At 35.8% G+C, this 57,671-nt stretch carries 58 protein-coding genes and 2 tRNA genes (1 of these 60 running past the window's edge); 15 read left to right on the forward strand and 45 right to left on the reverse strand.

Annotation, left to right across the window (positions count from 1 at the left end; translation table 11 throughout):
• Positions 1-172: 172 nt before the first annotated feature.
• The 12 genes from LQV47_RS19545 to LQV47_RS19600 form a co-directional block, all read right to left on the reverse strand.
• Positions 173-1,945, reverse strand: a complete 1,773-nt coding sequence (locus tag LQV47_RS19545) for an OstA-like protein (protein ID WP_230040609.1) — start codon at positions 1,943-1,945, stop codon at positions 173-175.
• Between the two features lie 3 nt (positions 1,946-1,948).
• On the reverse strand, positions 1,949-2,422 hold the full coding sequence (locus LQV47_RS19550; protein ID WP_027374694.1) for a transcriptional repressor: 474 nt from the start codon (positions 2,420-2,422) through the stop codon (positions 1,949-1,951).
• A 67-nt stretch (positions 2,423-2,489) separates the two neighbouring features.
• Complete coding sequence (locus tag LQV47_RS19555) at positions 2,490-4,484, reverse strand: KUP/HAK/KT family potassium transporter (protein ID WP_230040611.1); 1,995 nt, start codon at positions 4,482-4,484, stop codon at positions 2,490-2,492.
• A gap of 114 nt (positions 4,485-4,598) precedes the next feature.
• Entirely contained in the window at positions 4,599-5,579 is a 981-nt protein-coding gene (locus LQV47_RS19560) for a pyruvate dehydrogenase complex E1 component subunit beta (RefSeq protein ID WP_047488092.1), read from the reverse strand.
• 101 nt (positions 5,580-5,680) lie between these two features.
• A complete protein-coding gene (locus tag LQV47_RS19565; protein ID WP_230040613.1) occupies positions 5,681-6,298 on the reverse strand; it encodes a hypothetical protein in 618 nt (205 codons plus the stop codon).
• Between the two features lies 1 nt (position 6,299).
• A complete protein-coding gene (locus tag LQV47_RS19570; RefSeq protein WP_230040620.1) occupies positions 6,300-6,797 on the reverse strand; it encodes a sigma-70 family RNA polymerase sigma factor in 498 nt (165 codons plus the stop codon).
• A 101-nt stretch (positions 6,798-6,898) separates the two neighbouring features.
• Positions 6,899-7,318: a DUF2147 domain-containing protein gene (locus LQV47_RS19575; protein WP_230040622.1), complete on the reverse strand. Its 420-nt coding sequence runs from the start codon at positions 7,316-7,318 to the stop codon at positions 6,899-6,901.
• 136 nt (positions 7,319-7,454) lie between these two features.
• On the reverse strand, positions 7,455-9,398 hold the full coding sequence (locus tag LQV47_RS19580) for an LTA synthase family protein (protein WP_230040624.1): 1,944 nt from the start codon (positions 9,396-9,398) through the stop codon (positions 7,455-7,457).
• Between the two features lie 86 nt (positions 9,399-9,484).
• Positions 9,485-10,336 (reverse strand): lysylphosphatidylglycerol synthase transmembrane domain-containing protein, encoded by an 852-nt coding sequence (locus LQV47_RS19585; protein ID WP_230040626.1) that lies wholly within the window; start codon positions 10,334-10,336, stop codon positions 9,485-9,487.
• Positions 10,333-11,274 (reverse strand): glycosyltransferase family 2 protein, encoded by a 942-nt coding sequence (locus tag LQV47_RS19590; protein WP_354961293.1) that lies wholly within the window; start codon positions 11,272-11,274, stop codon positions 10,333-10,335. The genes LQV47_RS19585 and LQV47_RS19590 overlap by 4 nt, the downstream gene beginning before the upstream one ends.
• Positions 11,271-12,884 carry a glycosyltransferase family 39 protein gene (locus LQV47_RS19595; protein ID WP_230040628.1) on the reverse strand — a complete coding sequence of 538 codons (1,614 nt, stop codon included), beginning with the start codon at positions 12,882-12,884 and terminating at the stop codon, positions 11,271-11,273. Before LQV47_RS19595 ends, LQV47_RS19590 begins: the two co-directional genes overlap by 4 nt.
• A 77-nt stretch (positions 12,885-12,961) precedes the next feature.
• The gene (locus LQV47_RS19600) at positions 12,962-13,708 is read right to left on the reverse strand and encodes a hypothetical protein (protein WP_230040630.1); all 747 of its coding nucleotides are present in this window, start codon (positions 13,706-13,708) and stop codon (positions 12,962-12,964) included.
• Between the two features lie 244 nt (positions 13,709-13,952).
• Here LQV47_RS19600 and LQV47_RS19605 point away from each other — a divergent pair, with 244 nt between their 5' ends.
• From LQV47_RS19605 to LQV47_RS19625, 5 genes are read left to right on the forward strand one after another with little or no spacing between them, the layout of a single operon-like run.
• Positions 13,953-14,666 (forward strand): CDP-alcohol phosphatidyltransferase family protein, encoded by a 714-nt coding sequence (locus tag LQV47_RS19605; RefSeq protein WP_230040631.1) that lies wholly within the window; start codon positions 13,953-13,955, stop codon positions 14,664-14,666.
• A 59-nt stretch (positions 14,667-14,725) separates the two neighbouring features.
• Complete coding sequence (locus LQV47_RS19610) at positions 14,726-15,490, forward strand: 3'-5' exonuclease (protein ID WP_230040633.1); 765 nt, start codon at positions 14,726-14,728, stop codon at positions 15,488-15,490.
• Positions 15,491-15,493: 3 nt separating this feature from the next.
• Positions 15,494-15,916 (forward strand): DUF2007 domain-containing protein, encoded by a 423-nt coding sequence (locus LQV47_RS19615; protein WP_230040635.1) that lies wholly within the window; start codon positions 15,494-15,496, stop codon positions 15,914-15,916.
• 11 nt (positions 15,917-15,927) lie between these two features.
• A complete protein-coding gene (locus LQV47_RS19620) occupies positions 15,928-16,533 on the forward strand; it encodes a fumarylacetoacetate hydrolase family protein (protein WP_230040636.1) in 606 nt (201 codons plus the stop codon).
• Between the two features lie 60 nt (positions 16,534-16,593).
• The gene (locus tag LQV47_RS19625; protein WP_230040638.1) at positions 16,594-17,031 is read left to right on the forward strand and encodes a universal stress protein; all 438 of its coding nucleotides are present in this window, start codon (positions 16,594-16,596) and stop codon (positions 17,029-17,031) included.
• A gap of 84 nt (positions 17,032-17,115) precedes the next feature.
• Here the strand turns inward: LQV47_RS19625 and LQV47_RS19630 are convergent, their stop codons facing one another.
• Entirely contained in the window at positions 17,116-17,349 is a 234-nt protein-coding gene (locus LQV47_RS19630; RefSeq protein WP_230040640.1) for a hypothetical protein, read from the reverse strand.
• A gap of 42 nt (positions 17,350-17,391) precedes the next feature.
• Between LQV47_RS19630 and LQV47_RS19635 the strand changes: the two genes are divergently transcribed.
• Together LQV47_RS19635 and LQV47_RS19640 are read left to right on the forward strand one after the other, a co-directional pair.
• Positions 17,392-18,297 carry a DUF6427 family protein gene (locus LQV47_RS19635; RefSeq protein WP_230040647.1) on the forward strand — a complete coding sequence of 302 codons (906 nt, stop codon included), beginning with the start codon at positions 17,392-17,394 and terminating at the stop codon, positions 18,295-18,297.
• Positions 18,298-18,303: 6 nt separating this feature from the next.
• On the forward strand, positions 18,304-18,888 hold the full coding sequence (locus tag LQV47_RS19640) for a DUF3109 family protein (protein WP_230040649.1): 585 nt from the start codon (positions 18,304-18,306) through the stop codon (positions 18,886-18,888).
• A gap of 54 nt (positions 18,889-18,942) precedes the next feature.
• Here the strand turns inward: LQV47_RS19640 and LQV47_RS19645 are convergent, their stop codons facing one another.
• The 16 genes from LQV47_RS19645 to LQV47_RS19720 all read right to left on the reverse strand — a co-directional run bounded on the left by LQV47_RS19645 (position 18,943) and on the right by LQV47_RS19720 (position 35,254).
• On the reverse strand, positions 18,943-19,629 hold the full coding sequence (locus LQV47_RS19645) for a hypothetical protein (RefSeq protein WP_230040651.1): 687 nt from the start codon (positions 19,627-19,629) through the stop codon (positions 18,943-18,945).
• Between the two features lie 120 nt (positions 19,630-19,749).
• The gene (locus LQV47_RS19650; protein WP_230040653.1) at positions 19,750-21,084 is read right to left on the reverse strand and encodes a trigger factor; all 1,335 of its coding nucleotides are present in this window, start codon (positions 21,082-21,084) and stop codon (positions 19,750-19,752) included.
• Between the two features lie 161 nt (positions 21,085-21,245).
• Entirely contained in the window at positions 21,246-21,836 is a 591-nt protein-coding gene (locus LQV47_RS19655) for a hypothetical protein (protein ID WP_084085360.1), read from the reverse strand.
• A gap of 44 nt (positions 21,837-21,880) precedes the next feature.
• Positions 21,881-24,202 carry a TonB-dependent receptor gene (locus LQV47_RS19660; RefSeq protein ID WP_230040655.1) on the reverse strand — a complete coding sequence of 774 codons (2,322 nt, stop codon included), beginning with the start codon at positions 24,200-24,202 and terminating at the stop codon, positions 21,881-21,883.
• A 353-nt stretch (positions 24,203-24,555) separates the two neighbouring features.
• Positions 24,556-24,912, reverse strand: a complete 357-nt coding sequence (locus LQV47_RS19665; RefSeq protein ID WP_230040657.1) for a hypothetical protein — start codon at positions 24,910-24,912, stop codon at positions 24,556-24,558.
• A gap of 145 nt (positions 24,913-25,057) precedes the next feature.
• A complete protein-coding gene (locus LQV47_RS19670; protein WP_230040659.1) occupies positions 25,058-26,983 on the reverse strand; it encodes an ABC-F family ATP-binding cassette domain-containing protein in 1,926 nt (641 codons plus the stop codon).
• 200 nt (positions 26,984-27,183) lie between these two features.
• Positions 27,184-27,432 carry a hypothetical protein gene (locus LQV47_RS19675; RefSeq protein WP_230040661.1) on the reverse strand — a complete coding sequence of 83 codons (249 nt, stop codon included), beginning with the start codon at positions 27,430-27,432 and terminating at the stop codon, positions 27,184-27,186.
• A 58-nt stretch (positions 27,433-27,490) separates the two neighbouring features.
• On the reverse strand, positions 27,491-28,516 hold the full coding sequence (locus tag LQV47_RS19680) for a hypothetical protein (RefSeq protein ID WP_230040662.1): 1,026 nt from the start codon (positions 28,514-28,516) through the stop codon (positions 27,491-27,493).
• A gap of 6 nt (positions 28,517-28,522) precedes the next feature.
• A complete protein-coding gene (locus tag LQV47_RS19685; protein ID WP_230040664.1) occupies positions 28,523-29,179 on the reverse strand; it encodes a hypothetical protein in 657 nt (218 codons plus the stop codon).
• A 46-nt stretch (positions 29,180-29,225) separates the two neighbouring features.
• The gene (locus LQV47_RS19690; protein WP_230040666.1) at positions 29,226-29,963 is read right to left on the reverse strand and encodes a hypothetical protein; all 738 of its coding nucleotides are present in this window, start codon (positions 29,961-29,963) and stop codon (positions 29,226-29,228) included.
• Positions 29,964-30,218: 255 nt separating this feature from the next.
• Positions 30,219-31,574, reverse strand: a complete 1,356-nt coding sequence (locus LQV47_RS19695) for a DUF2235 domain-containing protein (RefSeq protein WP_230040668.1) — start codon at positions 31,572-31,574, stop codon at positions 30,219-30,221.
• Between the two features lie 158 nt (positions 31,575-31,732).
• Positions 31,733-32,410, reverse strand: a complete 678-nt coding sequence (locus LQV47_RS19700) for a response regulator transcription factor (RefSeq protein ID WP_230040670.1) — start codon at positions 32,408-32,410, stop codon at positions 31,733-31,735.
• Positions 32,376-33,098 (reverse strand): ATP-binding protein, encoded by a 723-nt coding sequence (locus tag LQV47_RS19705; protein ID WP_230040672.1) that lies wholly within the window; start codon positions 33,096-33,098, stop codon positions 32,376-32,378. Before LQV47_RS19705 ends, LQV47_RS19700 begins: the two co-directional genes overlap by 35 nt.
• A 62-nt stretch (positions 33,099-33,160) precedes the next feature.
• Positions 33,161-33,784, reverse strand: a complete 624-nt coding sequence (locus LQV47_RS19710; RefSeq protein ID WP_230040674.1) for a hypothetical protein — start codon at positions 33,782-33,784, stop codon at positions 33,161-33,163.
• A 13-nt stretch (positions 33,785-33,797) separates the two neighbouring features.
• On the reverse strand, positions 33,798-34,568 hold the full coding sequence (locus LQV47_RS19715) for a hypothetical protein (RefSeq protein WP_230040676.1): 771 nt from the start codon (positions 34,566-34,568) through the stop codon (positions 33,798-33,800).
• 65 nt (positions 34,569-34,633) lie between these two features.
• A complete protein-coding gene (locus LQV47_RS19720; protein ID WP_230040678.1) occupies positions 34,634-35,254 on the reverse strand; it encodes a DUF5715 family protein in 621 nt (206 codons plus the stop codon).
• Between the two features lie 222 nt (positions 35,255-35,476).
• On the opposite strand from LQV47_RS19720, the gene aqpZ reads away from it, so the two are divergent.
• Positions 35,477-36,193 carry an aquaporin Z gene (gene aqpZ / locus LQV47_RS19725; RefSeq protein ID WP_230040842.1) on the forward strand — a complete coding sequence of 239 codons (717 nt, stop codon included), beginning with the start codon at positions 35,477-35,479 and terminating at the stop codon, positions 36,191-36,193.
• A gap of 53 nt (positions 36,194-36,246) precedes the next feature.
• Here the strand turns inward: aqpZ and LQV47_RS19730 are convergent, their stop codons facing one another.
• The 12 genes from LQV47_RS19730 to aceB form a co-directional block, all read right to left on the reverse strand.
• Positions 36,247-36,792: a hypothetical protein gene (locus LQV47_RS19730; RefSeq protein WP_230040680.1), complete on the reverse strand. Its 546-nt coding sequence runs from the start codon at positions 36,790-36,792 to the stop codon at positions 36,247-36,249.
• Between the two features lie 174 nt (positions 36,793-36,966).
• Entirely contained in the window at positions 36,967-37,953 is a 987-nt protein-coding gene (locus LQV47_RS19735) for an acyl transferase (RefSeq protein ID WP_230040682.1), read from the reverse strand.
• Positions 37,954-38,150: 197 nt separating this feature from the next.
• Positions 38,151-38,921, reverse strand: a complete 771-nt coding sequence (locus tag LQV47_RS19740; protein WP_230040684.1) for a UDP-2,3-diacylglucosamine diphosphatase — start codon at positions 38,919-38,921, stop codon at positions 38,151-38,153.
• A 27-nt stretch (positions 38,922-38,948) separates the two neighbouring features.
• A complete protein-coding gene (locus tag LQV47_RS19745; protein ID WP_047488007.1) occupies positions 38,949-39,392 on the reverse strand; it encodes a 6-carboxytetrahydropterin synthase in 444 nt (147 codons plus the stop codon).
• Positions 39,393-39,462: 70 nt separating this feature from the next.
• Positions 39,463-40,905, reverse strand: coding sequence for a serine hydrolase (locus LQV47_RS19750; protein ID WP_230040686.1), 1,443 nt, complete (start codon positions 40,903-40,905; stop codon positions 39,463-39,465).
• Positions 40,906-40,970: 65 nt separating this feature from the next.
• A complete protein-coding gene (locus tag LQV47_RS19755) occupies positions 40,971-41,351 on the reverse strand; it encodes a hypothetical protein (RefSeq protein WP_230040687.1) in 381 nt (126 codons plus the stop codon).
• 1 nt (position 41,352) lies between these two features.
• Positions 41,353-41,775: an SRPBCC domain-containing protein gene (locus LQV47_RS19760; protein ID WP_230040694.1), complete on the reverse strand. Its 423-nt coding sequence runs from the start codon at positions 41,773-41,775 to the stop codon at positions 41,353-41,355.
• A 71-nt stretch (positions 41,776-41,846) separates the two neighbouring features.
• On the reverse strand, positions 41,847-42,230 hold the full coding sequence (locus LQV47_RS19765; protein WP_230040696.1) for a thioesterase family protein: 384 nt from the start codon (positions 42,228-42,230) through the stop codon (positions 41,847-41,849).
• 129 nt (positions 42,231-42,359) lie between these two features.
• The gene (locus LQV47_RS19770) at positions 42,360-42,932 is read right to left on the reverse strand and encodes an OmpH family outer membrane protein (RefSeq protein WP_230040698.1); all 573 of its coding nucleotides are present in this window, start codon (positions 42,930-42,932) and stop codon (positions 42,360-42,362) included.
• Between the two features lie 123 nt (positions 42,933-43,055).
• Positions 43,056-44,069 (reverse strand): hypothetical protein, encoded by a 1,014-nt coding sequence (locus tag LQV47_RS19775; protein WP_230040700.1) that lies wholly within the window; start codon positions 44,067-44,069, stop codon positions 43,056-43,058.
• A gap of 358 nt (positions 44,070-44,427) precedes the next feature.
• The gene (gene aceA, locus LQV47_RS19780; protein WP_354961326.1) at positions 44,428-45,711 is read right to left on the reverse strand and encodes an isocitrate lyase; all 1,284 of its coding nucleotides are present in this window, start codon (positions 45,709-45,711) and stop codon (positions 44,428-44,430) included.
• 159 nt (positions 45,712-45,870) lie between these two features.
• Complete coding sequence (gene aceB, locus LQV47_RS19785; RefSeq protein WP_230040704.1) at positions 45,871-47,445, reverse strand: malate synthase A; 1,575 nt, start codon at positions 47,443-47,445, stop codon at positions 45,871-45,873.
• A gap of 126 nt (positions 47,446-47,571) precedes the next feature.
• Here aceB and LQV47_RS19790 point away from each other — a divergent pair, with 126 nt between their 5' ends.
• The 3 genes from LQV47_RS19790 (at position 47,572) to LQV47_RS19800 (ending at position 50,613) form a co-directional block, all read left to right on the forward strand.
• Positions 47,572-49,044 (forward strand): helix-turn-helix transcriptional regulator, encoded by a 1,473-nt coding sequence (locus LQV47_RS19790; protein ID WP_230040706.1) that lies wholly within the window; start codon positions 47,572-47,574, stop codon positions 49,042-49,044.
• Between the two features lie 121 nt (positions 49,045-49,165).
• The gene (locus LQV47_RS19795) at positions 49,166-49,819 is read left to right on the forward strand and encodes a ComF family protein (RefSeq protein WP_230040708.1); all 654 of its coding nucleotides are present in this window, start codon (positions 49,166-49,168) and stop codon (positions 49,817-49,819) included.
• A 107-nt stretch (positions 49,820-49,926) separates the two neighbouring features.
• Entirely contained in the window at positions 49,927-50,613 is a 687-nt protein-coding gene (locus LQV47_RS19800) for an alpha/beta hydrolase (RefSeq protein WP_230040710.1), read from the forward strand.
• A gap of 1 nt (position 50,614) precedes the next feature.
• On the opposite strand, the gene upp is transcribed toward LQV47_RS19800, so the two are convergent.
• Both upp and der read right to left on the reverse strand, forming a co-directional pair.
• Positions 50,615-51,265 (reverse strand): uracil phosphoribosyltransferase, encoded by a 651-nt coding sequence (gene upp, locus LQV47_RS19805; RefSeq protein ID WP_047487971.1) that lies wholly within the window; start codon positions 51,263-51,265, stop codon positions 50,615-50,617.
• 156 nt (positions 51,266-51,421) lie between these two features.
• Positions 51,422-52,732: a ribosome biogenesis GTPase Der gene (gene der, locus LQV47_RS19810; protein WP_230040716.1), complete on the reverse strand. Its 1,311-nt coding sequence runs from the start codon at positions 52,730-52,732 to the stop codon at positions 51,422-51,424.
• 256 nt (positions 52,733-52,988) lie between these two features.
• Between der and LQV47_RS19815 the strand changes: the two genes are divergently transcribed.
• Positions 52,989-53,059 (forward strand) — tRNA-Gln (locus LQV47_RS19815).
• Between the two features lie 248 nt (positions 53,060-53,307).
• A tRNA-Gln gene (locus LQV47_RS19820) sits at positions 53,308-53,378 on the forward strand.
• Positions 53,379-53,667: 289 nt separating this feature from the next.
• Here LQV47_RS19820 and katG read toward each other — a convergent pair.
• The gene (gene katG, locus LQV47_RS19825) at positions 53,668-55,944 is read right to left on the reverse strand and encodes a catalase/peroxidase HPI (RefSeq protein ID WP_290368686.1); all 2,277 of its coding nucleotides are present in this window, start codon (positions 55,942-55,944) and stop codon (positions 53,668-53,670) included.
• A gap of 476 nt (positions 55,945-56,420) precedes the next feature.
• On the opposite strand from katG, the gene LQV47_RS19830 reads away from it, so the two are divergent.
• Both LQV47_RS19830 and LQV47_RS19835 read left to right on the forward strand, forming a co-directional pair.
• A complete protein-coding gene (locus LQV47_RS19830) occupies positions 56,421-56,888 on the forward strand; it encodes a heme-binding domain-containing protein (protein WP_230040718.1) in 468 nt (155 codons plus the stop codon).
• 5 nt (positions 56,889-56,893) lie between these two features.
• Complete coding sequence (locus LQV47_RS19835) at positions 56,894-57,304, forward strand: DCC1-like thiol-disulfide oxidoreductase family protein (RefSeq protein WP_230040720.1); 411 nt, start codon at positions 56,894-56,896, stop codon at positions 57,302-57,304.
• Positions 57,305-57,470: 166 nt separating this feature from the next.
• Here LQV47_RS19835 and LQV47_RS19840 read toward each other — a convergent pair whose 3' ends face one another.
• On the reverse strand, positions 57,471-57,671 hold the 3' portion of the coding sequence (locus LQV47_RS19840; RefSeq protein ID WP_230040722.1) for an alpha-amylase. 1,239 nt of this gene lie beyond the right edge of the window; the window shows 201 of its 1,440 coding nt (coding positions 1,240-1,440); the start codon falls outside the window, past its right edge; it ends in the stop codon at positions 57,471-57,473.

A 57,671-nucleotide genomic window follows, 5' to 3' on the forward strand; every position in this document is an offset into this window, starting at 1 on the left:
TATAATAATATTAAAAAATAAAATAATTATATCAAAAAAAATCGCAACTAAAATGTGAATATTGCTTATAAATCAAGGAAAAAAATCAAAAAAAACAACAAATATCACTAATTAGTGAGTTTATGTGAATATTGGAATTTATTTTTTGTAATAAAATTAAAAAAAGTCCGTTTCACAAATTGTGAAACGGACTTAAATCTTTTATTTTTCGGACTCTTTTCGGCTTCTTTGCCTCTTCTTTAGCTCTTTCTTTTTCTATAGCATTTTGAGCTTCATCATAGAGCTCACTGTCTCCGGTATATTTTATTTCTTCGTTATTAGGGGTATCTACAAGAATATCCTGCCATTTCCTGATCCTGTCTTTAGTATTCCAGTTAAAGTCGGGGAACTTTCTTTTTGCCGGTTCTATTTTACTCATAGGGTAAGTGTCTGAAGTAGCTCCGATACTGCAGGAAATAATCTGCAGTCCTTTCTCTTCAAACAAGGCACCAATAATACCGCAGGCTGAGAGCGTGATTCCTATTCTCTCCGGTTTTTTAGTCTCCTGATCTGTATCATCTACATACGCAATAGACTGTGCATTCCCCACTACTCTTGCTTCTTTAATGTCATTATTTTCATAGTAGACAGTCATAAATTTTCCTTTCACCTGATTGAACTCGTCTTTTAGGTTCAATGAATCTACTTTACTGATCGCCAGAGCATTTCCAATAACCTTCAGTGAGTCTATATTTTCATTTTTGGTATTAAAATAGGCTTCTACTTTATCTCCTGTCACCTGTTTTTCTCCGCTCCAAAGAATAGGTTTCGTATACATATGCATGACTCCGTCTGTTTCATTAAAAGCAATAGAATCTGCTCTTCCCTGGGCATTTGATTTGTAAATACGGGCCTTTTTATAAGCTCGCAGAAAGCTTTTCTTTACGTTGATATCTAAGGAATCGGGTCTTTGGTAGGAAAGGATTTTTTCTGCTGCAAAATAAATTGAATCTTTTTCCATTACTTTTACAGCATAAGGGCTTTTGGTCATCATGGCAGAATCTTTTTTCTCAAAAATCTCACCATAGCCTCCTTTGATATACCTTTTTTCCTTAGGATCATCAAGTGTTACATTCCCTGTTGCTTTACCGAAACCGGTAAGCTGGTTGAAATACATGTCATCACCGGTAAGGATTTTGTCATTGTAAAAGATCTTGGAATTTTTATTCAGGAAAGCTTCCTTCGTTTCCATTCTGTAGGTACCTCTTTCCGTATATATCCTGTTTTTAGGATTAGCTCTGTTTGTAATGGTGGTAGGACCAAAAAACTCAGCCACTTTAGTATTCTGATTCTGCTTGATATTGACACCTTCGATAATATATTGTGCATTGTCTATTTTAACATTGCCTACAAAGTCAATCATCTTGGTGTTCAGAAAATAGGTGGCAGACTTTGTATACATTACATTACCCTGGCTGTCATTAATTGTTCCGCCGGTATTAAAGTAAGCCTGGTTGGAAAGCCTGTCATAATAAAGAATATCCGTTTTTATAGTCTGTTTGGGATCTGTAAGGACAACGTTTTTCCGGGCAACTCCCTTCTGGGTGTTACCGTCATATTCCATTTCTCCTGCTGTAATTACTGATCCGTCTGTGTTTTGAAGTCTTGTATTGCCTATGGCTTTTACAAAATTTTCTTCATTATACAGCACCACTTCGTCTGCAGTAAGGACAGATCCCTGATGTTCGATCTGAACATTGCCGGTAAAGTATTGGTTACCTTCGTATTTTGCAGGGTCTTTTATAATTTTATCCGCATGGATAATTTTTATTTTATCTTCGGGTCTCTGCGGTTGTGGTTTTGCCGTTGAAGGAGTCTGCAGATACGGATCTCTTTTCACAGGAGTTTTATCCTGCGCAAAGCCAAGCGTAGAAATACAGAGTAACAGAAAAAGGATTATTCTCATTAATTAATCATTCTTAGTGCCATAGAAATATAGCGAATGAGAATCAATTTTTACGCCAAATGCTTCTTCAATGGCTTCTTTGATTCCTTGAATTCTCGGGTCACAGAATTCAATAATTTCTTCAATTTCTTTATCAGAGTCTTTTTTATAGATCACAAGGTGATCATGCTGCTTATCAAAATAAGACTTCTCATAAGATGAAGAGGTTAACGTTTTTTCTCCAAACTGATGCTTACGAATAAGGCCTGCATCCAGGAAAATCTCAATAGTATTGTAAATAGTCGCTTTGGAAACATGATACTTTTTCTGCATCATCAGAAGATACAGATCATCAACGTTAAAGTGATGATCCATATTATAAATCTCTTCCAATATCGTATATCTCTCAGGTGTGTTTCTAAACCCTTTTTCTAATAAGTAGTTTCTTAAAACATCCTTGATCAAAGCTATATTCTTTTCTTTTTGTACTGTATCCATTAAAAAAATTATCTACAAATTTATCGATTTTTATTTAAATAGATAGTATGGTTGTATACCCTTACGTTTAAGAATTGTGACGGAAGTACCCGGATTGCTCAATTTTATTGTCGTAAACGGTAAGTTCTGTAATCGGTGCAGATTCTACTTCAACGTTATGAGAAGACACTCCCCAAGCCTTAAAGTCATCACTTCCTATATACTTCACAAAGTTGTAAATATTAAGAACAATCTTCTGTTTAACAGTTAAAAGAATATCGTTAATATATGTATTATCTATAATTACATACTTCAAATCCGGCGGTATATCATGAGCTCTCAGAGAAGGGTGACTGCTTCTTGAAGGGATGGTACCATCTGCCATTAAGTCTTTCAGTACCATATTGAAATAATCATTAATTCTTCTGTCTACTTTAAACCCTAAAAGGAAATTAACTTTATAAACCGTCCCCGGAAGAATTTCGTCTACCGTATATTTGAATGTATATGGATCTTCCTGATTGACAATACTTAGAATAAAATAATGATCAGCTCTTTTCGGCTGTTTTTTAATGATAGAATAGATAATTTTTGATTCTACCTCATCATTTCTTTTTGCTCTGCTCAGATAAGCAAGATTGGTTGCATATTTTGGAATAGTCTCATCCAGTTTCATATCTTTAATGATAGATACATATTTATCTATTCTCACAAACTGGATAAATCTTGTTTTTATTAATCTTCCATTATACCATGCGTACATGGATATTCCTATAGAACCAGCCAGTACAACTGTAATCCAGCCACCTTCCATAAATTTAATAATATTGGCACTGAAGAAACCTAATTCAATAGCCATATATACTAAAGCAAAAACAAGTATCAGAACTTTGCTTACTCTGTGTTTTAGTAGCCAGAAAACCAGCAGAACTGTTGTCATCAGCATCGTTACTGTAATAGAAAGACCATAGGCCGCTTCCATTTTTCCTGATTCTCTAAAATGGAGAACTACAATGATACAAAGAATTAAAAGTCCCCAATTGATTCTTGGGATATACATTTGTCCTTTAACTCCGGAAGGATAATCAATTTTCTGATTAGGCCATAAATTAAGAGACATTGCTTCTGAGAAAATGGTGAAAGAACCTGTAATTAAAGCCTGGCTCGCAATAATTGCAGCAGCAGTGGCTAAAATTACTCCCGGTATAATCATCCATTCTTCCATAATTCCAAAGAATGGGTTTACTACAGAAAATCCAGGTTTATTATAATTGGTTAAAAGCCATGCTCCCTGTCCAAGATAGTTTAAAATAAGCATAACCTTAACAAATGCCCAGCTTACTCTTATATTTTTAGCACCACAGTGGCCCAAATCTGAGTAAAGAGCTTCTGCCCCGGTTGTACAAAGGAAAACAGCACCAAGAATAATAATTGCACTGGGTGAATTTGCGATAAGCTTATATGCATAATAAGGGTTGAAAGATCTTAAAATTTCAAAATTTTCACTCAAATGCATTACTCCTAAACCACCTAGCACCAGAAACCAGACAACCATAACAGGGCCGAAAAACTTCCCTATAAAGCTGGTTCCAAATTGCTGCACCACAAAAATAACAATTAAGATTCCAATCGTAATGGGAACAACAGGGGTGTGAGGATTGTATATTTCAAGACCTTCAATTGCTGACATTACAGTAAGTGACGGTGTAATCACTCCATCTGCAATAAGTGCCGCTGCTCCTACGATTGCAATAAGATAGAGCCATCCTTTTTTAAGGTTTCTAACTAATGAGAACAAAGCCAAAATACCTCCTTCTCCTTTGTTATCCGCTCTTAAAGCAATGATTACATATTTGATGGTAGTCTGAAGCGTCAACGTCCAGATGATACAGGACAACGCTCCTTCTATGTATTCGTTGAAAGGCATATTACTACCTCCTGCCCGTGCATTCACAATTGCTTTCATCACGTAAAGCGGTGATGTACCGATATCTCCGAAAACAATTCCTAAAGAGACTAAAACTCCAATAAAGGAAAGTTTTTTTATATCAAAATGATAACCATCTTCTGTAACGTCTGCCATGTCAGCTTATTTATTTTTAAACGGGCAAATTTATATTAATTTTATGACTCAACGAACTTTTATTCATGAATATAATAAATGAAAAAACTTCCTTTCGGAAGTTTTTCTCTATTATTACTTAACGTACATTGCTTTTTTAATTTCCTCTTTTACTTTTTCAAGCTTAGGGAACCATTCTGCAAACAGGGCTGCAGAATAAGGTGCAGGTGCATCAGGAGTGGTAATTCTCTTGATTGGAGCATCTAAATAATCGAATGCTTTTTGCTGTACCATGTATGTAATTTCTGAAGATATTGAACCAAATGGCCAAGCCTCTTCTAAGATAACTAATCTATTTGTTTTCTTTACAGATTCTAAAACGGTATCAAAATCAAGAGGACGAACTGTTCTAAGGTCAATAACTTCTACAGAAATTCCTTCTTTAGCCATATCTTCAGCCGCCTGAATAGCCAGCTTCATGATTTTACCGAAAGAAACCAAAGTAACATCTGTACCTTCTCTTTTGATATCTGCCTTTCCTATTGGTAAATAGTATTCTTCTTCAGGAATTTCCATTTTATCTCCATACATCTGCTCAGATTCCATGAAGATCACCGGATCGTTATCCTGAATGGCTGTTTTCAATAATCCTTTTGCATCATATGGGTTAGAAGGTACTACCACCTTAAGTCCGGGACAGTTGGCAAACCAACCTTCAAAAGCCTGAGAGTGGGTAGCTCCCAGCTGTCCTGCCGAAGCAGTAGGACCACGGAAAACGATTGGGCAGTTCCACTGTCCACCACTCATCTGACGGATCTTTGCCGCATTATTGATAATCTGATCAATTCCTACCAGAGAGAAATTGAATGTCATAAATTCTACGATTGGTCTGTTACCATTCATTGCAGCTCCCACAGAGATTCCTGTAAATCCAAGTTCTGCAATCGGTGTATCGATTACTCTTTTTGGACCAAATTCATCCAGCATTCCTTTTGAAGCTTTATATGCACCATTATATTCTGCAACTTCCTCCCCCATCAGATAGATGGATTCGTCTTTACGCATTTCCTCGCTCATTGCCTGTGCAATTACCTCACGAAAAGTATATTCTGCCATATTTTCTTGAAAAATTTAGACTACAAAAATAGTGTTTTTTTATTATACACATCATAAAAAAGGTGTCTCATTTGAACGAGATACGTTAATATTAATTTTATTTAAATTGCTTTTTCTTCCTGATAGCCGAGTTCTTTATAGTTTTTTCTAAGATCCTGAAGAATTTTCCCGTAGGTTCTTTTATATACTATATACAAAATGTAAAAGGTGACCATCAGGATAATTCCAAAAATAACATAGTTTCCAAGCACCGGTATTATTGTTTCAGAATCGACAGGTAATACTTTAGTACCGCCCCCACTATTCCAGCCGTCTTTTAAACCTGCCATAAAATCCCTGGTATTATGATCAAAGTGAATAATATTATCTGTAACAGCTAAGAGTAATGAAATAAATGCATATCCAAAAATAAGCCTCCTTAAGTTTAAAATACTTTTCATCAATGTCATACTATCCTGCCCGCTTTTTATTCTGCGGAAGACGAAAACAATTAATCCTGTAAAAATCAGAAACATCATTATTCTTACATAAGGAAATTCTTTGTTCAGATATCCATATACAGTCCACAGTATCATTTCAACCAGTCCTACAAACAACAATATTCTGGTTATAGAAACAGATTTATGCTTTATCATTTTATAAATCTCATTTTCCGAGTATTCCTTAAATTCTTCCGATTCTTTATTCCAGTCTTTTTTTAGCAATTCCAGTTCTTCCATATTATTGTATGCTTATTTTGGTTTTTAAGTTATTCTTTGCTCTGTTCATTTTTACTCGTGCATTTCCTTCTGTTATTCCAAGGATCTCACCTATTTCTTTATAAGGCCGATCTTCCAGGTACAACATGATTAAGGCTTTTTCCACATCAGAAAGTTTATAAATTGCTTCGTACATTTTTTTCAATTGATGCTCATCATCTTCATAATTCTCATATTCAATTGTAAGAGATGAGACATCCACTTCTACAGTTTTCATTTTTCTGTTTCCGGGACTTCTGAATAAAGTAATTGCAGTATTAAGCGCCACACGGTACATCCAGGTAGAAAATTTAGATTCCCCTTTAAATCCAGGAAATGATTTCCACAGCTGTATGGTGATTTCCTGGAAAAGGTCTTCATGGTCTTCAGTATTATCGGTGTATATTTTACATATCTTGTGGATTAATTTTTGATTGGGTTTAAAAAAATCCACAAATAATTTCTCCTGTTTTGCACTCATACCCTATAAGTGGGGAAATTTCATTTTCGTTACAGTTTTTTTTACAAAAAAACGACATTCCATTTCTGAAATGCCGTCTTAAAATTCTATTTAAACTTAAATTAATTAGCTTTCTCCCAAACCTGGGTTCTTCCTAATAAAGATAATCCTAAGTAACCTCTTACATTTAATTTATCTCCACTTTTGGTAATGGTACATTTGTAGGTTTTTCCTGTTTTAGGATCCGTAATACTTCCTCCTGTAAATTCATCACCTTCTTTTTTCAATCCTCTGATAATTTCTAATCCCAGAATTGGTTTACCTTTTCTGTCATCCTTGCAAGAGGTACAGTTCGGATCAGCTGGTTTTATAAGTAACTGAGAAACCTTCCCATAATATTTTCCATCTGATTTTTTAAATATTTCTACAATAGATTTAGCTTGCTTAGTTTCATCATCTATTGTTTTCCATTTGCCTTCTATCTGTGCGAATGAAAGCACACTGAATAGTGAAAGCGCGAATGTTAATAACAGTTTTTTCATATTTCTTATCGTTTTAATTCTGATACCGTAGTCTTTCCTACGTATTGATAAAAATATAAATTAATTTTCAACAAACAAAAACTTTTGTTATACAAAGCATAAAACGTAAGAAACTTTCTTTATTTTCATTAGCGTCCTACCTTGCTGTCTTTTTAGGCTCACTCAGTTTTCTGTTGATCACTCTATTCATATAATCCTGATACCAGGCTTTTGCCGTTTGTTTTCCTTTTTCTATTTCAGGAGTTTTAAGCTTACCTATCAAATTATTTTCAAGTCCCAGATCACTTTTATCATACACTCCTATGATCTCTTTACCATCAAAACGATAGATATAGTTCCCAATAATAAACTGCTCTGAAGTTCCGTCGGAATTGACTACAATAGAGGGATACTTTTTTTCACTTACTAAGCTTCTTCCCCAGCTTCTTAAAGGTTTATTATAGCCGATAAGGTCTGCTAAAGTGGGATAAATATCGATCTGCTGAGCCGTCTCTGGATTTTCTCCCTTAAGCTGGTATTCAGGGTTGGGAGAATAAAAAATCAGCGGAACAGCAAAACGGTTCATGGCTTTTTCATATTCCGGATAGTACACCTGATTGGTATGATCTCCTGTAAAAACAAAAATTGTATTATTGAACCAAGGTTGTTTTTTAGCTGTTTCAAAATATTTTTTTATAGCATAATCCGTATACTGAATAGGTTCATGCATTTCTATTTTTCCTTTTTTAAATTTCCCCTGATATTTTTCCGGAATTTTAAAAGGGTGGTGAGATGAAGCCGTAAACACGGTAGTCATAAAAGGTTGTGTTTTTCCTACATTTTTAGCAAAATACTGAAGGAATGGCTCGTCCCATATAGCCCACATACCGTCAAAATCTTCATCATGGTTGTATTCTGTCTTTCCAAAGTAATGTTTAAATCCTAAAATATTTCCAAATCCGAGAAATCCCATTGAACCGTTGGGTGCACCATGATAAAAAGAAGTATCATAGCCTAATTCATTACACACCGAGACAATAGACTGAATTTTCTGATTGGAATAGGGTGATCCTGTAAAAGCATCCGTAAGACTCGGGATACCGGCCAATACGCTGCTCATCCCATGGATAGACTGTCTTCCATTCGCAAATGCATTAGGAAAAATAAGACTCTGTGTTGCTAAGCTATCTATAAACGGAGTGTAGGAAATATAGTCTTTGATATTTTTATCTTTATTAAAAGCCCCGGAATACTCGCGCCCGAAGGATTCTACAATAAAGATAACAATATTGGGGCGGTGTTCTACTTTCCTGTCGTACACTTTATAAGGCTGCACATTTTCCTCAATATATTTCTCATCTACAAAATGAACTTCTTTAAAACTATTGGTACCCAATGTTCTGAAAAAGGAGAAAGTACTGTTCAAAACTACATTTCCCTGAAGTGGATTGGTTACAAAACGGTTGGCATCTACCATATTGATAGGTCTTGTACTGTGCTTAAAGTCACCACGGATTCCTCCTACTACCAAAACGGCCGTAATACATAAAATGACGATGGAGGAAAGGAAATAAGGCAATAGTTTTGCCGGTTTCTGCTCCTCAATTTTCAGTTTTTTATATAGAAATACCCATAATCCCATCAAAACAACAAACCATATCAGCACAAAAGGATGCTCACCTACAGAGATCATGAATGTTTTCGAAAGATTAGACTCGTGCTCTGCTACCTGCAATGCTGCTGAAGTAAGCCTCGACTGTGAAAATTTGTAGTAAATAAAATCACCAAAATTCATTGAATAAGCAATCCCATTGGTCACAAAATAGATCCAGAATAGAATTTTCTGAAACATTTTTTTTGTATTAATCACCAAAGGCAGCAGACTTAAAAGTATAAACAATGAATTGACATACAAAATTGCAGTCGTATCAAAAGCTATCCCGTGATACGCCAGCTTTATATAGTCCGAAACCGAATCAATTTTTATCAGATCTTTATTAAAATACCAGAATAAAAATCTAGAAATCTGATAAAAAACATAGGTTAAAAAGATCCTGTACCCTAACACCAGAATCTCTTGTTTTCTAAATCCCTTTTTCATTACCTGCAAAGGAAATTAAAATTATTTACATACAAATAAAAAAATATTCAAATAATAAATTTATCGTGAATTATCCAATATTAAAATTAATCTATTTCTGTTTTAAATTTAAAATTATAGAAACAGATACCAATAAGGGCAACAATAGCTGTAATAAAAGAAAATAATAGGGCCGTAGAAACAGAAATTTCAGCATTAAAGGTAAAATATTGTGCCGCCTTCATAAAGAGCCACTCTCTTACTCCCAACCCCGAAAAAGAAATGATACTGAGTACCGCACTGATGAGGAAGACTATAAAATAGATCCAGACCCCTTCGACCTGGGTGAATGACTTCAAAATAAAATAGATGGTAACAAGCTGGAGAATCTGCACTCCTAGTGAATACAGCAGTGCCCGGTAAAATATTCTTTTGAACCCGGGAAAGTATTTTGTACAAAAAAGATGGGCTGCAACAATCGTAAGACTAACCGCAGGAATTATTAACAACTTCAATGCACCATCCAGAATTAAGAATGTCAGCATCTCGATTAAAAGGATGATTGCCAACAACCCCGAAAGCCTGTCACTAAATACAGAGCAGGTTAATTTCTTCACACTCCATCCGAATTTTTTATTAAGGATATACACTTTATAAGCATCTCCCCCTATTCCTCCGGGAATACAAAAATTATAAAACATCCCCACAAGGTATAATTTCAGGTTATCTATCTTATTAATAAGAAAATTTTCTGCATGAAAATACAATAAAAGTCTCTGGGATGAAATGAGTTGAGAGACGGTAAAAGCGATAAGGGCAGGCACTAAAAAAAGAAAGTTACTGGCTGTAATACGGTCCCAGGCATCAGAGAATGAGATTTTCCTGAAAACAAGATACAAAAGGAGCAGGCTAACGCCAATCTTCAGGAGTGTAATGACTATTTTCTTCAGTTTTTTCAAAAGACAGATACTTTACGGATATTAAAAGGCCTCTTTTTTTGAGATTCATAATAAGTCTTCATAAGCAGATCTATAATAATACCTGTAGTAAAAAGCTGGATTCCTACAAAGACCAGGAGAATTCCTAGAATCAATAACGGCCTTCCTCCAATTGAATATCCCATAAACTTTTCAATAAGCAGATAGATATTGATCAGCATTCCGGATATAAAAGTAGCAAGTCCTATATTCCCGAATAGATAGATCGGTTTCTGGAGATACTTTTGGTTAAATAATAACAAAATCAGATCATTGATAACCTTTGTAGTTCTTCCTATTCCATATTTTGAAACCCCAAACTGTCTGGCATGATGCTTTATGGGCACTTCTGTAATTCTTGCTCCGTTAAGATGGGCATGAAGTGTAATAAACCTGTGGGACTCTCCATAAAGATCAAGATTTTTGGCTGTTTCACTATTAAAGACTTTCAATGCACATCCATGATCCGTTACATTGAGTTTCGTGGTTCTCCTGATGATAAAATTAGCTATTTTGGAAGGAAAGGTTCTTACCAGATTATCCTGTCTTTTTTGACGTTTTCCAATCACAAGATCATATTCATTTTCATTAATCTTTTTTATCATCATCGGAATATCGGAAGGATCATTCTGCATATCCCCATCCATTGTTATAATATGATCTCCTGAAGCATAATCTATACCAGCCATCAGTGCAGAACTTTGCCCATAATTTTTTGTCAGTTCTATTAAAACTACATCAGAAGCAGCTATCTTTTTAATAGCCATCGCTGTCCTGTCTGTTGAAAAATCATCAACCAGGATAAGTTCATAGCGGTACTCTTTCATGATATCCTTAACGGTATTAATGAGCAGCGGAACATTTTCTTCTTCATTATAAAGAGGAACCACAATAGAATAAAACTTATCTGGATTCATCATAAGGTCATGATTTTATAAACATAATGGATTTTTCTATCCGTATAATTTTTAGAATGAGGTCCTTCTTCATTGTCATCAAATACCCCGATATAAACAGGTTTCCAGCCTAAATCTTCCAATGTTTTTAAAGTTTCAGGTTTATTGGAGTTCATGGCAATATAAAATTCCTTATCAGCCGGATATGTTTTCGGATTTCCAGGCTGTATTTCTGGCATAAGCTCCTGATATCTAAACCAAACCTCAGGTGAATATTCCGAATAGGTGTATAGTCTTAGATTTTCATGATGAAGCTTAGCTTTAATAATGGTAAGGCTTTTAAATTCTTTATTATTATTCAGCATTTTATCCAAAACAGGAAGTCCAAAAATCCCTGTATAGATCATTAGCACTATAACACTGCAGAAAGCATACTGAAAATTCTGCTTTATATATATGAAGTAGGCAAGGCTTACACAGGTAACGAAAGCCGCTGCAGAAAATAAAACAGTGTTGATTTCAACCGTCAGGGGCAGAAAATATATACCTGCTGAAATAGCCAGTGAAACAATAGCAAGAGCCGTAAATATCGCCTTATTCAGATGAAGCTCCCATTTCTTCAAGTCTAAACTATGAAAGAGATAATGGAGGTAATATCCTGTAGTGGCAGCAAGAGGTACCATCATAGGAAAAAGGTAACGTTCTTTTTTTGAAGGAATAAGTGAAAGTAAGATTAATGAAAACAGAGTCCAGTAAAAGAAAAGCATATAAATTTCAGGTTGCTTCACTCTTTTTTTTACCATTGGAAAAACAAGTCCTACCACAGAGTAAAAAATCCAGACTCCGGTTTGTACAGGAAAGCTTAAATATCTTGTAAACGGTTTTGCATCCCGGTTTTCTCTGGCTAAGGCTTCTTTTTTCATAATGGCCAGGAAGGTGTCAGAATCCGCAAGATAGATATAAAGGTACCATGAAAACCCAATCAGGACCGCAATGACAGAACATAAGGCAATTCCTTTAATGTCCACCCATTTAGGCATTCCAAAAGTAATGACATACCCCATAATAAGAGGAATAAGTAATACATAAGGGCCTGTAGGACCCTTACTTAATATAGAAAGTCCAAAAAACACTCCCGCAAAAAGATAATTAGGAATAGATTTTATCTTTTTCAAGGCTAAAAGAAAATAATAAATCCCAATCACCATAAAGCTGTAGCTATAAATATCCCAGTTGGCTCTTCTTCCTACATAAATTACCAGAAAATTGGTAACTAAGACAAGGGATGATATAAGCGCAATATGGGTATTCTTTGAAAGAAGATCGACAATTTTATAAAAATATATGATCAGCAGCATACAGGATAATGCGGCCGGAAATCTTAAAGCAGCGATATTATCAAAACCAAAAATTTGTCCCATCCAGGCACTCAACCAGGTAGGAAGTGGTGGTTTTTCATATCTTGGAATACCATTCATGGTGGTGAAGATCCAATGTCCTTCTTCGGCCATTTCCCGTGCAGAAACAAAATTCCTGGCTTCCATAATATCTACGTATAATTTTCCCAAATGGGCAAAAAGCAGGATAGCAACAGCAACAAGCAGTAAATAAAATAATTGTTTCTGACTTTTCATATACTAAAGCATTTATTGATGTACATCCATTTGTTCATAGTTAAAGGACATTCCTTTACAGTTTGTGTTTTTTATTTTCAATGATTCTCTTTAGAAAAAATTTCTTTTGTATTAAGTGGATTATAGACGATAAGAAACATAGTCAGCGCAAAAGCAAATTCCCAGACTTCCCATTTTCTGGAATGATTAATCAGTAACAGAATAATTGCTGTAACAATGATAAAAAACAGGAGGTGAATGGGTCTGGCTATCGAAATTCCAAATTTGTCTATAAGCTTTTTTATTTTGGGGACCCTGTGCCATACTATAGGAAGAACAAGAAAATAAATCCCGAAACCGATAGACAGCATATTCGAAAACACCAATTTATTAAGCTTTACATGGCCTATCACCAAATTATGAAGATTGGTCTCCTGCTGTGCATTATTTAGCTTGAAAAAATCTGAAGATTGAATTTGGAAAATCCGTTGTCCCCATGAAATTTCTTCTCCTCCGCCGAAAAAAAAAGCCACAGTCATTAAAACAATACTTATTTTCCATGACAGCGTATAATATCCCTGATATTTGAAAAATTTTATCAACAGTATAAAACTGGTGAAAAACAGAAAAATAGAGGTGAGATCTTCGTAAAACCCATCTTCTTCTACAAGATGATCAAAGTATAAAGAATCTGTAAAAAATACATACACAGCGTAAGCAATTGCAATCAAGAGCAAGACGAGAATTACTTTTTCAAAAAAACTCAGCTGTTTTCTATTATCATTTACTTTTTCCCCAATAGAAGATTCTGTAGAACTCTTTTCAGTAATGCTATTTTTTTCCATAGGTTATTTGTTATTTTAATAATTGGCATCCTATAATTCATCCCACTGATCTAATAAATTGCCGTTCTGAAAGCAAAATTATACATGAATATCCTGTCGGTTATTGTTTGAATTTCCCTTTTTATGGTTTTAAGCTCTCCATATTGGGAATTAGCATTATCATCTATATAATTGTAATGCATAACAGGTGTTTCATGAAATTAATATGAAACATTCTAAGTTTTAATTTCTTATTTTTGCAGCTATGAATTTTATTAAAAATAATCTGGCCAACGCCTTAACCCTGGCTAATTTACTTGCAGGCTGTATAGGTGCAATACATCTTATTTTAGGAGATTATCAGACAACGGCAATTTGCCTTATCTTGTCTTCGATCTTCGATTTTTTTGACGGTTTTGTAGCCAGAGCTTTAAAATCAAATTCCAATCTCGGTCTTCAGCTTGATTCCCTTGCTGATATGGTAAGCTTTGGACTGATTCCCGGGCTTACGATGTATAAAGCACTGGAGCCTTTTGGAACCGAACTCTTCGGGCTTCATTTACCCTTTGAAATCAAATATATAGGATTACTGGTTACCCTTTTCTCCTGCTTACGGTTGGCGATCTTTAACCTTGACGAAGAACAGAAGTATTATTTCAAAGGATTGAACACGCCTACCAATACAGTGCTTTTATTCGGATTATATTATGCGTTTAAAGAAACCCACTCTTTCAGCTTTTTATTTGAAAATGAACTCTTTTTGGTTTTATTAACCATTGTTACATCATGGCTTTTAATCAGCCCGATTAAGATGATGGCCATGAAATTTAAATCCACACAACTAAAAGATAACTATCCAAAAATCGTATTATTAGCGGGAGGTATTGCTATTCTGGCCATATTCCGGATTGTAGGAATCCCAATACTTGTCATTTATTACATGTTGGTATCCCTTATTTTCCAGAGACAACTGAAATAAAAAATAAAGCCAGACGGCATCAATACATATTATCACTTATTCAAATTATCACTATCAACATGAATTTAAAACTCCATAAACCGCTTTGTATTTTTGATCTTGAAACAACAGGAACGAATATCGGAAAAGACAGAATTGTTGAAATCTGTATTCTCAAAGTAAACCCTGATGCTTCCAGAGAAAGCAAAACATGGCGTGTAAATCCGGGAATGCCTATTCCTAAAGAATCCAGTGAGATTCACGGAATTTATGACGAAGATGTAAAAGAGGCTCCTACTTTCAGAGAAATTGCCCCTAAAATAATGGAAATGCTTACCGGAAGTGACCTGGGAGGTTTTAATTCCAACAGATTTGATGTTCCTTTATTGGCTGAAGAACTTCTGAGGGTAGAAATTGATTTTGATCTCAGCAAATTCAGACTGGTGGATGCACAGACAATTTTCCATAAAAAAGAACCTAGAAACTTAGGCGCCGCCTACCAGTTTTACTGTGGGAAAACATTAGAAAATGCCCATTCTGCAGAGGCTGATGTAATGGCAACTTTTGAGGTACTTGATGCACAGATAGGAAAATATGATGATATTCCGAATGAAATAGCTCCTTTAAGTGAGTTTACTTTTCACAATAAAAATGCAGATCTTGCAGGTTTTATAGGATATAATGAAAAAAAGGAAGAAGTTTTCAACTTTGGAAAATATAAAGGCCAGGGAGTAAAAGCTATATTCCAAAAGGATCTTGGCTACTACGGATGGCTTCAGAATGCCGATTTTCCATTGTATACCAAGAAAGTTTTTACAAAGATTCAACTGACAGGAAAATTTTAAAAAATGGCTAACCTGATTCTTCTACGATTTCATGATAATGCCCTTGAAGCCAATAGGGATAAGCAGATATTGGCTGAAAATGGGATTAACAGCTTCATTGCCAATGAACAGCTCATCCAGTCGGACTGGCTGCTTTCTCAGGCTGTAGGAGGAATTCAGCTTCAGGTCTTTGAAAATGATTTGGAAAAGGCGAAACAGATTCTTCAGGATTATAAAGATAACGAAGAATATTCGCTGGAGGTAGACCATACTATTGAAAACCCGGAATTCAGTTTTGTCTGTCCGAAATGTGGTTCCAATCATATTTATCAGGATGAAAAACCCGGTGGTATTTTCGGGATCAGCTGGTTGATTATTGGAATTCCGATAAAAATCCCTAAAAACCAATACCATTGTTACTATTGTGGTAGTGAGTTTACCCATTAAAAATAAAAGTTATGAAAATAATCTGTATAGGAAGAAACTATAGCGAGCATGCGAAAGAATTAGGGAATGAAATCCCTGATAATCCTGTCATTTTTATGAAACCCGATACAGCGGTTTTAAAAGGGAATGATTTTTATATTCCTGAATTCTCAAATGATATTCACTACGAGCTTGAAGTAGTGGTAAAAATTTCAAAAGGAGGAAAATACATTCAGAAAGAAATTGCTCACAAGCACTATGAAGAAATTAGCTTAGGAATAGATTTTACGGCCAGAGACCTTCAGAGTGAACTGAAATCGAAGGGCCTTCCTTGGGAACTTGCTAAAGGATTTGATGGTTCTGCGGTGGTAGGGAATTTCTTTAAGAGAGAGAATTATACTCTTAATAAATTGTCATTTTCCCTTCTTAAAAACAAAGAGAAGGTTCAGGATGGTAATACCCGGGATATGATTTTCAGCATTGATGATATCATCGCCTTTGCCTCTCAATATTTTACTTTAAGAGTTGGCGACCTTATTTTTACAGGAACTCCAAAAGGGGTTGGAAAAGTAGAGGAAAACGATATTCTGGAAGCCTATCTTGAGGATGAAAAAATCCTTGATATCCGAATATTATAAGTTATTTAACATCAACTGTGGTAAATTTTTCTTATCTTTAGGTAACAAAATTAAAGGCTTATGATAAATATTGTATTACCCGTAGATTTTGGGGATAAGACAGAACAGCTGGTAGAAGGTGCCATCAAATTTGCCAAACAGCTTAATGGTAGAATTTATCTGATTCATGTAGCTCCATCTGATATCGGATTTGCGATCGGAGATATGGGATTTCAATATTTTCCGGAAGTGGAAGCGAATGAGATCAGAGAAGAACTTGTTCAGCTTAATAAAATTGAGCAGAGAATTATTGCCCATGATATTGATTGTGAACATCTTCTGAAACAAGGACTTGCTAAAGATATAATCATTGAATATGCAAAGGATAAAAATGCTGATTATATTGTTATGGGATCACATGGAAGAAGTGGCATTTATGACGTATTTGTAGGCAGCCTTACAAAAGGACTTACGAAAAATTCGCCTGTTCCGGTTTTAGTCCTTCCTATCCATGACTAAAGAAAATTAAATTTTAATCGTTAGTAATAAAAAAACCGATCAAATAATTTCATTTGATCGGTTTTTTACTATATAACCAATTAATTAACCTTCTTTTTTATAGATTTTTGGATCGTAGTAAGGATTCTTACCTTCCGTAGGAGAATAATAGTCTTTATCTTTATTACCGCCTAATGTAGCTACCAGCACATAACACCAATACGTAAACATCACACAGCAAACGATAAATAAAATCCAGTTTAAAACATTACCAAAGGTCTCAAAGAACCCAAAAGACCATTTGAAAACTTTGCTTAAGAATAGAAAGAAAGACGTCATTATTTTCCTTTTTTAAATTAACTTTGTACAAATTTATAAAAAATGTTTAAATTACTTTCAAAAGAAAGCAATATTTTTTCAATTCCTGTTTATATTGGTTTTCTTCTTTTAGTAGTAATAATATTTAACATACTGAATCTCAATACATATGAGGCTATTGTTGCAGGGATAACTTTTCTGGGAATTGCTTTGGGATATTTTTGTTTTCACAGTATTGCTCTTAATTATCAAACTCATTTGCCGTTATTTCTGTATACGGTTTTTATTTTTGGGCTCTATCCGGGAAATTTAGATATTGGAATTGCAGTTTCCCTGCTTACCAATTCTTTTCTTCTCCTTCTTCTGACCAGTGCGGATGAAGACATCAGAAAAAAGTCATATGTATTGGTGGGCGCTATTGTGGCATTGAATTTTATATTCCTTCCCACTACCTGGCCTATGGCTGTTTTTGTAATCGTCCACGTGGTGGCTACATCTGCAAAAATAGGATTAAACCTTTTCAGGTTTCTGTTAGGAATGGTACTGATTGTATTCAGTTATTTTTCGGTGATGTATTTTGTTCAGTTTACTTCATGGAACATCGATTATTTTCCATTTGGAAGAATGAGACCTGTAACGGATTATACAGAGCTGTTACCATTGACCCCTATTGTTCTTATGCTCATTTATGCAGTATATGACCATTTTAAAAATTATAATAAGAAAAGCCCGATAAGCAGATATAAGTATACATTCTTACTGGTTTTTTCCGTTGCTCAGCTTGTAACGATTATTCTATATATGAATACAAATTATGAATATCTGTTGCTTTTAGCGTTCCCTTCAAGTATTATTCTGAGCAGAATGATGAGATTTTTACCAAAATATTGGATGCGGGAAGCCGGCTTATGGCTTATTATTATCAGTTTACTTGGCTTTAAAGCAGGTACAGTTTTTGATTTATTTTAAAAAATTATGATTCAGATAGACGATAAATTGATTTCCGAGGATATTTTTTCCGAAGAATTTGTTTGCAACCTTAGCAAGTGTAAGGGTGCATGTTGTGTGGAAGGAGATGTAGGAGCTCCGTTGGATAAAGACGAGCTTGAGATTTTAGACCGTATTTTTGATAAAGTAAAGCCCTATCTTACTCAGGAAGGAGTGAAAGCCCTTGAAGAGCAGGGAACATGGACTACTGATCCACACGACGGAATGTATGTTACTCCCATGGTGGAGGACCGTGAATGTGCTTATGTAACTTATGATGATAAAGGAATTACCAAATGTGGGATTGAAAAAGCCTATGAAGATGGTGCTGTAGACTGGCAGAAGCCTATCTCCTGCCACCTCTATCCTATCAGGATTACAGAATACTCTACCTTCACTGCTTTAAACTATCATGAATGGAATGTATGCAGTGATGCCTGCACCCTTGGAAAAGAACTTCAGGTTCCTGTTTATAAATTCCTGAAAACACCATTGACCAGAAAATATGGTGAAGATTTTTATAATGTTCTAAGTGAAGCCGCTGAAGAATGGAAAAAAGAATATGGTTCTTAAATTATTTTTACAAAACAAAAGCCGGATATTCCGGCTTTTGTTTTGTAAAAATTCTTATTTGAAATCAGCGTCCGTTACTCCGGAATTGATCACCAATTTTGTTGTTTTGATATTCACTTTCTGGCCTCCTCCTTCAGCATCCACCTCAGCAGGGAATTGAATTCCGTCAACGGTCATATAGCTCTTTATGGTTACATTTCCTTCACCGGAAAGAGTCTTATACAAAAGTCCTGTAGTAGTATCAAAGTAAAATTTACCTTTGTCTGAAGACAGTACATTATAATTTTTACCATCCACATTCTCCACGGTTACAGTCTGGAAATTAGCAGCATCAAAAGCTAAGGCATCTACAGGTCTTCCTTTCTTTAAATCAGCAATCTTATCTGCAGGAATATCTGTTTTCTTTCCCATCTGATCAAAATACCCTTTCTCACCATCGAAAAGCTGAACCATCTGCTGCCCCATTAAAGACTGAACAGATTTAAATTTATTCCCAAGCTTCTTAGTCGACATGGTAATTTCCATCCCCTGTACACTCAGTGTATTATCTGTAATAGTAGATTTTACAGCCTCTAATTTATCTTTACCACCCAATGCCTTAAAATAATTATCTATTACTTCTTTAGCGGTCAGTTTAGATGTTGTGGCTTCTGTTTTAACAGAAGCTGCCTCTTTCTTCTGAGCAGCAGCCGGAACTGAGAACAGCACAGCGCAGAAAAAAGGAATGATAATCTTTTTCATATATGTAATAATAAGTTTAGAGGGTAAATATATGAATATTGACCGACATACGCCGAGAGCACCACTAAATAAAAAAAACCGCCAGAAACTGACGGTTTTAAAATAATATATCTGATATAATTATTTTTTAAGTTCTTCTAAAAATTCGTCGTGAGAAATTTTAGTTTCTTTTTTTGTTGCTTTTTCAAGAATAACATCTTTCAATTTAGCCATAGCTACTTCAGAAGAGATTTGTCTTACTTGTTCCTGATCTTTCAGCATCTCAACAGCATATTTCTGGATCTCCTCATCACCTAAGTGGTGGATTCCGTAGATCGCCAATTGATTTTTAACTAACTGCTCAGCTTGTGCCAATACATCAGCATAGTCTAACTGAATTTCGTTTTCAGTCATCAATTTACCTTCGATGATCTGATATCTTAATTGGTTTTTCTCAGCTTCTAAGATTTCTTTGGCCTGCTGCTCAGACTGAATGTTTTGGTTAGAGAATAGTAACCATTTTACAAGGAACGTCTCAGGAAGTTTTACTTCTTCTTTTTCTGTTACCTGCTCCAATACTTTATTCACAAAGTGAACATCAGCATTCTGTTGGAAATACTCATCTAATTCAGTTTTTACTTTTTCTTTAAGTTCCTCCTCAGACTTGATTGTTCCTTCGCCGTATACTTTGTTGAATAAGTCTTCGTTAAGCTCAGCTAGGTTTAATGAATAGAAGTCTTTTACTTTTACTTCTACCTCATTGTGGTGTAAATGCTCTACTTCTTCCTTGCTGAATCCTAATCCTTTAGCTAATTCTTCATCACCAGCAAGAGTTTCTTTAGAAACTTTTACAGACTCATCCATTTTCAAAGCTTTTACTAATTTGAAAGCTTCTTTGTTTTCAGCAGTAACTGTAACGTTCTTTGGGTGGTGGTGGTGCTCTCCTTCGGCATCTTCTTCCACAACCTGAGAAACCTCTAAAGCGATATAAGAATCTTTAGTGATTTTATCTTGAGGAACCTGCTCAGCAAAACGCTTCTGCATGTTTTCAATACTCTTGTTGATTTCTTTTTCAGAAGCTTCTACTTTGTAGTGAGGAGCTTCATATTTAGCTAAATCTATAGTAAACTCAGGCTCATACCCTACTTCAAAAGCAACCTCAATCTTATCAGCGTTGTAATCTAATTCATTAACGGGCTGAGGAACTGGCTGACCAACTAATCTTAATTTGTTTTCATTAACATAGCTGTTTAAAGCATCAGAAACTTGCTTGTTGATTTCTTCAAATGCAATCCCTGCTTCATATTGTTTTTTAACCATACTTAAAGGCACTTTCCCTTTTCTGAATCCAGGAACTTGCGCATTTTTAGCATAATTAATCAACTGCTTTTCTACTTTTTCTTTGTAGTCAGATTTCTCCAATGTTACAGTAAGCAATGAACTTACGTCATCATGGTTTTGTGCGGTAACCTTCATTATTGATTAAAATTTTAGGTTGCAAAAATATGAATTTTTTATGAGAATAACTCATTTCAAATAAATTCTTAGTCTTCAAATATTTATAAAGTAGAAAACCACTGAATGATCAGTGGTTTTACGAAATATGATATTTAAAATTTGTATTCTCTTAAGGTCTGTTAGTTGATAATCCCATAAGTAGCCTGAGCATCTGTTTCACCTCCGGTCTGCTGTCCGTATACCACTCCGTTGCCACTTACTGCAGAAGCTTCAGAAACCGTTTGGGGTTCATGATAAAGCGTTAAAATCAACTGGCTTTGTGTTGACGCATTCTTAATGGCTTTAGTAACCACCCATTTTGTTTTCAAACCTACATGATTATGGTCTGCTCTAGTGGAGCTTGCATCGTCAGTACGGGTAAGAGTCAAGTCAGAATTAGGAAAGTTGAATACCAAAAAGTGTTCGTCTTTTGCATCTTTGATCTCCTGGGTAGAATCTTCATCTCCATTTTTAAACTGTACTTCCACTTCATATGTTTTCCCATCTACCAGGCTTATCGGCTGTGCTCCACCTGCTCCAACACTATAATTATAAGTTGTTGTTGTTTGTGCAGCCACATCCTTAACCAGTAAAATAATATTGGTAAGATCTTCTTGCGGAAGGTCGTCCTCTTCTGATGCATTATCTCTCTGACAAGACATTACAGAGAAAGTAATGAATAAAACGGCTAATAATCTGGTGATATTTTTAGTATTGAATAAATTGTTCATTTTTTTGATTTAAGATTAAAATTTTTTGTTTTTAAGGTTGAATATTAGAAACGGTATCTAAAATTCAGAATGAAGTTTCTTCCTGCTTCGTCTGCAAAAAAGCGCATACGGTTAAGGTAATTTCTGTACGAAACATTAAAAATGTTGTTTACAATAAGCCCTGCAGAAAGATTTTTGCTAAGATTAATTCCTGTTCCGATGTTCCAAAGGGAATATTCAGCTGGTGGTGTACTCAAATCCACCGTTTTTTCAACCTCCACACCGTTTTCATAAATGGTAACTGAAGCATTGTGAACAGGAAATCTACTTTGCTTTAAAAAGGTCTGATTTTCAAGATTGAAATAAAAATTGTTCCAGTTCTCTTTTTTAAACTGTAATCCATTGGAGAAATTAGGAGGCATCATGAGAATCAGCGGTTCATTGTGGGTATCATCCTGCCCATACAGATAGCTTCCTTTACCTGTATAAGTAAGGTTATCTGTAAGCTTCCAGTTAATATCCAGGTCTACACCATACATTTTTGCATCAATCTGCTGGTATGACCACACCGGAAATACTCCCCTTATTGTATTCTGTACTCCCGTTGGTATTTCATTAATAAAGTTTCTGGTAATGAAAAAGTAAGGGTTTACAGAAACATTCAATCCTTTAAGTACATTGAATTTTGCATCCGCAGTAAGGTTAAACTGATGCCCATCTTCATTTTTCAGTCCCATATCCCCTATTTCTATTACCGCTGCAGAATGGTGTAATCCATCAGAAAATAACTCTGCAATATTGGGTGTTCGCCCTACTTTTGCATAGTTAAATTTCAAATTAAAATAAGCATTAGGATGATATTCCAGGCCTGCATTAAATGATACATTCTGATAATTAATTTTTGGGCGTGTCAGCACTCTGTTTTTATCCGTTTTAATGTAGAATTCATTATACGAATCAGCATATCTGTTGTTCCAGTCACTTTTGTCATACCATTTCGTTACATCATAACGGGTAAAATCATATCTTACCCCAGCCTCAGCATTCAATTCCGGTGAAATCTTATATTTAAAGACAGAATATATTCCCGCTGCATATTTGTCATAATTAGGAATCAGACGTCTTGCTTTGGTAGCCGGATCCGAATAATTATTCTGAAAACTTGCATCAATTCCTGTTTCAAGAGACCATTTCTCTCTTTCCAATAAATCATTAAGGTTAAATTGGTGGGTCATCAAGGCAAGGTCCAGAGAAGGGATGTCTTTAAGATCACCTCTTCTTACATCATATTCCTGTCTATGGTTATACTGAAAACTGTAAGTCGCAGAAACTTTCCCAATATTTTCAAACCTTTTGAAAGCAGAAACTTTTGCAATATGATGCTCTATAACCTGTCGTGGATTATCAATATCATAACTAAAGTCTCCTGTATAAACTGGAATTTTTAAGGTCATCGCATTATAGAAATCATTATTGTTTCCCACATGAGATCCTCTGTAAATTCCTATATTCTGATTGGTAAGATAATAGTCAAAAGAAATTCCTTTTTCATATTCATTTTTCTGCACGGTAAAATTAAAGGATGAAAAATCCATTCCTGTGTTCATCAGATTATAATCAGGAGTATGCTGATCCCCCAGCTTCTTGATACTTCCTCCTGATTTTACCGCCCAGCCGTTTTTCCATATTTTGGCAACATCTACATCCAGACCCAATCCTCTTCCGTTTGAAATTCCTGAAAGATTCACTGATCCTTTTACGGTATCTTTTTTAGGGAAAATCTCCGGCTCCATTACGACAACACCACCTATGGCATCACTCCCGTACTTTAAAGCAGAAGCTCCTTTGATCACATCAATATGCTGAAAATTGTTGATATCTACATTGGGAGCATGTTCCACACCCCATTCCTGCTCAGCAAGCTTTACCCCATTATTGAGAATGGAAATACGACTCCCATATAAGCCATGTATAATAGGTTTTGCAATATTATTTCCCGTCTTTAGGGTGGCTACTCCCGATATTTTAGAAAGTAGATTCCCCAGGTTATCTGTGGCATTTCGTTCTATTTCTTTTTTATCAATAGTCTTCACAATTAAAGATCCGTTGGATTTATGATTTCCGTGTATGGTAACGGTTTCAATATCATTACTATGATGTTCCAGAGTGATAACCAGGTGAATATCCTGATCAACTTTTATATTTTCAGTATAATCATGACAATCAGGATGCTGTGCCGTAAGTGAATATTCTCCGGCAGGGATTTTATCAAAAGAAAATTTACCTTTCTTATCTGTTTTTACTGTAGAACCTCCCATTTTCACCACTGCATTTTCCAGCATTGTTTTATCATGAAAATCCTGAACGGTTCCTTGTACAGTGTACATTTTCTGTGCACTCGTAAATACTGATCCGCAAAAGATCAGTAACAGGCAATATATCAATTTCATTATAAATAGATTGATTGCGTACCCTTTAACAGGTACATTTTTCGTTAAAATTTGTTGAATGGGCTTATCATATTTTTACAATGTATAATGTATAATGTATAATGTATAATGTAAAAAGTACAATGTATTAATGATGAAAGAAGGAGGGGATTAGAAATACAGGCTGGAAACCGATAATCGAAAAAATAATACAACTATCAATAAGCAACTATTGTATAACACCTCAAACTTTGGGTATTAACCATTGAACTTTAAAGCACGAAACTTTAAACCCAATATGAATGTATTGATTATGAAATTGCGGGAGGTCCCCGAAGCTGAAATGTAAACTTGGTCTGTGACCAGATTTTCTCCTGTACGGCGATGATCTGTTTTACCTGATGAGTATAGTGCTCAAAAGTAAAACTGAATTCTTCAGGAGCTAAGGTATGTCCGGTAACCAAAAAGTGGCAGGCCAGACAGTCGCCAGCTTTCTCTTTAGTAATAGCTTTTGTAATCGTATTCTCTGTCTTTTTAAGGTTAAATCCTTTAAAATAATCCACAGAATCATGATGGTGAAAGCTTTGAGAAAGCAGGGCGAGGAAATATACTCCAAACAATAGCTTGGAGATAAAACTCTTGAGATTTCTGCTTTCTTTTAAAATCATTCTTCAAAATTATGAAAATAATTTAACTCTGGGGCTACCCTTCTATTAAATTACTTTTATGCTTACTGACAATAGGTAGAAATGAATGGTCCTATGTTACAAAAAAAGCTTCATAAATTAAAATTATGAAGCTTCTATATTTTCGTTAGTTAACCTGAGTTCCCAGGTACTCCCATTCCTGCAACGCAGAATCTAATTCTTCTTTAGTTTTATTGTATTTCTCCAACGTTTCATCAGAAGGATTTTCTTTGGCAAAAGAAGCTTCCATTTCTTCTACTTTAATTTCAAGTTCGGAAATTTTTTCTTCTACCTTTTTAATTTTATTCTGTATATTTTTCTGTTCCTTGCTTACAATCGTTGACTGATTGCCTGCTACAGGTTTTGCTTCCGCTTTCTTCGCCTCTGCTTTTGGCTCTTCATTGTGAAGCTTAGCTTTTTCTGCAGAAATCTCTCTGATGGTTTCTTTTTGTCTGTATTCCAGATATTCATTGATATCACCAAGGAATTCTTTCATTTTTCCATCACGGAATTCATAGATTTTATCACAAAGCCCCTGAAGGAATTCTCTATCGTGAGAGATGACAATCAGTGTTCCTTCAAAGTTCTGTAAGGCCAGCTTTATAATCTCCTTAGATTGGATATCCAGGTGGTTGGTAGGCTCATCCATAATCAACGTATTGAAAGGACGAAGTAATAGTTTACAAAGTGCCAGACGGTTTCTCTCACCTCCGGAAAGTACTTTTGTTTTTTTAGAAACAGCCTCTCCCTGAAACAGGAAAGATCCTAATAAATCTCTTACTCTAGGTCTTGTTTCTTCCGTAGCAGCATCTTCTGCTTCTTCCAATACTGTTTTATTGGGTGTTAAAACCTCTTCCTGATTTTGAGCAAAATAACCGATGTTTACATTATGTCCAAGATTCCAGGAACCTGAATAATCTTTAATATCTCCGGCCAGAATTTTAGCTAAAGTAGTTTTCCCTTGTCCGTTCTGTCCTAGAAGTGCAATTCTGTCTCCTCTCTGAACGATGAAATCTACATCATCAAAAATTTGTTTTTTCCCGTACGCTTTTCCTAAATGCTCTGCTTCAAAAATAACTTTTCCGGGAACCATAGACTGTACGAAACGGATATTGAATTTTGAAACGTCTTCATTATCAACTTCGATACGTTCAATTTTATCTAATTTTTTAATAAGGGACTGAGCAAAAGAGGCCTTAGTAGCACTGGCTCTGAACTTATTAATATTGTCTTCCATCTGCTTGATTTCCGCATCCTGATTCTTTTTAGCCTGAATCAGTTTCTCACGGCGGTCTTCACGCATGATCAGATATTTTGTATAATTGGCTTTGTAATCGTCTACTTTTCTGTTGTTGATATCAAAAGTTCGGTTACAAACAGCCGTCATGAACTGCTTATCGTGACTTACCAGAACGATTGCTCCCGGATAGTCTTTCAGGAAGTTTTCCAGCCAGATGATGGATTCCATATCCAGGTGGTTAGTAGGCTCATCGAGAAGCATAATGTCATTCTTTTGAAGAAGCAATTTTGCCAGTTCGATTCTCATTCTCCATCCTCCTGAAAATTCATCGGTGATCTTTTGGAAATCATCCGCTTTAAAACCTAAACCAAACAGTACCTTTTCCATGTCACCTTCAAGATTGTAGGCATCATGGTTCATTAAAAGGTCATTCAGCTCGGTCATTTTATTAATCAGATCTGTGTAAGAATCGCTTTCATAGTCGGTTCTTGTTGCCATCTGGTGATTTACCTCTTCAAGCTCATTTTTCCAGGCATTGATTTGCTCAAAAGCCTGCATGGTTTCGTTCCAAACGGTTCTTCCTTTTACAAAATCAAGATCCTGTTTCAGGAAACCTATTGTTGCGCTTCCTTCAGCTACAACATCTCCTTCGAAGAAGTTAATTTCTCCTGAAAGCATTTTCAATAAAGTGGATTTCCCTGCTCCATTTTTACCGACTAAACCAATTTTATCGTCTTTTTTAATCGTGAAATTTACATTTTGAAACAAATAATTTCCCGAATGATGTAATCCTAAACCTTGAACCGAAAGCATTTTTTAAAGTAATAATTAATAATGAATAATGAATTTTCGAGGGCAAAAATACGGAAAAAGAAATGAAATAGTCCAGAAATAAAAAAACTGCCCTTTTCGGACAGTTTTTAATCCAGATTCAAAACTTACTTTATCGTTTTAAAACATAGATTTCTGTATTTACATCTGAAACTTCCAGGGCTTGTAAAGTTTCAAAAGTTCTATCCCGGAGTAAGCGGCGGTGTTTTCTGTCCCGCTTCTACCATGGCAATCATTTCTTCAAGACTTTCTGCAGCCTCTTTATACTTTACCTGTCTGATCCCGTGGTGAGACCCTATTTCATTTTGCAATTCGTTCAAAGTGGTTGCTTCGGACATTGTAATCGGTTTGCTGCCGTTTTTAATACTGATCTCGTAATTACAAGTGTCTAAAAGTTTATTTGCTTTTTTAAGCCATGCTGAAACTGTCATAATATGTTGTTTTTGGGGTTAAAAAATATTGGACTAAATATGCTGAAGGTTTATAGAGCTAAGCCCATTTGATGGTATATAGTTCTGCTATATTTTTAGGTCTTGTTTCCAAACCATCGGCCTCAATATCTGTTTTTGAGGTACTTTTTGTATCAATTATACTCATAGGAGTCGGCCCATTTCCAGGAGGAATCATTGCTGTTGTAGAAAACCTTAAGCCATGATCATGTTTTTTAAAAATATCATTTTCAAAAGTACTGACATGGTCTCCTGTAATGGTTCCTGTTCCGGGCGCTTTTCTTTCTGTAGCATTCATGTCTACCGTAGCCTGATTATTCCATGCCCGGCTGAAATATCCGCGCATATCCAATAACAAAGAAAATCCGTTGGGCCCTTTTCCGAACCTATAATTAAGTATTGAATTTAATCTTGTGTAATTGGCATCCAGTTCAACAGGAGCATTACACAATGAAAATTCTCCTTCTGGGGCAAATTCCGTAGCGATATATTGTCTGCGTTCTCCTATCACGCCCCGAATGATACAGGGAAGGTTTTTAAGAGCAAGCAAGCCTAAATTGGTACAGCATCGTGAAATCCTTATTTCGGCATTTGGAATTTTTGATAAAACACTAAGGATGAGCTTTGTTGCTGAAGGATTGATGAGATGTTGCAGATTTAATTCGTGATCTCCTGTTTGGGATACGGTAACCGAACTGGAATCTATGCCATCTGATAATTGTACCGTTACTTCTCCGCTCACTTTTAAATTTAAAATAACCTGAGCAGAAACGGTTTCTCCCGGCAACATCTGTTTCCATCTTGGAAATTCATGAAGAGCCTGGCTGAAAGACATTTCATCGGAAGTCTGACTTTTTAGAATAACCAACTGATTAGCATTTGAATCAAAAGAAATTTTTCCGTTGGCTCCGCTATCACTATATAGCCATCCATCAGGAATACCATAAATGATGGCCCCATTCCTTGATATCTGATTGCTGAAATACCGGAAATCATCATTATACACTAAATTATTTTGTCCTAATGCATATAGATAATCTTCTGTTGTGTAATTTATTTTTTCCATGACTATTTATTTTTTTTGAGGAAGTTTTCCCATTTTGAATACATTAGTAGCTGAATCAAAATACACATCTGTATCCTCCTGAAAATCAATAGTGAGATATTTATTCATTGTAATATTTTTCGTTTTACTATCAGAATAAACTAGATCAGAAGGTACTAAAAGAGAGGAAGAAATGGCCATATTGGAGGAGATTCCACTTGCCGTGAAGAGCCACAGCTCGTCACTATAGTCAAAATAAATAATAGTATTTACAGAAGCAGAATCTGCATTGCAAACTCCAAAAGTCCCGTTTATTTTCTGGGAAATGCCAGGAAATAAAATAGAACCTGAAGTGTTATCTATTCCCAACATTTCTGCAGGGCAATCGTCAGGAACACCATAAAAACCTATATTGGAGACTGAGTACCTTTTCCCGTACTGTGCATCTGTTGACACATTTTCTTTATAAACGGACATCGTTTGAGGCTCAATCCTGCTTGCCAATGCTTTCCAGCAATCTGAGAAAGTACATGGATTGTTATTAATAAAAGGAGCGAAAGCAAGACATATATACTTCAAATCTGCTGTCCCGGGATAAGACCTTATGATACCTACCATCTGATTGGTATTGGTCAAATAATTTATTCCGTTTTTATCGAAATATATGTTTAATGTAATATCCATAATAAAATCCCGAAGGAACCAGATCCTTCGGGAAGATTTATTTTTTTTAGAAAATATTTAATAGCTGCGTCAATGATTCTCCTGAAGATACAGGATTCACAGGTGCTCCTCCAGGTACACTTTCAATACCATAAGTTCCTGCGATCATCTGCAGATCATATTGTATATTCTGAGCACTAAATATAAAATTACATCCGGGTGCTGTAGCATTACCGGTAACAGATCCTGAAGTCATATTAGTTTGCGCTGCAAATAAAACTACTTTTTCGTTAGGCTCCATACTCACAGAACCCTGCGGTGTACATGTAAATGCACAGAAAGGCTGAAATACGCCATTTACCTTCGCAGCAAGTCCTATCGTGATATTCGATGTTCCTGCTCCTCTGTCATTTTTCACAGTAATTACTCCTGCCGGAGCTCCTGAAGTAGTAGAAAAAGAACCATCCTGGTGGAAAGTTACAGCAGTCCCCAAAGGAATTTCGCTGGACAGTGCCTGCATCTGGATGGTTGTATTGGTACCAATATTGGACTTATTGTAAATATATACTTTGTACCTTGGCTCGTAATCAATTTCTACTTCGCCAAACATCTCCTGATAGCCTATAGCAAACCAGGCCGGTACTCCTGTAGAAACCTGATTAGGTCCTGAAGCACCTTTATATCCCATTAATTTGTAATTATTTTCTTGTAGATACTGTAAAATTGTTTTTTGCTCATTTGATGTAAAATCGAAATCAATTGAGAATACAGTAGTGGCTGCTTTTTGAACGAGTGTCTTTTCCATTGGTTTAATTTTTGATGTTCTTACTCTCTTTGATATTGGGCTTTTCAGAATACGCCCTTTGTTCATATTTTTATTTTGAAGCTTCGTTAAATGAACAATTCAAAGTAACGAGAATTAAAAACCAAAAACTACAGTATAAAATACCAAATTCAAGATTCAGTAATTATACCCAATTGATAATAAGTATTTTATAAATAAAAGAGAACATCCAAAGAATGTTCCCTAACCTAAATTTAAAACTGAAAAGTATTGAGATTAATTGTTAAATTCGTTCAACCTGATTATTGCTGGAGCTTTTACAACTGAACGAATCCAGATATCGTTATTAGGAACATTGGTCCCGTACAGAAAGTCGGCTACGAAGCTGTCTTCGGGAAGATGAAGTTCAATAGAAAGTCTTTTCTTGCTTTCTTTATCTACCAAGGTACTGCTGGAGACATTCAAACCATTGTTGATCAGTTCCGTGTTAATTTCAGATTCTGACCTATTCAGCAACGCATTGCTGTATAATCCAAAATTAGCCGAAATATGGATATAGTCTGCCAGCTCATTATAATTATAAGCCGGCTTTATATCAGTGGAGGTAAATTTCACATGTTCTGTAAGCTGTGTATAAAAATTATTGAGGAAAGGATGTTTCCCGGAATCTGTTTCAAAATATAATGCTGCAAGATCAGCATCGAAAACCACCGCATTTTTATTGGTCTCTTCCAGCATAAGTCTTCCGTATATTTTTGAGAGATGGTTATATACTTTATCCCGGCAGACAAAAGCCTGAGAAAACTGGCCTTCTTTCTCCACCTGATAACCGGAAAATAAGTGTTCCCAAATCCGGTTTCCTCCGGCATCAGTTTTTGCGCTTCTTATATCTGAAACATAATCATTCAGGTCAGTATCATTTACAAAATCTGTAGAGATATAGACCGACTGGGGGCCTTCCAGATATCCACCGCCCACATCTGCATGAGCTCCCGGAACAAATATTTCTTTCCATACGGAATTCCAGTCTTCATATTTTTTGTTCTGTATGGTTTTAGAGTCTTCAAAAAAGCCGGTAAGCGGAAAAAAGAACCGGCATTCATTAATTGCACAAAGGTGAAGCGCTTGCTCTATTGTGTTGGAAAGGCTTAAGTCATAGGTATTAAAAGGTTTGGATTCTACCGTATCAAAAGCACCTAAAAACTTAATTTTAATGTGCATTGATGAATAGTGAGACAAAAGCCGGTTACAGAAAGTCCGGGCCAGCATTCCTCCTCTCCCGAATCCGTATAGGTAGAAATGGTACTCTTTATTTTCATCCCTGATTATTTCCTGTACAAAAGCATCTGCTTTCTGAATTTTATCGTCGGAAGAATATCCGTTACCGTAAGGTGGGTTTGCACAAGTGGCCATAGCAAAGTTATTGTCTTCACCTCCTATTACCGTTCCTATTCCTTCAATATATATTTTTTGATTCCCACGAAATAGGTTGTATAGTTTGTAAATATTGGTAAAAGCACCATAGTAGCTTTCATTATTCTTTAGTGGCTTATCCGGTGAAAAAGCGTTTACTCCATTATTTCCAGTACCATCAAAGAAGATTCCAACAGAAATTATGTTGCTGTCCTCCATTCTTTTTAATCATTTATGTTACAGATTGATCTGCATTGTACATTCAAATTTCATCCAAAGGTCTCTGACCTGGATATCTTCAAAGTAACAGAAGAAAGGAATGCTAAACTAGCGTGAAAAGTACCAAATAAAAAATTCCGTATTTCTACGGAATGAGGCTATAATTTGTCAAGCGAATAAATATTGTTTATAATGGCGTAAATCACTATGCCCACTGTATTTTTAGCTCCAATTTTCTCCAGGATCCGCTGTCTGTGACTCTCTACCGTTCTTGGGCTGATGAAGAGCTTTTCTCCGATTTCATTATTTGTAAATTCCTGACAAATAAGTTTTACAACGTCTTTTTCTCTTTCAGACAGCTCATCTTCTGTTTCAAAAAGCGAGTTTTTCTTTGCCGAGCTGTTCATATAAGTGAATAACATCTGATGGTCTTCAGCGGTAAAGAACACTCCATTTTTATTGACCATGGTAATGGCTTCAATAAATATTTTTTTATTGGAGTTTTTGGGAAGAAATGCAGAAACTCCCAACTTCACCATGTATCCCAGAATAGAGGTCTTATAGTGGGAGGAAAGAATGATAATTTTAAGGTCAGAATATTTTTCTTTAAGAATCTCTACCAGTTCAAAACCATTCATCGGTTTCATCTGAACATCTACCAGGGCAATATCAGGAAATTCATTTTCAGAAATATTTTCCAATTGCTCAATAAAATCGGGGCCATTATCTGCGGTAAGGCATACCGATATATTTTTTTCATTGGACAGCAGCATCTTTACTCCTTCCAGGATCAGCTGTTCATCATCTATCAGGGCTATCTTGATTTGGGAACTCATTATGTTTGGGAATTTTAATAATTATACGGCTTCCTTTATTTAAAAAAGTACTTTTCCATTTATAGGTGGCATTCATTGACTTGATTCTGGATTCGATATTCTTAATACCCATTCCTTTTTTCACCTGATCGTAATCGAAACCCTGGCCGTTATCTGAAATCACAACTGCCATATGATGAGGGTAATCTTTAATATAGATCCAAATATCCGTAGCATCAGAATGTTTGATTACATTGGTTGTAAATTCCTGAATAATTCTGTACAACTGTACTTCCACAAAAAGATCTTTCTTTTTGTATCCGGGCATTACCTGCAGGGAAAGATTGATTTTATGGGAAAGATTGGCAATCAGTTCTTCCACATACAGCACCAGTCCTACAGATTCCAGGTTAACAGGATATAATGAATGCGAAATACTTCTGGCTGCATCAATCAGGGCAGACATCTGACTGTAGATATTTTTTTTAATAATTTCATCCCCTTTGGTGTCGAGATTGTTCAGCCATAAAGAAAGAATGTTAAGTCTGTTTCCTATATCATCATGAATGGTTACCGCTATTCTTTTTCTTTCTTCTTCCTGAACCTTAATATTTTCCAGTGCCAGCTTTTTCTGATGAAGGACTTCTGCTTCATGCTGTACATTTTTTTCTTTTATAATCCTGCTGATAAAAGACCTGTAGGCAAGCAAAATAAAAGCTACTATAACTGTTATGGTAACAATTATAAGGATTAACAGGTTAATATTTAGGCTTACTTCTTTAATTTGATGAAGGTATATAAAAATGAACAGTACAAAATCCCGGACAGGATATTGTTGGCACTAAAAATAATATAATAATCGTCCTCAGACAGGTTAGCGATCTGATGCTGCACGATAAAAATAAATACAGAAACCGAGTAATAGAAAAAAATACTGGCATCTGTTAAAAGAAAACGGTTTTGTGCAGAAGTATCTTTAATTTCCCGAATCAATGTAAATCCAGAAAGACAGATGATCATAATATTAGAAACTACTTTAGCTATATCTGCATTGACAGGGTAATTAAACCCATATTTTGAAATCATAAATCCGGCAGCCACTACTGCAACGAGAGCCAGGAAATTCCTGGGTAGCTCCAGCTTCCTGATAAATAACACCGACAATAAAAAAAACTCCCCGGCTATATAAAGAGGATAAAGAAATGATGTATCGTTGAGATTAAAAACATAAGGCAGGACAAGATTCAGCAGTTCAATAAAGAAAAGAAAAGCAATACAGTGAAAATAGTGCTTTTCTTTATTATGTAATATGCGGTATTTTCCTGCTCCCAGCAATATCACTGATAGAAGAAGACCATAGTTCAGGAATAAAATCGCCTTATAAAAATCCGCCATTCCTCAGTTATAATTATAGTGCATCCGGTATACGGCAAATTGGCGGGCAAGGTTTTGCCCAATCGTATGTATTGGCTTCAGTTATTGCACTGCTTCCTGTATTACTGCTTTCCAGATTTTCAAGAAAAGAAATAAAAACAAGCGTTACTAACATTCTTCCATAAATATCACTGTATCTTAATCCGAATGAGCATACTATTCTGGTTAAATTTTTATCTGAAAGGCATAAATCTTCTGTAGGAACATAAAACTTAGTAAAGATTCTCGTTCCCTTGTATGCTGTACATTCCTGATAAAACCAATCCATTCCTTCATTTCTCCATCTTTCAATAGCTTCTATGGCCTTATCCTGCTCAAGGACCGGTTTACTGGAAATCGGGAAAGACATATCTGCATTCTTATCAATATTCTGAAGGTCTTTAGAAAGAAGAGCATTTTTAACAACTGTATACTGCTGTATTTCCTGCAGTTTTAAGTCATATGCCAGCGGGCAAAGAAGGCTGCATGGATATTCTTCCATACTTCTTCTCAATCCGTTTTCATCCATAGGATATAAAATAATAATCAGATTTTCATTATAAACACCTACCCCAGCACAGAATTCCGGATATTCACTATTCCCTCTCATCCAATCCAGATGACCTTTGTTTATTTCGAAAATATAATTGGCGGGAATTAATTTCTTCAGCTGAGGAAAATTGGAAAGAAGTAAACTCCATTGGTCCATAGCTGTTTTGCATTCCTCTTTAGAGAGCATGAAGTCTTCGCTGTTTAATGTTGTCATAATCATAGTTTTTAAGTTGTATAAAAATATACAAACTACACATGCTATGCAAGTAAGAATTTTAATTAATAATTTCTCACTGTAATATGATAACAACGCTGTTGCTTCTCTTTGATGTAATAAATTCTACCAGCATTAGCATAATACTTTAAAACTTTCTCTAGTGCCAGTTCCATTTTTGGATTGTATTTGAGTACATTATTGAATCTTATATAGGAGATATCAAAAGAATTTCCATAATTGTGGGAACTTATCCCCAGTGAAGCATTAGAATTAACTCTTCTTAACCTGTTTTGATCTTCAAGTGTCCGGGTAATGGAGGAAACGGTGAATGTTCCACCCTTTGTATCTTTGCTAAACTTTGTACCCATTTTTTCTAATGTCGCCTTTGCTTTAGATACCATCCAGGGCCTGCTGTAATCAAGCTTCTGAACATGATATCCTTTCCCGGATTTTTTTATTTTATGGAACTTTCCATTATTAACGTATTTCTGTACTGTTTTAGAATCTTTCAGCAGCTGTATTTTAAAGCTTTTGGAAGCATCAATATGAGGCTTATAAAGAGCAGTGGGTTCGATATTCATAACCTTGATCCCTTTAAATTCACGCATTGCACTTTTGGCCACCTGCGCATAATGCAGATTATAAATAAAAGGTACAAAGACCACACAAAGAAACTTTTTCATTAACTCCTCTTTTTAAATTTACTGAATGAAAGATAAAATGTTTATGTTATATCATTCATTCCAATGATAGTACTATATAAATAAATCCCAAACAAACTTCAAACCAAATTATTGAATTTATAATTTTTGTTCTCTTATTTTTGAAATATTTTTTCAGTTTTAACTTTTTACTTTAAGATATAAATTTTACATTTGAGATACATTTTAAAAATAAACAATATGATAAAAAAACTTTTTGCTGAATTTTTCGGCACATTTTGGCTTGTTTTCGGTGGTTGTGGAAGCGCAGTTTTTGCCGCCGGAGTTCCCGATATTGGTATAGGACTTTTAGGGGTGGCTTTAGCCTTTGGTCTTACTGTTCTTACAATGGCTTATGCGGTAGGTCATATTTCCGGAGGGCATTTCAACCCTGCAGTTTCTTTCGGACTTTTAGCAGGAGGAAGATTTTCTGCCAAGGATCTGATCCCTTATATCGTAGCACAGTGTTTAGGAGCACTTGTAGCAGCCGGATGTTTATATACCATCCTTAACGGTGCCGGAGCGGTAGATTTTTCAAAACCGGGTGATTTTGCCACCAATTTCTATGGCGAGGCAGTATACAACGGAAAGGCATTCAGTATGGGCGCAGCATTCCTTGCTGAATTTTTATTAACAGCCTTTTTCCTTATCATCATCATGGGAGCAACGGATAAATGGGCAAACGGTAAATTTGCAGGTCTTGCTATTGGTCTTGCGCTTACGCTGATCCATTTAATCTCTATTCCAATCACCAATACGTCAGTAAACCCTGCAAGATCTCTTTCGCAGGCAGTTTTCACAGGTGGTCTCGCTATGTCACAGCTTTGGCTGTTCTGGGTAGCACCTATCCTTGGAGGAATTGTAGGTGGATTAATCTACAAATTCTTACTTCAGAGAGATACTGCAGAAATAGCAGATTAATGAGGTTCTCAATTCATAACAAAATAGAAAAACCTGCCAGCTGGCAGGTTTTTCTATTTTATCTTTTTAATATCAAAAGGGTTTTTAAAAATAAGTTCTTCATGTTTTCCTTTGATTTCCATTTTACGCTGAAGAAGATTGAGTGCCATTTTCCTGATAAAAAGATCTTTATCATTCAAGCTCCAGTAAGAATCTTCATGAAGCTTTTTAGGAGGCCGGATTGGATAAAATTCTGTTTCCCATGTATCTGCATTATGATAAAATTCAATAATTCCGCAGTGTTCGGGAATAAGATGAGTATCTACCATTCCCATAGGCAGCAGGAAACTGAAAGTATTGCAGATATAATCTCCACAGGAAATTTTATCATGCTTCAGAAACTTTTCGCCGGTTTCTTTATTGATATATGATTTTTTGAAATCATTTTTAAAGTCACTTTTAGAAAGTTTGATTTCAATTTCATGGCTACACCCTTCTGCATCAACAATCAGAATATCTGCTTCCCAGTCTGCCTGAAAATAATTAGTCAGAACAAGCTCTTTTTCAAAATCACAATGAGAGTGAATATAGGCATGTACAAGTTCTTCTATTTTGATCATGGTTTTTATAATATGAAATGTACAAAGTATGATGTATAATGTATTGACGTGAACAGACTGAGAGAGTAGAGATAGGAGACTTAGAGATTAGAAACTTTAGGCTGTTGAGAAATGTATAATCTTAAGGCTTCAATCTCTGGCCCTCGAATTGCAGATCTATATAGCTTTCAACTTTCAACTTACCAGTAAGCTACAGCCTCTGATATCAGAGTGGTCTATTCTTCCCAGTACCTGGAATTTATCACCGTTTATTTTCCCCAGATCCTGTGTTGCAATGAAAGAACAGGAATGGGTATTGGCAAGGTCTATGATGTTAATAGCCCCTGTTCGTCCTTCTTTTTCATAAGACAACGGGTCTTCTGCATTCCTGACCATAATCCTCATCCAGTTTGGACATTGATATTCATTATTTCCAAGAGAGTATGCTTGTGAAAGCAGTTCTGTCATCGAATATTCAGAGTATATTTTTTGGGTATTAAAGCCTTCCTGCAAAATTTGCAAAAGTTCATCTTTTGTCATTTCTTCTTTTCGGCCCTTCATTCCTCCGGTTTCTATAACGACTAAATTTTCAAGAAAACGTAGAGACTTATTACCTGTGTTGGATTGACAATGATCCAAAAAATCCAGCAAGGCAAAAGAAACTCCAAAAAGAATAACTTTTTGATCTTTCAATTGGCTTAAAAGGTCAAAAAGGTCTGAATGGTTATAAAGAAAATATCCGTTTTCCGGTTTTCCCGATTTTTTCATCAGATAATCCACCATATAAATCAATGATGAATTTTGTTTTTCCAGGTAGCTTGGAAGTAACCCCAGAAAAATAAAATCTTCAGGTTTGCCTATAAATTGTTCAAAACTTTTATAAATACTTTCTTCATATAAATTCTGATCGGCAATGAAATGTTTCGACAGATTCATCTGGGTAGTTCCTGAGCTCTGAAAATATAAATCTGTAGTGGCATTCTTATCCAGAATCTGATGGTTCTTGAACATTTCTATAGGCAGAAAAGGGATGTTCAATACGCTGTCTACCTCATCAGGATTCACTTTTAAAAAGTTGACGAACTTTCTATATATCTCAACATTTTCATACTGATAACGAAATGTTTTCAATGATGCTTCCACAAAATCCTGTTCTGTCTGTATGTCGAATATATTTTTCAATTTATAAATCTTTTTTAGCCCTTCCATCCCTTCAATACAATGAATTTCAAGAAAGAATACTTTTTATTTAATAATTTTTACTACAAAATTAAACTTTGGTAAAATTCTTGCAATCACTTATTCGGAATATGGATTAAAAACAAGAATGCGCTTAGGTTCATTCGAAAATTGTCTCTTTTAGAGGCAATTTTTTTTGTTTATTTATCAAAAACCTTAAGCTCAAAATCTTTTTCAAAAACTCCATATGTAAAATAAGAGATCCAGTCACCAAGGTTGATATATTGTGAGCGCTGTTCCAGATCCAATACCATAGGAAGATGACGATGCCCATAAATGAAATAGTCTATCTTCTCTGTCTTCAGCTTTTCTTTGGAATAGATGATCAAAAATTCTTTGTCTTCTCCTAAAAATGCTTTGTCCTCTTCTCCGGAAATCATTTTATTTTTTTGGGAAAGATATAAGGCCATTTTCATGGCAATATCGGGATGCAACCACTTGAAAAACCATTGTGCCACCGGATTTGTGAATAACTTTTTCATTCTCTTATATCCTTTGTCTCCCGGTCCCAGCCCATCTCCATGAGCTAACAGAAACTGTTTTCCGCCCATTTCAAAATATTGCTTCTGATAAAAAACGGTACATCCTATTTCCTCCTCCAGATAATCTTTCATCCAAAGATCATGGTTTCCCACAAAAAAATAAATATGGATTCCCCGGTCTTTCAGTTCAGCAATTTTACCAAGAACACGCACATATCCTTTGGGAACAACATGTTTCCACTCATGCCAGAAGTCAAAAAGATCTCCCATTAAAAATAAAACCTGAGCATCTTCTTTGATCTCATTCATCCAACGTATAAATTTCTCTTCACGTATCCTGCTCTCTTGAGGAGTTGGAGCTCCAAAATGCTGATCTGAAGCGAAATATACCTTTTTTCCAGGTTCTAAATTAATTGTTGTTTTTAACACCGTCTGAACTTTATTGGAAATGAATTATTAATTATCTTCTGCAAACCATTCTCCATAAGAGTTTTCAGTCTCATGAAGTTTAAGATAAGCCAGAGAAATTCCTTCAGGAAGTTTTGATTTCACTTTTGCAGCAATAGCGTACAGCATATTTTCACAGGTCGGCTGGAAACTGCAGTAGATTACTTTATGTCCTTTCTGTTCAAGATCATCTCCCAGTTCTTTGTGAGGAGATAATGCATTCACCAGAACAGAATGGTCCCAAACATCTACAATTTCAGATTTTACGATACTTTTGATATCTCCAAAATCCACCACCATCCCATTCTTAGGGTTTTCTATATCATTAATAGGTCTTCCCTTTACCGTTACAAACAGTTTATAGGAATGCCCGTGCATATTTTTACACTTCCCATCGTAGTTGTACAGTACGTGAGCTGTTTCGAAGGTAAAAATTTTTGTTATACGTATCATGGTGCAAAGATATGACAAAACAGCTAAACACAGAAAAGACTGTTTCTATTACAGGTATTAAACTCATCTTTTAATCAATTTTTAAGGTTAGATTATTATCCCCGGATCCATCTACATTGATGGCATTGTAAGGAATAGTCAGCCATCCGTTTTTGTTCATCACGAATTTAAAACCATAAGTTTTTCCTTTTTCAAACTGAGATTTGGGTACTGCAACCTCGAAGACATTATTCTTTTTAAGAACCAGCTGATAAGATGTATTCTCACTATTCCAGTCATTAAATGAACCTGCTACTGAAATAGTCTTGATAAACTCAGTACTTAGATTTTCAGGATATGGATAAGAAAAAATTACTTTGTCATTTTCTGTTCTGTATCCATACACTTCTTTTTTAAGATCCGGATGTACAAAAGGCTCAGCTATTGTCATTTCTTCTGCCAATGTATAGGGATTCATCAGGCGTGTATCCATAATTCCGGCAATATGATTGATCATTTGGTACATTACTGGAAATCCTTTATTTCCATTATACATAACGGCAACAGCCATATCGTTATCCGGGAAGATACTATAAGCATTTACGTTTCCCCCCGAAAAGCCATATGACTTTGTATTATTGTTATCTGTAATCTCCCAACCATACGCAAAATCAAATCCATTATTTTTATAGTGAAAGGGCTGCCACATCATTTTTTTTGTCTCCGGTTTCAGAAAATCATTTTTGCTAAGATGAATACCCCATTGTAAAAAAGCAGGGAGTGTAATCGCCAACCCATTTGAAGAATGTGCTCTCACACCGTCAATAGCAGTAACCTTTTCGTATTGTTTTGTTGTTGTATTATAATTATATTTTACAATTCTGTTAGGAATTTTCTCAACAGGATTGGATGAAAATACCAATTGGTTTTCAGCATCCTGAAATTGATTCTCAAGGACATAATCTTCATAGGTCTTCCCTGTTATTTTTTCAATAATCATGGTAATCAGAAGATAGTTTGTCTGGTTGTATCTATATTCATTTCCGGTTTCAAATTCCATTTTTTCCTTTGATAACCGGGCAATAACTTCAGCATTTGTTGCATTTACTGAAATATCACTAAAATCAACCCAATTGGGAAGGCCGGAAGAATGGGTCAACAGGTTTTTTACCTGTACGTTTTGCCACTCATTGGGCAAGTTGGCCACATATTTTGACACTCTATCTTCCAGGGATAATCTTCCCTCTTCAATAAGCTTAAAAAGAGCCACATTTGATATCAGTTTCGTAGTAGAATAGATCCTGAACATAGAATTGGAATTCACCTTTTTACTGGTTTCCAAATTTTCCCTGCCATAATACTGCTGAAAGGTTATTGTATTGTTCTTTACAATTCCAACAGCCATTCCGGGAATTTCATTGATTTGGATAACTTTTTTTATATAGCTGTCGATTGCTTTTGACTGTTCTGCTGTTTGGCTGTACCCCAAAAAAGAAAAATTTAAAAAGAGCGCTGCTAAAATGGATTGTTTCATTATATGTTAATCTGTCGATATTTCTTTATTATAGACAATTGACAGCTTTATTACATTACATAATTTCATGAAATTAATTGATCCGTTTCATACCCTAATTCTGCCAAATAATCCAGTCCGTTTTGTTTTTCCATTGCATTAGTTCCTGTCCAGCCTTTTTTTTGTCCTTGCAGGATAAGTTGTCGTATATACCCGGGCTCATTAAAGTTAACCTCATCTTCAGAGGAAGTTATTTTATTGATTAGTATAATTCCTGATTGTAAGGGCTGTCCCATAAAATAATCATCAGAAGTCAGAAATTCAATGATTAAAGGGGTCTTTTTCTGTCCGCTTAAAAATATTCTCACCGTTAAAGTATTGGTTTCCGTACCTGCATGATATGTATCTGTAACAGAATACAAATACTCCATATTGTTGATATGTATTTTTCTTAATTTCCTTTTCATATCAACTTGTTTCCGCAATATTTTTTAATCCCTGAAGAACCGGATTTTCTTTACCTTGAGGCTCTTCCTGTACAACATCGGGTCTGTTATCCTCCTGTATAATTTCAAGTTTTGTTTTTCCGCCAAGATCTGTCAGAATGTATTTCATGATAAAATAATTCTCAGGCTTATCTTCAAGGCCCGGTCTGGGGGCAAACAGGTTATAACTTAAACTGTCCGTCGGAATAAATGTCAAAACGGTTCCCCACTGTTTAAATACATTCCCTTCCCATTCTGCTATAAACTCTATAGCACTTCCTACGATCCAGTCTGTAAGCAGATTGCTTCCGTATTGCCATTGTTTTACGAATTCAGGTTGTGTTAAAGTATCCCAAACTTTCTGTTTTGGTGCATTAATCACTATTGTTGAAATATTTGTTGCCATGCTAACTGGTTTTCAGAATGATTATATAGTATTTTTTGTTTTATCTGGAGTCGTTTACTGTATGTTATTATTTAAAATTTTTCCAGCCAGTTAGTTTCCAGTCTTTTAATTTTTTTTGTTTCAGGATCAAATAAAACCCAAAGTGTGCTTGAATCCACCAAAAGCTTGTCATTACAGTAAAACTCAACTTTTCTTGGCTGCTTAGCTCCTTCAGGAGACAAAGGATAGGTCTTTACGGTGATCATATCATTCAGATAGGCCTGCTTTTTATATTGAATATGGTGATCCAGGAGCATCCAGGCATCATTTTCATATTCTGTTTTATGTTTTAAAAGATCCCAGTGTTCAGCAGCTATTTCTTCCACCCAATGTACATACTGGACATTATTGACGTGATTGTTCTGATCAATGTGCTCTTCCGTTACTTTTATTTTTTTCTGATATACTAAACCCATTTCTGAAATTTACTCAAAATTATAATAAAAAATAAAATAGAGCCGCTCCTTCTGCTATAAAACGGCAATAAAAAAACAGAACCGGATATTGACCGGTTCTGTTTTAGAGTATTTAATCTATTGAGGGGATTATTTAGATTTTGCTGCAGGCTTAGAGGTTGTTGTTGAACCTCCTAATTTAGCTTTTACACTATCGGTAATATCTTCGCTTCCATCTGTGTAGATAAGGTTATTATTCCCTTGTGAAGCTGTATCAAACACCATGTTCAGGCTTTTTTCTTTTGCCACTGCTGCAATAGCTCCCCGCACTTTCTGCTGTAATGGAACCAACAATTCATTTTGTTTTGCTGAAATTTCCTTACCGGCTTGCGTTCTTGCTGTTTCTACTTTTTTGCCTAGAGCATCTAATTCCGTCTGTGCTGCCATCAGTTCTTTAGTCACTGATTCTTTATTAGCTTCAGTCAATGTTTTTTCTTTATCTTGAGCTGCTTTCAGCTTAGCTTGATAGTCACCGATTAACTTTTCAACCTCAGCTTGTTTGGTTTTCGTCAGGTTATCAATCGTTGCACTTATTGTTTTCACCTCCGGTAAGCTTGAAAAAACTTCATCCGTGTTTACGCTACCTATTTTTTGCTGAGCATGTACAGTATTTGCGCTAAGTACTAATCCTGCTGTAATAAAAAGGGCTTTAATTAAATTCATTTTGTTTAAAAAATTGTTTTTTCCGACTTCAAATATAATCCAATTTTTTAATTATCTGTTATCAAATTTAAATAGGTGAAAACATTCTTAAATAAAGAAATTCTTCTTTAATTTAAACAATGATTATATTTCGCTTAATTTTTTCTGAAGTTCTAAAGCACTGGGAAAAGCAGTTCCATTATAACGGTCAAGATTGGCAGAAATAGTTTTCCAGCCACTCAGAAACAGACTCATAGAGTGCACCCAATTGACAACTGCATCATTCCACATTCCAAAATCCGGAAGAGAGTTTTGTAAACTTATAAATTCTTCAAGACCCTCATTATGGAGACGCAGACTTTCAAGACAGGCTTCTTCTAATGTCATTTTGTATTCATTCTGGATAACTTTTACCATATTATAGTAAATACATCCGGTAGCTTCATCCTTCCAGAGTGATTGTATTTCATTAAAATAAACTGTCATTTGACATATTAATGCCTGAAGACGCTGAATAACAGGATGCTCATGAACCTCCGGAGGCAATACAATCCCAGCTTCCACTTCTATAAGCTGCATAAAAGGATATAAACAAACTGATTTTTCTCTCAGAGCAATACATTCGGATATTGTTGGAAACTGTTCGTTCTTTTTATATTTTAATTCTGCTTCCAATCCTGAAAAATACCTGTCAATCATTTGACTAAGCCGGAAAACAGATGTTTCCGGAACGAACTGCAACAGTTCCTGTCTCAATGAAGCTAACATCCCGCCCAAAGGTATAGTTGAAGCAGAAACTTCCATTTCACCATTCAATATAGCAATTGATTGAGTTCGCACATCTCCGAGACACTCATAATCAATTTGTTCATAGAGATCATCATTATAAAATGCCCAAAGCATCAGCTTACCCATAGGTTTAAGGCGCTCAAAGGATGCTATGGGAAAAAAACAGGCTGTAATATGAGCTGTTTTAGTCTTTTTATACTTTTTACGTAATTCAGGATTATTTTTATAAATCCACAAATATTCTCCATCAATCCATTGTTCATCAGTGATTTTCTGCAGATAATCTGCCTGGGGATTTTTTAATACAGGAAAGGGATACGTAAAATTTTTGTAAAGGAATTTAACGGTGTCAAAGTTTTCGTTATTCATGGTTATATACTTTAATATTTATTTCAATTTTAATAGTTTTTTATTGATTAAAAAAAACATATCTTATTAAATATCAAAAAGATACAGCCATGAATATTGCATAGTAATTTACATATTAATTTGTATCTGCCTATAAAAAATAAATTTTTAAGATTAATAGCCTATAATCCATTGAACTAAAATCATTTAACATAAATATATTTAAAATAATTCAAACAGTTTCATTTAAAACAAAGGCCGTTTAAGTAACCAAAATAACTTTAATGGGTAGTATTTTTAAAATTTTGTGGCAATTCTACCACCAAAAAACCTTCCCGGAAACGAGAAGGTTTAGTATCAAAAAATATGGAAAAAATGACTAATGAAACTGAGCCGTTTCTGTAGAATCTTTCATGGCTACGGTAGCTGAAGAACCATTTGTAACAACATTCTGTACTTCATCAAAATAGCCTGTTCCTACAAAAGACTGGTGTTTCACTGCTCTGAATCCTTTTTGCTGCAGTGCAAACTCACGCTCCTGAAGTTCTGAATATCCGGCCATCCCTCTTTCTTTATAGGCTAAGGCCAATTCAAACATTGCTGTGTTCAGGGCATGGAATCCTGCCAATGTGATAAACTGGAATTTATAGCCCAGTTTTGCCAATTCTTCACGGAAAGTAGACATCTCCTCCACGCTTAGCTTGGCTGCCCAGTTGAATGAAGGCGAACAGTTGTAAGCCAGCATCTTTCCAGGGAATTTTGCGTGAATTCCTTCGGCAAATCTTCTTGCCTGTTCCAAATCCGGATTTGAAGTTTCCATCCAGATTAAATCTGCATAAGGAGCATAGGACAACCCTCTGTCTATTCCTTGTTCTACCCCATTTTTTACCACATAAAATCCTTCGGAAGTTCTTTCTCCTGTGACGAATTTTTTATCTCTGTCGTCAATATCTGATGTTAATAAATCAGCTGCATCAGCATCTGTTCTTGCAATGATAAGGCTTGGAACTCCTAAGACATCTGCCGCAAGACGTGCAGCAATAAGCTTATTAACAGCTTCCTGTGTAGGAACCAATACTTTTCCTCCTAAGTGTCCGCATTTTTTGGCTGAAGAAAGCTGGTCTTCAAAATGAACTCCGGCAGCTCCCGCTTCAATCATTTGCTTCATCAGTTCAAAAGCATTTAGGTTTCCTCCAAAACCTGCTTCAGCATCCGCAATGATAGGAACAAGATATTCTTTATCTCCGTTTCCGCTTACAGACTGCACCTGATCTGCTCTTAATAAAGCACTATTAATTTTCTTCACTACAGCAGGCACTGAATTGGCAGGGTACAAAGACTGATCCGGATACATCTCTCCCGATAAGTTAGCATCTGCTGCTACCTGCCAGCCAGAAAGGTAAATCGCTTCCAGTCCGGCATCCACTTCCTGAACCGCCTGGTTACCTGTAAGCGCACCAAGGCCGGCTACATAATCCTGGCTATTTAATTTATCCCAGAATTTTTTAGACATTTCTGTCGCAATGGTGTAATCAATTTTATAAGAGCCTCTGAGTTTTAAAACTTCTTCAGCTGTATAAAGTCTTTTTACGCCGTTCCAGCGTGGATTTGTCAGCCAATCTTGCTCTATAGCCTGGATTTGTTCTTGTTTAGATTTCATAATATTTTGGATTTTGTTAATTTAGAGGTTAGGGATTAGTAGTCTGGCAGTAGGAGTGAGAGTATTGGGTATGGTTGTCAGTTGATAGTTGGTAGTTGGTAGTTGGTAAATTACATTCATTTAAACTTATCACTACAATTCTCAAACTCTCTCACTTTCAAACTAAATAAAAGGATACGCTTTCAGGGTTAAAAATTCTTCAAAATTTTCTGAGAAGATCAATTCATTGAAAAGTTCTTTGGCCAGGTTAAATTTTCCTGTTTTGAAACGGTTTTCTCCTACATAGCTTTCAATATTCTCCATTTCTTCAGCTTCCCATTGCAATACCATACTTCGGGTAAGCGTTCTGTCGCCACTTAAAACAGCTTCATTTTTCAGCCATTGCCAGATCTGGGTTCTGGAGATTTCTGCGGTGGCCGCATCTTCCATAAGATTGTATATCGCCGCAGCACCGGTTCCCATCAGCCAGCTTTCCAAATAAAGGATTCCTACATTGATATTTTTTCTGACCCCTTTTTCCGTTATTTCTCCTTTAGGAATTTCCAGCAGGTCTGTCTCTTTGATATGGTATTCAAATTTTTTATCGATCTGATTCTTTTCAGGCATATGCTGATCAAAAATCTCTTTTGCCACTGTCACCAGTGCTGGATGTGCTACCCAGGTTCCATCATGTCCGTTCTTTACTTCACGTTCTTTATCGCTTCTTACCTTTTCAAAAGCAATTCTATTCGCTTCCTCATCATCCTTTACCGGAATCTGAGCTGCCATTCCCCCAATAGCATGAACATTTCTTTTGTGGCATATCTCAATCACTCTTTTTGAGTAGGCACTCATAAAAGGAGAAGTCATTGTTACCTGGTCTCTATCCGGAACAATAAACTCAGGAAGGTTTCTTAATTTCTTGATATAGGAAAAAATATAATCCCATCTTCCGCAGTTCAGCCCTGCGCTGTGCTCTTTTAATTCATATAAGATTTCATCAATCTGGAAGGAAGCTGTAATGGTTTCAATCAGAACAGTTGCTTTAATTGTACCCTGGGGAATTTCCAGGTAATTCTGAGCAAATACAAAAACATCATTCCACCAGCGGGCTTCTTTATAATGTTCCAGTTTTGGAAGATAGAAGTAAGGACCACTTCCTTTTTCCAACAGGTTTTTTACATTTCTGAAAAAATAAATTCCAAAATCAGTCAGTGAGCCAGATGCTTCTTCTCCATTGATCTCCATATGTTTTTCAGGCAGATGCAAGCCACGGGGACGAACCAATAAAACAGCGGTTTTCTCATTCAGCTTATAAGCTTTTCCATTTTCGTTGGTAAAATCAATTTTTCTGCTGACGGCATCAGAAAGGTTTTTTTGCCCTTCCATACAATTTTCCCATGTCGGCGAGCTGCTGTCTTCAAAATCAGCCATAAATGTTGAAGCTCCGGAATTCAATGCATTGATGATCATTTTTCGGTCAACCGGGCCTGTAATCTCCACTCTTCTGTCCTGTAAATCTTCCGGTAATGATCCGCAGCTCCAGTTTCCGTTTCTGATTTCTTCTGTCTCTTTCAAAAATTGCGGAAGAGCACCTTTATCGAATTCCTGCTGAGTTTTTTTTCTCTCTTTTAAAAGCTCCAGCCTTTTATCGTTGAAATTCTGATGAAGTGCTGTCAGAAATTCCAACAAATCCGGAGTTAAAATTTCTTCAAACTGTTTCTGAGCCTTTATTTTTAATTGAGCCTGCATTTCCATAACTTGTTGATTTTGTGATTTGATATTACAAACATAAATAAAAATTTTCACAATCAGCGAACGTTCGCTAATTTATTTTAAAAACTATTATGCGAATAATCGCATTCATTTTTTTATATTTGAGTAATGAATCCAGAAAGTGACTTTATCAAAACAGTTTTCGGGCTAAAGCTGAAGCAGCAGAGACAAAAGAAAAATTGGTCTCTACAGGACCTTGCCGTAAAAACCGGATTATCAAAATCTTACCTCAACGAAATTGAAAATGGAAAAAAATATCCTAAACACGATAAAATCATTCAGCTTTCTGATGCTTTACACTGTACTTTTGATGATCTTGTATCCACAAAACTGGATAAAAGCTTAGCGCCATTCAATGAAATACTGCAATCTGATTTTTTCAAAGAAATTCCCCTGGACTTATTTGGGATCAATAAAAACAACCTTATCAGTATTATCAGTGATGCACCCAAAAAAGTAACAGCTTTTATTAATGCCCTGATTGAAATTTCCCAAAACTATAACCTTGGGAAAGAGAGATTTTATTTTGCGGTACTGCGGTCTTTTCAGGAGCTGTATGATAATTATTTCCCGGAAATAGAAGAAAAAGTCAGCTTATTTACTCAAGAAAATCAATTGTATATTGATAAAAACCTAAAATCTGAAGCGTTAGAAAATATCCTTGTGGAAAAATTCAGCTACCATATTCAGTCTGAAGATTTTGAAAAATATGGAACCCTGGATAATCTCCGGTCTTTATTTGTACCTGAGAAAAAATTATTGCTGCTCAACAAAAAACTTGAAAAGGATCAGAAGACGTTTATTCTTGCTAAAGAAATAGGGTTCAATGTACTGGACTTAAGGGTTCGTCCCACTACTTATTCATGGCTTGATTTTGGAAGTTTTGAAGAAATTCTTAATAATTTTTATGCCTCTTATTTCGCGGGAGCTTTATTAATACCAAAAGAACCTGCCATTGAAAAAACCTTAGATTTTTTTAAACAAAATAATTGGGAATATAAAAGTTTTGAAAATCTTATCAACAGCTTTACCAATTCACCGGAAACTTTCTATTACAGGTTAACCAATATCCTTTCTGCCGAAATGGGGATAAAGGATTTGTTTTATTTATGCCTGGTAAAGAAGAAAGATTCCGATAAAATACAGATTTTAAAAGAGCTGCATCTCAATCACCAGCAAGCGCCCCATGCCAATGCTATGAATGAGCATTACTGCAGAAGATGGATCGCTGTGAAAAACCTGCACCATTTAAAGGAAAATGAAACATTGACAGATGCTCAAATCTCCCATTATAAAGACCAGGGAATAAGTTATCTGGTTATCTCAACGTCTCAAAAAAATCCATTTTCTGACGGCAGCAACAGAAGTTACTGCCTCGGTATTTTACTGAATCCCCAGACCATAAAAAAAATAAGCTTTATAAAATCTCCGTCTTTAAAAACCATTAACGTTGGGGTTACCTGTGAGTCCTGCAGTATTCCGGATTGTGAAGTAAGACAGACTCCTCCCGTCCGGCTGGAAAAAGAGCACTTTAATCTCAGTATGAAAAATGCTATTGAGAAGATCAGGAAAGAGTTTTAGGATCAGAGAGTTGGAGGATGTGAGAGTCTGGATTATGAAAGTTTAAGAGGGTGAATAGTTTAAAAACAGCTATTTATTTACTAACAACAAACAATTTCCTAACTTAGCTAAAAACACACCAATGATGCTTGATTTATTTTTCCCTAACCGATGCATCCACTGCAGCAGGATTATAGAACCTGATCTTTTGGTCTGCGACTTATGTTTCAGCCAAATTCATTTCACCCATAATGATTATTTGGGAAATAATCCTGTCAAAGAAAAATGCAGGTTACTCTTCCCTGTTGAGAACACTTATGCTTTGATACAGTTTGAGGAAGAAGGGTTAAGCAGAAAAATTATCCATGAACTCAAATACAGAAGCCGGGAAAAAACAGGAAAAATTCTGGCAGAATGGGCGATAGAACGTCTGGATTTTAAAGAGATAAAGCATGATCTGCTGGTGAGCGTACCTTTACATCCCAGAAAATTACGGGAAAGAGGTTACAATCAGCTGCATCTATTCACAGAAACATTATCTGAGTTTTACAACATACCATTTGAGCATAACCTGATTAAAAGAAATCATTATTCAAAAGCCCAGGCACTGAAGGATAAGAAACACCGCTTGGAATCTGTCAATACATTTTCACTCACTCAACCAGTAACGGGAAAACACATTTTACTTATTGATGATGTTTTTACAACAGGAAACACCGTTTCATCCATTGCATGGGAAATTTTAAAGGCTGGTGATAATAAGGTAAGTGTGCTGGTGATGGCGGTAGATGTTTAATAGCCACAAGTTCACAGATTAAAAGCTTTAAGGTGAAATTCTAAAATCTTTCAAACTTCTTTCGTCCTCAAATTCTTTTTCTTAATTTTCCGGAAAACTACAACATCATGCCTCATCTTATTTTACTGCACGGCGCTTTAGGCCACAGTGATCTTTTTCACCCTTATTTAGAGCAGTTATCACGGTACTTTACTGTTCACACTCCTTTATTTTCAGGACACGGAAGTACTGCGCTTTCAACAGAAGGTATCAGCATTGAAAAATATACCCAGGAATTAAAAGAATATTGCATTAGCAACAATCTGGCAGATGTACATCTTTTCGGACACAGCATGGGAGGTTATGTTGCGCTTTGTTATGCTATGGAAACACCTGAGAATGTAAACTCCATCATCACTTTGGGTACAAAATTTGACTGGACTGAGGAACAGGCTTTAAAAGAAAGTAAAATGCTGGATCCTGAAATTATTCTTACTAAAGTCCCGCAGTACGCCCAGCTTTTAGAAGCTCAACATGGTCCTGGATGGCAAAAGTTACTTCCTGAAATTGCTGATTTAATGATTGATTTAGGAAAAAATCCACCATTAAAAGATAATTTTGCCGGGATTAATATTCCTGTCCAGATTATGATAGGAGACAGAGACAATATGGTAACCATTGAAGAGAGTGCCCATGTTTACAGAAGTCTTCCGAATGCAAAACTGGCCGTACTTCCGGATACAAAACACCCGATGGATAAAGTACGACCAACCTTGTTATTGAATAATATAAAAGATTTCTGGAATCTTTCTTAAGTTATCTTTGAAGTTTTTCTCCGTAGCTTAAATCTCCGGCATCTCCGAGCCCTGGGGTAATATACCCTTTTGAAGTTAAGTTTTCGTCAATGGCTCCCACCCAGATCTGAGCGTCAGGGTAAGCATTCTGAACGGTTTCTACTCCTTGTCTTGATGCAATTGCTGCTACAATATGAAGCTGGGTAGGATTTCCGTTGGTCAGTAGATCTTTGATGGCCTCAATTAAAGAGGCACCTGTTGCTAACATGGGGTCTGCTACGATCAAAGGCCTTCCTTCAATACTCGGGCAAGTGAGATAATCCTGCTTAATAGAGAAATAATCGTTAGCATCGTGTTTTCTGTAAGCTGCTACAAAACCACAGTCTGCCCTGTCTAAATAACTCAGAATTCCTTCAAACAATGGAACTCCTGCTCTCAGAATAGTGGTAATTACCGGCTGTACCGCAATTTCTCTGCTTTTTATTGTATCTAAAGGAGTCTGGATAACAACTTCTCTGTATTCCAGCCCTTTGCTGATTTCAAAAGCTGCAATCTCTCCGATTCTTTCCATATTTCTTCGGAATCTCATCCGGTCATGCTGAACTTCCACGTTTCGAAGTTCATTAATCCATTCATTTACAAGAGAAAAATTTTGTGATAAAATACTAAGCATGAATATCTTAAGTTTATAAATTACAGTTAATCGACATTGAATTCCGCAAAATTACAATTAAAAAACGAATCTGCAGGGAGCGTCGAAATGAATACATATAGTTATAAAAAATCTGGTAAGAATATTTCCTTACCAGATTTTTATTTAAAAGTCATTTTATTTTTGTCTGAAATACACTTCAATAGGAACTCCGGTAAACCCGAATTCTTTTCTCAATTGGTTTTCAGCAAATCTTTTATATGGTTCTTTCACATATTGTGGAAGGTTACAGAAGAATACAAACTGTGGTGATGGCGTAGGAAGCTGAACACAGTATTTAATTTTAATATATTTTCCTTTATTGGCTGGTGGAGGCGTCTGCTCAAAAATAGGAAGCATTACCTCGTTCAGTTTTGAAGTTTTGATCTTTTTCTTACGGTCATTATAAACCTCCATTGCTACTTCTACCGCCTTTAAGATTCTTTGCTTCGTTAAAGCAGAAACGAATAAAATTGGAATATCCTGGAACTGTCCTATTCTATCTTTAATAGCTTTTTCGAAATCACGCATTGTATTGGTTTGCTTATCCTCTACCAAGTCCCATTTGTTTACCAGAATCACAATTCCTTTTCTGTTTTTCTGAGCCAGTCCGAAGATGTTCATATCCTGAGATTCCCATCCCTGTGTAGCATCTACCATAATGATTACTACATCAGAAAATTCAATAGAACGGATAGATCTCATTACGGAATAGAATTCCAAATCTTCGTTTACCTTAGATTTTCTTCTCATGCCGGCAGTATCTACCAATACAAACTCATGTCCGAACTTATTATATAAGGTCTGGATACTATCTCTTGTTGTTCCTGCAATATCAGTTACAATATTTCTTTCTACATCAAGTAAAGCATTAGTCATTGTAGACTTTCCTACGTTTGGACGACCTGCGATAGTGATTTTAGGCAGCCCTTCAAACGGATCTTTATATTCTGTGGTAGGGAAATCTTTAACGATATCATCTAACAGTTCTCCTGTTCCTGAACCTGTAGCAGAAGAAAGAGTATAATATTTATCAATTCCTAACTGATAGAATTCTGTCGCAGGAAGTTCTTCCTTAGAAGAATCTACTTTATTAATGACAATATAAATAGGTTTATTGGATCTTCTCAGTAAACGGAAAATCTCATAGTCTGTATCAGTAAGCCCTTCTTCCACGTTCATCATAAAGATAATGGAAGTGGCTTCATCTATTGCAAGCTGTACCTGCTTACGGATCTCCTCTTCAAAGATATCATCTGTACCTACATCATACCCTCCGGTATCAATTACAGTGAAGTCTACTCCATTCCAGTCAGATTTTCCGTAATGACGGTCTCTGGTTACACCGGCTGTAGAATCTACAATAGCTTCTCTTCTCTCTAGTAAACGGTTAAAAAGCGTGGATTTTCCTACGTTGGGACGCCCAACGATTGCGACAATATTCGACATAAAAAATGTTTAATAATCCCTTGCTATGCTCGGGACAAGTTATTAATGGGTTACTCTAACTTTTAGAGCCCAATTTTTTGCAAAGATAAGATTTTATTATTTAGTATTAAAAACATCCCTTATTTCGAAAATTCTTCGCAAAAATAATCATTTGGATATCAGCCAGTAAACCCATAAGACAGGTGAAAGTCTTATATTATCTCCTTATTTCATTTTTATATTTAAAATAAATTCTATAATTTCGCAGCATCAAAACAGACCTATAGTGTAACGGTAGCACTCCGGTTTTTGGTACCGTCAGTCGGGGTTCGAATCCCTGTGGGTCTACAAACCATTCTTCTCTAAGGATGGTTTTTGTTTTTTATACGAATCATAAATTTGATTCCTGTAATATTCTATTTTTCTATAAAGCTATTTTTATCAGCAGTACTTTTTGGGTATTTTCCAAGGATTCAATATAAAATCATTCCGAAAAAATAAATCTCTATCATTTTTTAGTGTAAAAACTAGAGATTTTTTGATAAGGTATTTGTACATTTAAAAAAAAACTATAAATTTGCATCACCAAAATAAACAGACCTATAGTGTAACGGTAGCACTCCGGTTTTTGGTACCGTCAGTCGGGGTTCGAATCCCTGTGGGTCTACAAACCATCTTTTTTTAAGGATGGTTTTTGTTTTTTATGCATTTTTCAACATTGGCAACAAAGGGATCAAAACCATCTGTCACGTAATCGACAACAATATAGTATTCCCTGAAAGGATGTTTTATTTTTTAAAGTAATTGAAACAAGTCTGTTTATAAATTCTTTTGTTTCCATCAGTATATTTTATTTCTTAATAGTATCTTTTTTATGATACTAACAGTCTCCAAATATATTTAAAAAACAAAAAAGACAGCAGTGATGCTGTCTTTATCATATGATAGATGATCTGTTAATCCAAATCAAACCGATCCAGATTCATCACTTTCGTCCATGCAGCTACAAAATCATTGATAAATTTACCTTGCGCATCAGCACTTGCATACACTTCAGCTACAGCTCTCAATTCAGAATTGGATCCGAATACAAGATCGGCACGGGTAGCCGTCCATTTTGGCTGACCTGTTGAGCGGTCGGTTCCTATATATAATTCTTTATCTTCTGACATGGCTTTCCATTGTGTTCCCATATCTAAAAGATTTACAAAGAAATCATTGATAAGAACTCCGGGACGGGTGGTAAATACCCCATGTTTTGAACCGTCAAAATTCGTATCTAAGGCGCGCATTCCTCCTATTAAAGCAGTAAGTTCAGGAGCGGTAAGCGTTAACAACTGTGCTTTGTCTATTAATAAAGACTCTGTAGAAACTGAGAATTTTCTTTTCAGGTAATTACGGAATCCGTCAGCAACAGGCTCCAGGTATCCCATAGATTCTACATCCGTTTGTTCCTGAGAAGCATCCATTCTACCGGGTGCAAATGTTACTTTAACATCATGTCCTGCATTTCTCGCGGCTTTTTCTACAGCGGCTGTTCCTGCCAGAACAATGATATCTGCTAATGATATTTTCTTATCTCCGTTCTGAGAATTGAATTCATTCTGAATTCCTTCCAAAGTTCCTAATACTTTCTGTAATTGTGTTGGATTATTGACTTCCCAATGTTTCTGAGGTTCCAGTCTTATTCTTGCTCCGTTGGCACCACCTCGTTTATCACTTCCTCTGAAAGTAGATGCGGAGGCCCAGGCTGTAGATACCAGTTCGGAAATAGTCAATCCGGAATCTAAAATTTTAGTTTTAAGATTTTCAATATCTGAAGCGTCTGCCAGTTCATGATTCACTGCCGGAATAGGATCCTGCCAGATTAATTCTTCCTGAGGAACATCCGGTCCCAAATAACGGGCACGAGGTCCCATATCCCTGTGGGTAAGTTTAAACCAAGCTCTTGAAAAGGCATCGGCAAAGGCATCAGGGTTTTCATAAAAATGTCTTGAAATTTTTTCGTAAACAGGATCCAGTCTCAATGAAAGGTCTGTCGTAAGCATTGTTGGTCTATGCTTTTTAGTGGAATCAAATGCATCAGGAATAATTTCAGCACCATCCTTCGCTACCCATTGATGAGCTCCGGCAGGGCTTTTCGTCAATTCCCATTCATTTTCAAACAGGTTTTTAAAGAAATAATTGCTCCATTCAGTCGGAGTTTCTGTCCAGGTTACTTCAAGACCACTGGAAATAGCATCTTTTCCGCTTCCTGATCTGTAGCTGCTCTCCCATCCTAATCCCTGTAATTCTATTCCGGCTCCTTCAGGTTCTTTGCCTACATGATCTGCAGGCCCGGCCCCGTGAGTTTTCCCAAAGGTATGACCTCCGGCAATCAGGGCAACCGTTTCTTCATCATTCATTGCCATACGTCCAAAAGTATCGCGGATATCTTTAGCGGCAGCAATAGGATCAGGATTTCCGTCCGGACCTTCAGGGTTTACATAGATTAATCCCATTTGTACGGCTGCCAAAGGTTTTTCAAGATTCCTGGAATGGATATCACCATCTGCATCATCATCGGTAGGAAGAACGGCTGCATGTCCCTCCACGACTCCTTCCGAACCATGGGCATAACGCACATCTCCGCCTAGCCATGTTTTTTCTGACCCCCAATATACATCCATATCCGGTTCCCAGACATCTTCACGGCCACCAGCAAATCCAAATGTTTTGAATCCCATAGATTCCAGCGCTATATTACCGGTAAGAATTAAAAGGTCTGCCCAGGAAATATTTCTTCCATATTTTTGTTTGATTGGCCATAACAGCCTTCTTGCTTTATCTAAACTAACATTATCAGGCCAGCTGTTCAAAGGCGCAAAACGTTGTTGTCCCGCTCCTGCTCCACCTCTACCATCTCCTACACGGTATGTTCCGGCACTGTGCCAAGCCATACGGATAAACAAAGGTCCATAGTGCCCGAAATCGGCCGGCCACCAATCCTGAGAATCTGTCATCAATGCATGAAGATCTCTTTTTACGGCTTCAAGGTCAAGGTTTTTAAATGCTTCAGCATAATCAAAGTCTTTATCCATAGGATTAGACAGTGATGAATGCTGGCGCAGCATATCTACTCTAAGCTGATCAGGCCACCATTCCAGGTTTTGGGTTCCTCCACCTGCTACATTCTTTTTCATAGTCCCATTATGAAACGGGCATTTACTGATGTCATTCGAATCTTTTTCCATTGTCGTTTATTTATTTTTTATGTTGATTAATACAGTTTAAGTAACATTTTGTTGTAAGAACATGACAAACTTACAACGCTTATTCAATAAATACAATCTATTAATAATTATTTCAATGATAGTTAAAAACTATAAAGAAACATTTCCGACAGCATGCAAACTAAAGACGTAATTGTGGTATTAAGTTAGTGAAAATTCATATGAATGTGGATAAAAAACATCAGCACCTCACTCAATTTAGAATAGATCAACGTAATATTTTTTGGACAAGAAAGGCAGAAGAATACCGATACTAAGAAGTTTTATGCCTATCAAAAGGACTTCACCTCCTTTATATAAATTATTGAAAAGGTATAGCTTATCTAAAATCCATGCTATTATTTCTCTTCTCCAGCTTCCCATAAAAATATTTCAACCTCAACTTAGCATAAAAAATAATTTAACTACCTTTAACCTAATAAGAAACATGAACATCTATGAAAAAAGTATTAGTTGTCATTCTTGTGGCATTTATTATGATCCAGTTTTTTCCTATTGACAAAACCAATCCTGCTCCAACACCGGGTATGGATTTCCTGAAAATTAAAAATACCCCGGACCCTATTGCCAAAATTATACGTACGTCTTGTTATGACTGCCACTCCAATGAAACCAAATATCCATGGTATTCTAATATTTCACCAGCCTCATGGGTGGTAAAAAATCATATAAATGAAGGCAGAAAACATCTTAATTTTTCTACCTTTGCAGTGTACGAATCTAAAAGACAGCTTCATAAGATTGAAGAATGTTTAGAAATGATAGAAAAAAAGGAAATGCCTCTTGAGTCTTATTATTTGGGACATCAGAATGCAAAACTGACGGATGAACAGCGTACAGCACTTTCTCAATATTTTAAAAAAGTAAAAGAGGATACCGAAAGAAGTATCATGTTTAATAAATAGAAATCATGAAAGACTGGAAAAATAAATATATTGTATTTTTTGACGGAGACTGTGGTGTCTGTAATTTCTGGGTACAATGGATTTTGGAGAGAGATAAAAAGGACCAATTTATGTTTGCTTCACTACAATCTGATTTCGGACAGCAGTTTTTATCTGAAAGAGGATTGGAAACAAAGGATTTCAATACCATGTATCTTTGGAAGCCGGAACAATATTATCTGATTAAATCAAGAGCAGTACTTAAAATTGCGGACCTGTTAGGTGGAATTTACAAGCTTTCAGCTATTGGAAAGCTATTGCCTGCATTTCTAAGTGATAAAGTTTATAATATAATTTCCAGAAACAGAATGAAACTGGCCAACCAGAAATGTTATCTGCCGGATCAACATCAGAAGAAAAAATTTATCCAGGTATAGTCCGCATCTTATCAGGATTTTTTCTCCTCAGGAAAACATTTCTCTTTCCTGCCAGAGCAGCAGCATATAAAAAGTCATTCCATAAAAACCTAATCGATTTGATCGTAAAATACATGATTAAGGTTCTTAAAGAATGACTAGTATTTAAATTAATCGCTTTTAGTACTTATTGATTCAGTGACCAAACTGAATAGCTATTCGGAGCACATTGAATTTTCACCCATTTATCTCCCTGAGTCGTAGGATACCAGCCTGAGCTTCCTGTAAAATCTTTGATCTGCTGACTGGCCCAATTGGTCTCAATCCATCTTTCCTGCCAGCTTGACGAAGTATTGATATAAACTACAAGCCCCGGATTTCCGTTATA

This window comes from Chryseobacterium sp. Bi04 (assembly GCF_918698085.1).
In the GTDB taxonomy this organism is placed as follows: domain Bacteria; phylum Bacteroidota; class Bacteroidia; order Flavobacteriales; family Weeksellaceae; genus Chryseobacterium.

Excerpts from the sequence above, each read along its gene's own strand:
- LQV47_RS19790 (WP_230040706.1), top strand. The coding sequence starts at position 47,572 with ATGAATCCAGAAAGTGACTTTATCAAAACAGTTTTCGGGCTAAAGCTG.
- LQV47_RS19655 (WP_084085360.1), bottom strand. The coding sequence starts at position 21,836 with ATGAACAATTTATTCAATACTAAAAATATCACCAGATTATTAGCCGTT.
- LQV47_RS19600 (WP_230040630.1), bottom strand. The coding sequence starts at position 13,708 with ATGGAAAAAAATAGCATTACTGAAAAGAGTTCTACAGAATCTTCTATT.
- LQV47_RS19830 (WP_230040718.1), top strand. The coding sequence starts at position 56,421 with ATGAAAAAAGTATTAGTTGTCATTCTTGTGGCATTTATTATGATCCAG.
- LQV47_RS19640 (WP_230040649.1), top strand. The coding sequence starts at position 18,304 with ATGATTCAGATAGACGATAAATTGATTTCCGAGGATATTTTTTCCGAA.
- LQV47_RS19700 (WP_230040670.1), bottom strand. The coding sequence starts at position 32,410 with ATGAGTTCCCAAATCAAGATAGCCCTGATAGATGATGAACAGCTGATC.
- LQV47_RS19755 (WP_230040687.1), bottom strand. The coding sequence starts at position 41,351 with ATGAAAAGGAAATTAAGAAAAATACATATCAACAATATGGAGTATTTG.
- LQV47_RS19635 (WP_230040647.1), top strand. The coding sequence starts at position 17,392 with ATGTTTAAATTACTTTCAAAAGAAAGCAATATTTTTTCAATTCCTGTT.
- LQV47_RS19795 (WP_230040708.1), top strand. The coding sequence starts at position 49,166 with ATGATGCTTGATTTATTTTTCCCTAACCGATGCATCCACTGCAGCAGG.
- LQV47_RS19560 (WP_047488092.1), bottom strand. The coding sequence starts at position 5,579 with ATGGCAGAATATACTTTTCGTGAGGTAATTGCACAGGCAATGAGCGAG.
- LQV47_RS19695 (WP_230040668.1), bottom strand. The coding sequence starts at position 31,574 with ATGGAGGACAGCAACATAATTTCTGTTGGAATCTTCTTTGATGGTACT.
- LQV47_RS19620 (WP_230040636.1), top strand. The coding sequence starts at position 15,928 with ATGAAAATAATCTGTATAGGAAGAAACTATAGCGAGCATGCGAAAGAA.
- LQV47_RS19685 (WP_230040664.1), bottom strand. The coding sequence starts at position 29,179 with ATGGATATTACATTAAACATATATTTCGATAAAAACGGAATAAATTAT.
- LQV47_RS19775 (WP_230040700.1), bottom strand. The coding sequence starts at position 44,069 with ATGAATAACGAAAACTTTGACACCGTTAAATTCCTTTACAAAAATTTT.
- LQV47_RS19555 (WP_230040611.1), bottom strand. The coding sequence starts at position 4,484 with ATGGCAGACGTTACAGAAGATGGTTATCATTTTGATATAAAAAAACTT.
- LQV47_RS19630 (WP_230040640.1), bottom strand. The coding sequence starts at position 17,349 with ATGACGTCTTTCTTTCTATTCTTAAGCAAAGTTTTCAAATGGTCTTTT.
- LQV47_RS19670 (WP_230040659.1), bottom strand. The coding sequence starts at position 26,983 with ATGCTTTCGGTTCAAGGTTTAGGATTACATCATTCGGGAAATTATTTG.
- LQV47_RS19760 (WP_230040694.1), bottom strand. The coding sequence starts at position 41,775 with ATGGCAACAAATATTTCAACAATAGTGATTAATGCACCAAAACAGAAA.
- aceB (WP_230040704.1), bottom strand. The coding sequence starts at position 47,445 with ATGGAAATGCAGGCTCAATTAAAAATAAAGGCTCAGAAACAGTTTGAA.
- LQV47_RS19565 (WP_230040613.1), bottom strand. The coding sequence starts at position 6,298 with ATGGAAGAACTGGAATTGCTAAAAAAAGACTGGAATAAAGAATCGGAA.
- katG (WP_290368686.1), bottom strand. The coding sequence starts at position 55,944 with ATGGAAAAAGATTCGAATGACATCAGTAAATGCCCGTTTCATAATGGG.
- der (WP_230040716.1), bottom strand. The coding sequence starts at position 52,732 with ATGTCGAATATTGTCGCAATCGTTGGGCGTCCCAACGTAGGAAAATCC.
- LQV47_RS19545 (WP_230040609.1), bottom strand. The coding sequence starts at position 1,945 with ATGAGAATAATCCTTTTTCTGTTACTCTGTATTTCTACGCTTGGCTTT.
- LQV47_RS19835 (WP_230040720.1), top strand. The coding sequence starts at position 56,894 with ATGAAAGACTGGAAAAATAAATATATTGTATTTTTTGACGGAGACTGT.
- LQV47_RS19650 (WP_230040653.1), bottom strand. The coding sequence starts at position 21,084 with ATGAAGGTTACCGCACAAAACCATGATGACGTAAGTTCATTGCTTACT.
- LQV47_RS19590 (WP_354961293.1), bottom strand. The coding sequence starts at position 11,274 with ATGATGAATCCAGATAAGTTTTATTCTATTGTGGTTCCTCTTTATAAT.
- upp (WP_047487971.1), bottom strand. The coding sequence starts at position 51,265 with ATGCTTAGTATTTTATCACAAAATTTTTCTCTTGTAAATGAATGGATT.
- LQV47_RS19570 (WP_230040620.1), bottom strand. The coding sequence starts at position 6,797 with ATGAGTGCAAAACAGGAGAAATTATTTGTGGATTTTTTTAAACCCAAT.
- LQV47_RS19660 (WP_230040655.1), bottom strand. The coding sequence starts at position 24,202 with ATGTACACTGTACAAGGAACCGTTCAGGATTTTCATGATAAAACAATG.
- LQV47_RS19615 (WP_230040635.1), top strand. The coding sequence starts at position 15,494 with ATGGCTAACCTGATTCTTCTACGATTTCATGATAATGCCCTTGAAGCC.
- LQV47_RS19800 (WP_230040710.1), top strand. The coding sequence starts at position 49,927 with ATGCCTCATCTTATTTTACTGCACGGCGCTTTAGGCCACAGTGATCTT.
- LQV47_RS19625 (WP_230040638.1), top strand. The coding sequence starts at position 16,594 with ATGATAAATATTGTATTACCCGTAGATTTTGGGGATAAGACAGAACAG.
- LQV47_RS19595 (WP_230040628.1), bottom strand. The coding sequence starts at position 12,884 with ATGAAAAGTCAGAAACAATTATTTTATTTACTGCTTGTTGCTGTTGCT.
- LQV47_RS19550 (WP_027374694.1), bottom strand. The coding sequence starts at position 2,422 with ATGGATACAGTACAAAAAGAAAAGAATATAGCTTTGATCAAGGATGTT.
- LQV47_RS19610 (WP_230040633.1), top strand. The coding sequence starts at position 14,726 with ATGAATTTAAAACTCCATAAACCGCTTTGTATTTTTGATCTTGAAACA.
- LQV47_RS19690 (WP_230040666.1), bottom strand. The coding sequence starts at position 29,963 with ATGGAAAAGACACTCGTTCAAAAAGCAGCCACTACTGTATTCTCAATT.
- LQV47_RS19605 (WP_230040631.1), top strand. The coding sequence starts at position 13,953 with ATGAATTTTATTAAAAATAATCTGGCCAACGCCTTAACCCTGGCTAAT.
- LQV47_RS19665 (WP_230040657.1), bottom strand. The coding sequence starts at position 24,912 with ATGATTTTAAAAGAAAGCAGAAATCTCAAGAGTTTTATCTCCAAGCTA.
- LQV47_RS19710 (WP_230040674.1), bottom strand. The coding sequence starts at position 33,784 with ATGGCGGATTTTTATAAGGCGATTTTATTCCTGAACTATGGTCTTCTT.
- LQV47_RS19675 (WP_230040661.1), bottom strand. The coding sequence starts at position 27,432 with ATGACAGTTTCAGCATGGCTTAAAAAAGCAAATAAACTTTTAGACACT.
- LQV47_RS19730 (WP_230040680.1), bottom strand. The coding sequence starts at position 36,792 with ATGATCAAAATAGAAGAACTTGTACATGCCTATATTCACTCTCATTGT.
- LQV47_RS19680 (WP_230040662.1), bottom strand. The coding sequence starts at position 28,516 with ATGGAAAAAATAAATTACACAACAGAAGATTATCTATATGCATTAGGA.
- LQV47_RS19720 (WP_230040678.1), bottom strand. The coding sequence starts at position 35,254 with ATGAAAAAGTTTCTTTGTGTGGTCTTTGTACCTTTTATTTATAATCTG.
- LQV47_RS19745 (WP_047488007.1), bottom strand. The coding sequence starts at position 39,392 with ATGATACGTATAACAAAAATTTTTACCTTCGAAACAGCTCACGTACTG.
- LQV47_RS19580 (WP_230040624.1), bottom strand. The coding sequence starts at position 9,398 with ATGAAAAAGGGATTTAGAAAACAAGAGATTCTGGTGTTAGGGTACAGG.
- LQV47_RS19645 (WP_230040651.1), bottom strand. The coding sequence starts at position 19,629 with ATGAAAAAGATTATCATTCCTTTTTTCTGCGCTGTGCTGTTCTCAGTT.
- LQV47_RS19765 (WP_230040696.1), bottom strand. The coding sequence starts at position 42,230 with ATGGGTTTAGTATATCAGAAAAAAATAAAAGTAACGGAAGAGCACATT.
- LQV47_RS19770 (WP_230040698.1), bottom strand. The coding sequence starts at position 42,932 with ATGAATTTAATTAAAGCCCTTTTTATTACAGCAGGATTAGTACTTAGC.
- LQV47_RS19750 (WP_230040686.1), bottom strand. The coding sequence starts at position 40,905 with ATGAAACAATCCATTTTAGCAGCGCTCTTTTTAAATTTTTCTTTTTTG.
- LQV47_RS19715 (WP_230040676.1), bottom strand. The coding sequence starts at position 34,568 with ATGACAACATTAAACAGCGAAGACTTCATGCTCTCTAAAGAGGAATGC.
- LQV47_RS19575 (WP_230040622.1), bottom strand. The coding sequence starts at position 7,318 with ATGAAAAAACTGTTATTAACATTCGCGCTTTCACTATTCAGTGTGCTT.